This window comes from Moritella dasanensis ArB 0140, assembly GCF_000276805.1.
Lineage (GTDB): Bacteria > Pseudomonadota > Gammaproteobacteria > Enterobacterales > Moritellaceae > Moritella > Moritella dasanensis.
Genome location: NZ_AKXQ01000013.1, coordinates 115,343 through 158,859 on the forward strand (window position 1 = coordinate 115,343; position 43,517 = coordinate 158,859).

Below are 43,517 nucleotides of genomic sequence, written 5' to 3' on the forward strand. Positions count from 1 at the left end.
ACAAACAGTTCGTGGCCTTGACGCAGAGTCTTCACTCGCAGAAATCGACGGTATTTTTAATGCGCTTATTGTGGGTTTGAAAACGCAATACGTTAATTTTAATGACGAATTAGCATTCGCGCAGCTTGCAACCTCGTTAGCGACATTAAGAGAATATTTATACGGCGTTAAATTATTATCGCAATGCCCTGAAAATATTGAAGCGAAGATTTTATGTACCGGTGAAAAGCTAAGTATTGTTTGCATGGAGCAACTGTTATTAGCACGTGGTTTTAAAGTTGAAGTGATCGTGCCACAAGACAAACTTGTTGGCCAAGGTAGTGTATTAGAAGCATCGGTAGACATTGAAGCATCGCGTGCACGCTTCGAACAAGAGCCAATTAAAACTGACCACATCTATTTAATGCCTGGGTTCACTGCTGGCGACGAACAAGGCAACACGGTTGTACTTGGTCGTAATGGCTCTGATTATTCAGCAGCAGTATTAGCAGCGTGTCTGTATGCGGATTGTTGTGAGATCTGGACAGACGTAGACGGTGTTTACGCTTGTGATCCACGTTTAGTAAAAGATGCCAAATTACTGAAGACATTAAGTTACCCAGAAGCAATGGAACTGTCTTATTTTGGTGCTAAAGTTTTACACCCAAAAACGATTGCCCCGATTGCCCTGCACCACATTCCTTGTTTGATTAAGAACACCAAAAATCCAGAAGGCGAAGGCACCTTAATTGGCGGCCAAATGTCAAAAACTCAAGCTGAAGTTAAATCATTATCAGAGCTTGGTGGCATGACGATGATTAACGTATCGGGTCCCGGTATGAAAGGTATGGTTGGCATGGCTGGCCGTATTTTTGAAACTGTGTCTCGCGCCGGTGTTTCAATTGCCCTTATTACTCAGTCATCTTCAGAATACAGCGTTAGTTTCTGTATCCACAGTTATGATGCCAGCAAAGCCAAACTAGCGTTGAATAGCGAATTTAAACTCGAGATCAGTAACCAGTTACTCGAGCCTATCGAGATGCGTGATGGTTTAGCCATTGTGTCACTGGTTGGTGACGGCATGCGTAAAGCCAATGGCATCGCAGCGCGTTTCTTTACTGCATTAGCCCAAGCATCGGTTAACCTTGTTGCGATTGCGCAAGGTTCATCAGAGCGTTCTATCTCTGCGGTTATTGATGAAAGCAAAGCCAATGAAGCCATTAAAGCATCGCACGATATCTTCTTTGGTAAGCAACAATACATCGACCTGTTCTTATTAGGTTGTGGTGGTGTTGGTGCGGCATTGGTTGAACAAATTAAACGTCAAAAAGCCTTCTTAGCAAAACGTCAAATCGAGATCCGTGTATGCGGTATCGCTAATAGCCGTCAGATGTTATTAGATTCAGAAGGTTTGTCATTAACAAACTGGGCAGACGATCTTGCCGCAAGCGATATTGAATTTTCATTAACGCAACTTGAAGACTTAGTTAAAAACAGTCACATCATTAACCCGGTGATCGTGGACTGTACCAGTAATGATAACTTGGCGAGTCAGTATGTTGACTTCCTCGGCAGTGGTTTTCATGTTGTCGCGGCGAATAAGAAAGCCAACACCATGAGCATGGATTATTACCACGAGTTGCGTTCAACGGCATTAAAAACCCGTCGTCGTTTCTTATACGATACCAACGTAGGTGCTGGCCTGCCAGTGATCGAAAATCTACAGAACTTATTAAGTGCTGGTGATGAGCTAGAGCGCTTTAACGGTATTTTATCGGGTTCAATGTCATACATCTTTGGTAAATTAGATGAAGGCATGAGTTTCTCGCAAGCAACAGCGCAAGCACGCGATAATGGCTTTACGGAACCAGATCCACGTGAAGATTTAAGCGGCATGGACATCGCCCGTAAATTATTAATTATTGCCCGTGAAGCGGGCATGAATTTAACGCTAGAGCAAGTTGAAGTTGAAGAAGCAATACCAGCTGGCTTTGATGCAACAGGGACCAATGAAGAGTTCATGGCGAATCTGCCAAAAGCAGATGCGTACTTTGCTGACCTGCAAGCGACAGCAGCACAAGAAGGTAAAGTATTACGTTACATCGGCCAAATTGAAGACGGTAAATGTAAAGTATCGATCGCGGCAGTGCCAGAATCTGATCCACTGAATAAAGTCAAAGATGGCGAGAATGCGTTAGCGTTTTACAGCCGTTACTATCAACCAATCCCGATGGTATTACGTGGTTATGGTGCAGGTTCAGAAGTGACTGCAGCAGGCGTATTTGCGGATGTATTACGTACCCTTAACTGGAAGCAAGAGGTTTAGTCATGAGCATTGTTGTATTCGCACCGGCATCGGTAGCAAATGTAAGTGCAGGTTTTGATGCATTAGGTTTTCCGATTGCGCCGATCGACGGCTCACTCATCGGTGATAAAGTATTTATTACCGATGCTGACTCGGCATTTAACTTAGTCTCTAGTGGTCGTTTTAAGCATAAACTGCCTGATGATTACCGTGAAAACATCATCTATGATTGTTATCTTGGTTATGCCGCAGCGTTAGAAAAACGTGGTTTGAAGATTAAAAACATCGCCATGGAGTTAGAAAAAAACTTACCGATTGGCAGTGGTTTAGGTTCTAGTGCCGCGTCAATTGTGGCAGGCCTAGAAGCGCTGAATGTATTTCATGATAATACCCTTGGTGAACACGAAATGGTGTTACTTATGGGTGAACTGGAAGGCAAAATCAGTGGTAGCGTGCATTATGATAACGTTGCGCCTTGTGCGTTAGGTGGCATGCAATTAATGCTCAACGAAAATGGGGTGATCAGTCAATCTGTGCCTTGTTTCGATGAGTGGTATTGGGTCGTCGCTTATCCGGGCATTAGCATCTCGACTGCTGCTGCGCGTGACATATTACCAACAGAATACAGCCGTGGTGATTGTTTAACGTATGGTCGCCATTTAGCGGGCTTCATTCACGCTTGTTATAGCAAACAACAAGATCTAGCTGCGGCGATGTTGAAAGACGTGATTGCAGAACCGTATCGTTCACAGCTTATTCCTAAATTTGATGAAGTGCGTGACTATGCTAAAGAACTGGGCGCATTAGCTACCGGTATCTCAGGGTCTGGACCAACGGTATTTAACGTCATGACTGACTTAGCCCAAGCTGAAAAGTTAAAAGCCTGGTTAGACGCTAACTTTATCCAAAACGGTGATGGTTTTACCCACATCTGTAAACTGGATAAACAGGGCGCACGTGTTGTTGGTAGTGAGTTATAACCAAAGGTTGTAATAAGCTGCAGTAATAAAGAAACAAGTACTGCATGATTGTCTATCATGCAGGTAGCACCAATGATGTTTTAGGGAATGAACAACAATGAAATTATATAGCATTAAAGATCACGCAGAGACAGTCAGCTTTTCACAAGCAGTGAAACAAGGCATGGGTAAAAACCAAGGTTTGTTCTTTCCAAGCGAAATAAATCCGATTGACGATATTGATGCCTTACTAGAGATGAACCTAGTTGATCGTAGTCGCGTTATTTTACAATCACTGATCGGTGATGAATTTAGCCAACAAGAATTACATGACATTGTTGAAGGTGCGTTTAACTTTCCTGCGCCAGTGACCAAGATCAGCGATAAGATCAGTGCATTGGAATTATTCCACGGGCCGACATTGGCATTTAAAGACTTTGGCGGCCGCTTCATGGCGCAATGTCTATCTCGCCTCACCGCCGATCAAAAAGCACGCGGCGAAAAAATCACGATCCTAACCGCGACATCAGGTGATACTGGTGCTGCAGTGGCACATGCTTTCTACGGTATCGAAAATATCGAAGTCGTCGTCATGTATCCAAAAGGTAAGATCAGTTTCTTACAAGAACAAATGTTCTGTACGCTTGGCGGTAACATCCGCACTATCGCTGTAGATGGTGACTTTGATGCTTGTCAGGCATTGATGAAGCAATCATTTGATGATGCAGAACTGCGTCAGGCGATTGGCCTTAACTCAGCAAACTCGATTAACATTAGCCGTTTGATGGCGCAGATTTGTTATTACTTTGAAGCATTCGCGCAACTGCCAAAAGCACAACGTGCTCAAACAGTGGTGTCTGTGCCAAGTGGTAACTTCGGTAATCTAACAGCAGGTCTATTAGCAAAAACATTAGGCTTACCGGTTAAGCGTTTTATTGCTGCAACGAATATCAATGATACCGTGCCGCGCTATTTACAAAGCGGTGAGTGGGATCCAAAAGCAACACAAGCAACACTCTCTAATGCAATGGATGTGAGCGTACCAAGCAACTGGCCACGTATCGAAGAACTTGCGCGTGTTAAAGGTTGGGACTTATCTGACTTATCTGAGTTGGCCTCTGACTGTTTATCTGATGAAGATACCAAGCAAGCTGTTGTAGCACTCGATGAGCAAGGTTACTTATGTGAACCGCATGGTGCGATAGCCTATGATCGTTTAGCAGCACAGCTAGGCGAAGATGAATTCGGCTTATTCTTATGTACTGCGCATCCTGCGAAGTTCAAAGAGTCTGTTGAAGAAATTCTTGGTCGCGATATTGGTTTACCACAAGAATTAGCCGATTGCGCCGACAAGCCAAACTTATCGGTTGATATGGCCAATGATTTTGCCGCATTACGTGCATTATTGATGGCGTAGACTAGCCTTAGTAACGGGCTCTCACATTTTGTGAGTATACCTTGTTTTTATGTCTCTATAGATGACATGACAACAAGGTATTTTTTTGTCTTTATTTTCTTTACCAATCTGATTATTAAGGCTTAAACGCTCAATTTAGTTAAATTTATGTTATTTCAGCACTGCAATATCAGCAATTATCGCTTGAATATCTTTGATAACAGGGGTAGCGTTGCTCACCTCGTACTAAAATAGTCACTTCGATTTAAAATAAGGCACTTATGGGTAAGGTATTAAAAGATCTGCTTGGACAGTTAACGTTAGAAACCATTGAAGAAGGGATCTATCGTGGTCAAAGTCAAGATTTAGGATTTGGCGCTGTATTTGGCGGCCAAGTGATGGGACAAGCATTATCGGCAGCAAAAGAAACCGTTTCAGCCGATCGCAAGGTGCATTCGTTTCATTCTTATTTCCTGCGTGCTGGTGATGTTAAAAAACCGATTATTTACGAAGTTGAAAAAATTCGCGATGGTGGTTCGATTACCACTCGCCGTATTCGTGCCATTCAAAATGGCCAAGCTATTTTCTACATGACAGCGTCTTATCAGATTGAACGTGAAGGTTACGACCATCAAGATATCATGCCGGATGTACCACCACCGGAAGACCTGCTTTCAGAACAAGACCATGTGTTATCGCTGCGTGATGAGTTACCAGATGATATCTGTGCCAAATTTGTGTGTGAAAGACCGATTGAAATGCGCCCTGTGCATTATCTTGATCCGCTTAACGAAGCGAAATCATCACCAGAGCGCTACATTTGGTTTAAAGCCAATGGTCAAATGCCAGACGATGCCCGTATTCATAAATATCTATTAGCCTACGCGTCTGACTTCTGCTTCTTACCAACGGCATTGCAACCACACGGTAAAGGTTTCATGAGCCCGAACATGCAAGTGGTGACCATAGATCATTCAATGTGGTTCCACCGTGATTTCCGCATGGACGACTGGTTACTTTATGCCGTAGATAGCTCTAGTGCCTCAGGTTCTCGTGGCTTAGTGCGCGGTCGTTTCTTTACCCGCGATGGCAAAATGGTCGCAACAACTATGCAAGAAGGGTTAATTCGTAACCGAGAGATCGCTTAATTACGTACTTAATTACCTAATAGGACAACATTTCGGTTAAAACAGCCGAAATGTTGTTTTATTACGAAAATTTGTGGGCGGGATCATGCTTTCCTGAAATTTATATACATTTCCTATCCCAGCATATTCGCTTATGCCTAAATTTAATCTACAATGAAGTTCGTTTTTTGTTATTAGGTATTCAACCCCGATTATGTCAATTAGAGTTGCGATTAATGGTTACGGACGAATTGGACGCAGTGTTGTCCGAGCGTTGTATGAAAGTAACCGTCAGGACGAAATTAAGATCGTTGTGATCAACGAACTCGCCGATCCTGAAGCGATAGTACACTTAACTCAATATGACTCAACGCATGGTCGTTTTCCTTTCTCAGTGCAACTGGGCGATAACATTCTACAAATCGAAAATGATTGTATTCATTTAGTGCGTCATCCCGAGTTAGCTGATTTACCTTGGCTGGAACATGATATTGATATCGTGCTTGACTGTACGGGTATCTTTGGCACTAAAGCGGATGCCGAAGCACATATTGCTGCCGGCGCTAAAAAAGTTATTTTTTCCCATCCAGCCAGTTCGGATGTTGATGCCACGGTTGTCTTTGGCGTTAACCATGAACAGCTAACGGGTGCTGAGACATTTATCTCCGGTGCATCTTGTACGACTAACTGCATGGTGCCCGTTATTAATACGCTCGATGCAGCGTTTGATATTAAATGTGGCACGATCACCACGATTCACTCAGCAATGAATGATCAACCTGTTATTGACTCTTACCATTCCGACTTACGCCGCACACGTGCTGCAAGTCATTCTATTATTCCGGTTGATACAAAATTAGCGGCAGGTATTGAACGTATCTTGCCAAAATTTGCCAATAAATTTGAAGCGATTGCAGTGCGCGTTCCTACCTTGAACGTAACGGCAATGGATTTGAGTATTACGGTAAGCAAAAGTGTCACTATCGAAGATATTAACAATTGCTTACACGCGGCAGCAGAAACCGAATTAAAAGGGATCTTGGGTTATACCGAGGCCCCATTAGTATCGATAGACTTTAACCACGACCCTCGCTCTAGCATCATTGATGGCACTCAAACACGAGTCAGCGATGGTCACTTGGTTAAATTGTTAGCCTGGTGTGATAACGAATGGGGCTTTGCTAACCGTCTACTTGATACGACTTATTACATCGCTACGCTAGCGAAAAATAGATTGAAATAAATTTTATAAAATTGATAGCTTAAGGATTGAACGATGAATATTATTAAAATGAAAGATCTTGATCTTGCAGGTCAACGTGTATTAATTCGTGCTGATTTAAACGTACCAATTAAAAATGGCAAAGTAACATCTGACGCGCGTATCCGTGCTTCATTACCAACAATCAAACTTGCACTTGCTGCGGGCGCAAAAGTGATGGTTACATCACACCTTGGACGTCCAACTGAAGGTGAATTCGCTCAAGAGTTCTCACTAGAGCCTGTTGTAAACTACCTTAAAGAAGCGTTAGAAAATAACGTTGTACTAGCAAGTGATTACCTAGACGGTTTAGAACTAAACGCAGGTGAATTAGTTGTACTAGAAAACGTACGCTTTAATAAAGGCGAAAAGAAAAACGAAGAAGGTCTATCAAAAGCATACGCAGCATTATGTGATGTATTTGTAATGGACGCATTTGGTACGGCTCACCGTGCTCAAGCATCTACACACGGCGTAGGCATGTACGCACCTGTTGCTTGTGCTGGTCCACTACTAAGTGCTGAACTTGAAGCACTAGGCAAAGCAATGGACAAGCCTGCTCGTCCAATGTTAGCAATCGTTGGTGGTTCTAAAGTATCAACTAAACTTACCGTACTTGATTCATTATCAACGATTGCTGATCAGCTAGTTGTTGGTGGCGGTATCGCGAATACATTCATCGCAGCACAAGGCCACAACGTTGGTAAATCACTGTGTGAACATGACCTAGTTGATACAGCTAAAGCATTAATGGCTAAATGTGAAATCCCAGTAGCAACTGATGTATTAGTAGCAACTGAATTTTCAGAAACAGCTGAAGCAACATTGAAAGCAGCATCAGACGTAAACGATGATGACATGATCTTCGATTTAGGTCCTGAATCTGCAAACAAACTTGCTGAAATGATTAAAGAAGCTAAAACAATTATCTGGAATGGTCCAGTTGGCGTATTTGAATTCGCTAACTTTTCACAAGGTACAGAAATCATTGGCCGCGCAATTGCAGAAAGTGATGCTTTCTCTATCGCTGGTGGCGGTGACACATTAGCAGCTATCGACCAATTCGGTCTAACTGATGGTATCTCTTATATCTCTACAGGTGGCGGCGCGTTCCTTGAGTTTGTAGAAGGTAAAGTATTACCAGCAGTAGCTATGTTAGAAGAACGTGCGAAAAACGGCTAACGCATAACGAATCGTTGTTTTGTTGCTACGGCTCTCGCTATATAAAGTTAGATTAACTGTGGCAGCAAAAGTATTTTAAAAATTAGTACTGAATGACTCAGTACTCAAATATTTAAACAATAAGGCTAATATTATGTCTAAGATCTTTGATGTTGTAAAACCAGGTGTTGTAACAGGCGATGACGTGCAAAAAGTTTTTGCAATTGCTAAAGAAAACAACTTCGCTCTACCTGCTGTAAACATGGTAAGCACTGATTCAATCAACGGTGCATTAGAAGCGGCTAAAAAATCTAATTCTCCAGTGATTATTCAGTTCTCACACGGCGGCGCTGCATTCTTCGCTGGTAAAGGTATTGGTCTTGAAGGTCACGGCGGTTCTATCATGGGCGCTATCGCCGGTGCTAAATACGTACACGTGATGGCTGAATCTTATGGTGTTCCAGTTATCATCCATACAGATCACGCGGCTAAGAAATTACTACCTTGGATCGACGGACTACTAGACGCTGGTGAAGAATTCTTCGCACAAACTGGTAAGCCACTATTCAGCTCACACATGTTAGATCTTTCTGAAGAGTCTTTAGAAGAAAACATCGCGACTTGTGGTGAATACCTAACGCGTATGGCTAAGATGGAAATGACTATCGAAATCGAGCTAGGTTGTACTGGTGGTGAAGAAGATGGCGTAGATAACTCTGACATGGACGCATCTGAACTTTATACTTCTCCAGAAGACGTTGCATACGCTTACGAAAAACTGAACGCTATCAGCCCACGTTTCACTATCGCTGCCTCTTTCGGTAACGTACACGGTGTATACAAGCCAGGTAACGTTGTACTTACTCCAACTATCCTACGTGATTCACAAGCATACGTTTCAGAGAAATTTGGCCTACCAGCTAACTCTCTAAACTTCGTATTCCACGGTGGTTCAGGTTCTTCAGAAGCTGAAATCCAAGAATCAATCGGTTACGGTGTTATCAAAATGAACATCGATACTGATACACAGTGGGCTACTTGGGAAGGTATCAAAGACTACTACGAAGGTAAGAAAGAATTCCTTCAAGGCCAAATCGGTAACCCGACTGGCGTTGATGCGCCAAACAAGAAGCATTATGACCCACGTGTATGGTTACGCGCTGGTCAAACAAGTCTTGTAGCGCGTCTAGAACAAGCTCACAAAGACCTAAACAGCGTAGACGTACTATAATTATCCGTTAATATTCGGATTATTTAGTCAGTTAGTTGTTAATGCCGCAGACCTCAGGTCTGCGGCATTTTTTTTACCATAAATAGCGCATAACAAAAAGGAAGTAGTTGAAGGATAATATATTTTAAGTAAACTCTGCGTTTTCATCTTATTGATTAACATATAAATAAATGTATATAACTAAATGTGTAAGCTGGATAGTCATCAGCTGTATTGTTGGCGCTAAACTGGCAATTGCAGCATCCGCTCCTACATCAGTATCAGCACCAAAGATTGAGTTAGGACGTTATCTTTTTAACGATGTCAGATTATCTAAATTTGGTAACCGCAGCTGTGCACTCTGCCATTCGCCTTTCCATGGTTGGAGTAACACCTTTAGCAAGACGCCTGATATCCATGGCAATATATCCGCACTGAATACTCCATCCTTACTTAATGCTGTCGACTTCACTACTTATATGCAAGGCAGTCGTGATTTAACCGACTTAGCCGAAACCATTAAACGTCCGTTATTATCAACATCCCCAGAAGAAATGGGCATGAAAGAGCAATTGTTGGTATCACGTCTGCAGCGTGAATCTTTGCTATACGCGCCCTTATTTATGAGCGCCTTTGGTAGTACACAAATAACTCTGGAAAAAGTATTGCAGGCGTTGGCTGAATACGTAAAGACAATCCGTTCTACAGACACGTCTTATCATCGCTATCTTGAGCAAGCTGATATAAACCAACTAACACCAGCACAGCAGAAAGGCTTGGTGCTGTTTAAAAGTGAACGGTTGAATTGTACTGCTTGCCACAGTGGCGTGCTGCTGAATCGTCGCACAGATGCACGCGAGACTGATTTTGCTAATACCGGTCTCTATGGCATTGAATCCGAGGGGGGATATATCTATCCGCCAGCCGCATCTGGTTTGCAGAGTACAAGCGGGCGGATTGAAGATAATGGTAAATTTAGGATCCCGTCTTTAATCAATGTCACTGCCACAGGACCTTGGGGCCATGATGGTAGCTTTAGCACATTAGGCGCTGTTATTGACAGTTATGCTCGCGGTGGGCGCTTGACGGTTTCAGGTGCTAACCAAGGAGATGGCAAAAAGCATCTTCAAAAAGATCCCTTAATCACGGGCTTCAATTTAACGCCATTAGAGCGCTCGCAATTATTACGTTTTTTAGAGGCGCTCGCGATCCCTGTGCCACCGCAATTAACCCAACATGCATCGCCATTCTGCGCCTTGGTGCAATTACCTGGCAGGGTGGATGTGGCTAATTGCATTCTGCCGTTTATCTATCGTGGTAATGAAAATACCCATTAACACTATTATAAATACGATAAATACGATAAATACGATAAATACGATAAATAAGATAAATACAATAAACACACAGGAAAAATAGCATGATGAAGTTAAATAAAGTGGTATTTACGTCAGTACTACTGTTATTGAATACCCCCGTTTTTGCGGCTGACCATGACGTTAAAGTGATAACAGACAATGAACAGCGTAATGCCTATTTCGAGCAAGATTATGCAAATGCATGTACGCAATTACTGCAATCTGATTTGCAACTTCCTGCGACAAAGGAAATCGCCGCGCAGCATGAAATCAATGTAAATATTGATAGTGGTTATCGCCTAAAAATGAATGAAAACGGGGTTGGTTATTTGCAACTTGCTATTACCGAGTGGGGTGAGAAACTGGTTTTATTCTCCAGTAACAACGTGAATATAGCGATTAAAGGTGCTGATATTACCGGTGCTAACATCGTCAATTTAGCTTGCGAAGATAAAGATAAAAAAATTACCCATGTTAATACCCATGAATGGGGTAGCTATATCATGACCTTAACGGCTGCGCCAAACAGTTGGGTTGAATTAGCCATTATTAAAGAAGTAAGCAAAGGTTAATCAATATTGTTCGTCGTTATCCGTTGTAATTAATCAATGATAATTCAAATGATTATTTTTTTAGCTATATCTTCTAATTACTTAGCCTTATTTGTTATTACTGGCTATTAAATTAAGGATACGGCTATGAAAAATATAGTTTTGAATGTATATTCATTAATAGTGAATATTTAATTGATTTTAAAGTGTTACGTTAAACACGTAAACAAGGAAGGATAACGAAATGGAACAAACAGATATTAGCTCACTACTGCCGATCATCATTACTTTGGTATTGTCGCTCTCTACGCGTAATGTGGTGATTGGTTTATTCGCAGGTGTGCTAACCGGCGTGTTTATGCTGAATGGATTACAACCCTTAGACGCGTTTGGTATTATGGTTAAAGACCACTTGGTGCCACAATTAACCGATGGTTATAACGCCGGAGTATTGGTGTTATTAGTGTTCATTGGTGGTTTTGTTGCCTTGATGGAACAGTCGGGTGGTGGTCAAGCCTTTGCCGAAAAAGTAACGCATTGGATCAGCACGAAATGTAAAGCCCAACTGTCTGCTTGGTTTGGTGGTATTTTTATCTTCTTCTCGGATCTCGGTACGCCATTAATTGTCGGTCCGGTATTCCGTCCGCTGTTTGAAAAGCTAAAACTGTCTCGTCAGAAATTAGCGTTTATTATTGATTCAACCTCATCACCTGTGGCTATCCTGATCCCATTTATTGGTTGGGGTGTGTATATCATGGGGCTGATTCAAAAAGAGTTCACGGCGTTATCGTTAGAGACTTCAGATTGGCAGGCGTTTATTAATGCGATCCCATTCCAGTTCTATGCGTTCCTGGCTATTTTCATTGTGCCGTTAGTGGCGATTAAAAAACTCGATTTTGGACCAATGGCGGAAGCCGAGGCACAAGCGCAGAAAGGCATATTTACAGGTCAAAGCCAAGAAACACTTACCGCGTTTACCCATAAAAATGCTAAACCTTCATTTGTATGGGCACCGTTATTAGTGATGGCTGTGGTATTAGTTAGCATGTTGGGGCCACTGGGTTTCCCGTTTGAAAAAGTATCGGGTTCGGCATTTAGAGCGGCGTTATCTACGTCATACTTATTTGCGGCCATGACGTTATTGATTTTGATGGCGGTATACGGCGTGCGTAATTTAACGGACGGTATTGCGGTGTACTTAAAAGGCATGGGCAACATGATGCAAGTGGCGATCATCTTAGTCTTGGCTTGGACCTTAAGTGGTATCGGTAAAGATTTAGGCACTGCGGCGTATATTGCAGAACAAGCACAGGGTGGCTTCCCAAATTGGTTAGTACCAGCGGTGGCGTTCTTGCTTGCGGCGATTATTTCGTTTGCGACGGGGTCTTCATGGGGCACATTCGCTATCATGATGCCATTGGTGATACCAACGGCAGTGGCCATTGATGCACCGCTATATGCCAGTATTGGCGCGGTATTATCTGGCGGTTTGTTTGGCGATCATTGTTCTCCTATTTCGGAAACAACGATTCTGTCATCAACAGGCGCAGGCTGTGACCAGTATGAACATTTCCGTACCCAATTACCGTATGCGTTATTAAATGGCGGTATCGCGCTAATCAGCTTTGTTATCGCGGGTATCTTCGAAACACCCTGGGTATTGCTGGGCGCGTTAGTGCTGCAAGTCAACAGTGTGTACTTGTTAGCGCAATGGCATCAGCATAAGCAAGTCGCTAAAGAACAAGGGCAGTTAAGTCAGGTTTAAAACTAACCCCATCCTAGCCTTCCCCTTAAAAAAGGGAAGGGACAGAGCAAACTCTTCCCCCCTCCGTTTACCTGCTACAGCGTGTAAAACTTGCTTTACCTGTTATAGCGTGTAGAATTATATTTACCTGTTATAGCGTGTAAAGGTCGGTAATCAATATGAAAATTACTTCAGCGAAACAATTAGCAAATACATTACAAGATACCAGAAAGACTAAGTCATTATCTCAAACGGATGTCGCCAAGCAAGTTGGGATAAGGCAGGATACTGTGTCTAAATTCGAACTTAACCCAGATAGCACCAAACTTGATACGTTATTTAAAATGTTAGCTGCGCTAAATTTAGAACTGCATGTTGCACCGCGAGGTGAGAATTTACCATTTGCAACCGAAAACCTTAAAAGTAATGCGACTTGGAAAGAGGAATGGTAAATGGATAAGCTTAACGTTGCTATGAATGGTTATCTTGTTGGTGTTTTAGCTAAGACGGCAACGGGAGCCCATATATTTACCTATTCGAGCGATTGGTTAAGTCAAACAGGTGCTCGACCAATTTCATTATCCTTACCGCTACGAACAGCGCCATATAAAGGTGATGCAGTTTTTAATTTCTTTGATAATCTGTTACCCGATAATATTCAAGTCCGAGAACGGGTAGTCGCACGTCATGGGGCAAACTCAAGTCAGCCTTTTGATCTATTAGCTGAAATAGGACGTGATAGTGTCGGAGCATTACAAATTTATCCGCCAAATGAATTACCTGCTGATATTACTAAGATTGAAGGTAAAGCGCTTGATGATGCCCATATCGCAAGAGTTCTAAATGGTTACCAATCATCAGCACCATTAGGCATGATTGCGGATGAAGATGAATTTCGTATATCAATTGCAGGGGCACAAGAAAAAACAGCATTACTTAAAATTGATTCTCAATGGTATTTACCATTTGGAAGTACACCAACAACACATATTATTAAGCTACCTATTGGTACTATTCAAAGTCATTCTTTTACCCTTGATTTAAGTGACAGTGTAGAAAATGAGTTGGTATGTATGCTGCTCGCAAAACAATATGGATTAGATACAGCTGAATGCTCAATTTTAAGTGTAGAGGGGATTAAGGCGCTTGCAGTCGAACGTTTTGATCGTAAACGGTCTGCCGATAAAAAATGGATCATGCGTTTACCGCAAGAAGATTTTTGTCAGGTGATGAATGTAAATTCAGGACGAAAGTATGAGCAAGATGGTGGTCCTGGGATTAAAGATATCATGCAGTATTTACTCTCATCAGATAGACCAAAACATGATCGTAGCGAGTTTATGAAATCGCAGGTGCTATTTTGGTTATTGGCTGCTTCTGATGGACATGCGAAAAACTTTTCGGTATTTATTAAATCGGGTGGCGGTTATCAGCTTACTCCACTGTATGACATCATTTCAACCTACCCATTAATGCAAGGAACAGGTCTTAGAGCTCAAAAGGTTAAATTAGCAATGGGTCTTTATACATCAAAAGAAGGCTCACAAGCGCGTAAATATCATTGGCAGAAAATGTTACCGAGACATTTTATAGCAACAGCAAAAGCCGTTGGTTTTAGTGAGACTGAAATGCAAAAAATATTAACCGATTTTAAAGTTAAAACGCCGGAAGTGATTAATCAAGTAAGAGCACAATTACCAGACGATTTTCCTACGCATATTAGTGAAGTCATATTTGATGGTGTTACTAAAATGGCAGCACGATTGTAGGGAAAGGGACAGAGCAAACCCCATCCTAGCCTTCCCCTTGAAAAGGGAAGGGACAAAACAAACTATCTCCCCCCGTTTACCTGCTATAGCGTGTAAAAGTGGTTTTACCTGTTATAGCAGGTAAAGTGGGGTTGTGAGTGGCTTTAACTAAGCGCTATATTCCGCATAATCTGCGTAACCGACTTCTGTACCACCGTACATGGTTGTCGGATCAGCGTCATTGAATGACCACTCATTTTTAATGCGCGCTGGTAAATCTGGGTTGGCAATGAAGGGGCGACCAAAACCAAAGATATCACCGTAACCTAGGTTAAGAATATGTTTGGCTTTTTCTACCGAGTACTTACCTGCATACATGATGAGGCCAGAAAATGTGTCACGCACGTCTTTATAAAAAGCGTCAGGTAAATCAGGGGCATTATCCCAATCAGCTTCTGCTAATGACAAGTAACCAATACCGATGTTTTCGATGGTTTTAATCGCTTCGATATAAGTCTCATGGGGATTTTCTTCCACTAAACCAAGATAAACACGGACATCGTCAGTCGTGGCAAACAGAGGTGCAAATCGCACGCCGACATGTTCTTTACCCACTTCATCAGCAACCGCTTGGGTGATTTCTTTTAAGAAACGTAAGCGATTTTCTAAACTGCCACCGTATTCATCGGTGCGTTTATTACTGTGCTCTGAAATAAATTGATTCACTAAATAACCGTTAGCACAATGTAATTCAACACCATCAAAACCGGCAGCCATGGCGTTGCGAGCAGCTTGAGCATAAAGGGCGACGAGTTCTTTTACTTCAAGAGTAGATAGTTCACGTGGCATGCTTGGGTCTGCTAATGCCCCTTCACCTGGACCTGTTTCAATGAACACTTTCACATTATCCGCTCTGATTGCAGAAGGGGCGATTGGTGCTGCGCCATCGGGTTGTAAAGTGGTATGTGAAACACGGCCAACGTGCCACAGTTGAGCAAAGATAATACCGCCGGCATCATGCACCGATTTAGTGACGATTTTCCAACCTTCAATTTGTTCATCTGAGTAAATACCCGGTGTCCAAGCATAACCCTGGCCACGCGCTTCAATTTGAGTACCTTCAGTGACCATAAACCCAGCAGAAGCGCGTTGCGTATAGTACTTAGCCATTAACTCATTCGGAATATTGTTAGGTTGCGTACTACGTGAACGTGTTAACGGTGGCATGACGATACGGTTTTTTAAAACGTGAGCGCCAAGTTTAGTTGGTGTGAACAATATATCGTTTTTCATTGTGGTCTCAATTGTTGTGGTAGTTATCATTACGGTATTTACCATAGTAGGGCTAATGAGTTGAACTATATCCTTGCTTAGGTACAATGAAAATCAAGTGAAGCATGTATGAGAAACAACTATGGCTGATATCAGCAAGCTGGAAATAAAACAATTACGGGTACTCGCTGCGTTATTACAACTACATAGCTTAACGAAAGCAGCCACAAAACTAGGTATCACCCAGCAAGCGGTGAGTGAACAACTGAAAAAACTCCGTGATATATTCCAAGATAGATTATTTATTCGTGGTAGTCATGGTGTTATCCCTACGCCCAAAGCACAAGAACTAGCCCCAAAAATACAACAGATATTAATGGCCATTGGTGAATTAACTGAATTAGCAGAATTTGACCCACAACGCTTAAATGGGGTCTATAAAATTAGCGCATCAGACTATGCCATGCGCGTTATTTTACCGCCTTTGTTAGTGCAAATTAGATTGCACGCCCCGCATTTAAAAATAATCATTCGCCGGTTTGAATCTGATAATTTAAATCAGTTAATGGCCACGGGAGAAGTCGATTTAGCGCTTACCTTTCCTGCCTTTATTCCGGCCACTTGTCCGTCGATGTTGTTATACGAAGAACAGCATGTTTGTGTTGCACCGAAGGCGATTGCGCATGAATATAAGGGACTTAGTTTAAAAGAGATTGCTGCCGCGCCACAATTAGTTATTTCTCCTTCACGCGCGAACTTAAAGGGATCGGCTGATGAATGGTTTGCTGCAAAGGGCTTCCAGCGTAATATTATTATGTCACTACCGAGTTTTTCAGCGGCGCCAGATTGTATTGAAGCGATGGGGGTCTTAGCATTTTTACCCTCACGCATGTTACCGAATGATAAATTAGTGGAAGTCGTATTACCTGAGGCATTACCGAGTTTTGAGGTTATTGCAGCGTGGCATCAACGCTCGAGTCAAACTCAGTTACACCAGTGGATCACCGGGTTATTACGTGCGCTCTACTTACCTAAATACCTAAATAAATAAACAAACAAAGACACAAAACAAAAAAAGCCTGTCAGCGTAAACTGACAGGCTTTTTAAATTCCCTGCGCTTTAACTATAAAAAGCGAAAGGGAGGGTTAGGATAGAGTCTATCCTAGTGTAATAGACGCGCGCGGATAGTACCGTCAATTGTTTTTAGTTTAGCTAAACCACGTTCAGCATGGTCACTTTCAACATCAATAACCACATAACCAATATCACCGACAGTTTGTAGATACTGACCTGAAATATTTACACCTTCTTCAGCAAATGCTTGCGTGATCTGGCTTAGAATACCTGGTTGGTTATGGTGAATATGCATCAAACGGCTTGAACCTTGGTGTGTCGGTAGTGAAACTTCAGGGAAGTTAACTGCAGACAAGGTTGAACCATTATCAGAATATTTAGTGAGTTTACCTGCTACTTCATAGCCGATGTTTGCTTGTGCTTCTTGCGTGCTACCACCAACGTGCGGTGTTAGGATCACATTATCAAATTCACGTAACGGTGAAATAAATTCATCGTTATTTGATGATGGTTCAACAGGGAATACATCAATCGCCGCGCCAGAAATTTTCTTGCTTGCCAGTGCAGAAGCAAGGGCGTCAATATCAACGACAGTACCGCGTGAAGCATTAATGAAGATTGCACTTTGTTTCATCTGTGCAAATTCAACTTCGCCCATCATCAATTTCGTTTGTGGGGTTTCTGGTACGTGCAGCGAGATAATGTCAGACGTCGCTAACAAGTCTTGCATGTTCATAACCTGCGTCGCATTACCCAAAGAAAGCTTGGTTTCAATGTCATAATACTTAACGCGCAGACCTAAATTTTCAGCCAGAATACTTAATTGAATACCGATATGGCCATAACCAATAATACCCAACTGCTTACCACGTGCTTCGTAAGAACCCGTTGCTGACTTAAGCCATTCGCCACGGTGTGCTTTTGCATTCTTCTCTGGAATACCACGTAATAATAATAAAATTTCGCCAAGTACGAGTTCTGCCACACTACGGGTGTTCGAGAACGGGGCGTTAAACACAGGGATCGCAGCTTTCTGAGCGGCAGCCAGATCAACCTGATTAGTACCAATACAAAAACAGCCAATACCAACAAGTTTTTCAGCTGCTGCAATGACGTTTGCATTTAGGTGAGTACGTGAACGAATACCAACAAAATGGACATCTTTAATTTTTTCACACAGTTCTTCTTCACTTAATGCGGTTTTAATCGACTCGATATTGCTGTAGCCGGCATCAGTAAATGTATCAACTGCACTTTGGTGTAGTCCTTCAAGCAGTAATATCTTGATTTTATCTTTCGGAAGAGAGAAGTTGGTCATGTAAATTCCTTTATCACATAATTCGTAAATCGCACTAGCTATTTTGTAAACCGAACGAAACTAGTTCCGTAAATCGCACTAATTGCTAAAGTAGCAGGTTTCTTTTCATTAGTGAATGTTTGTGACGAAAATCAAACAAAATAGTTAATTTGTGATTGACGGGGGCTTGATTTTCTTAGTTTTTTAGACTTTTAGGACTATAAAAATGTTTATCTATCAAATATAGTTTAATATAACTGGTTGTTATACTTATATAATATAGCGTGTTGATAAAAGACATAGAGCATTACAAGCGATATGGCTAGGTATTAGGAAGGCATGCGTAAAACAGGGATAAAGGGTGAGTCGGTGCTATTCGATAGCACCAACTTCGCATTATTATTTAGTGGTAATAACGCCATTTTGCGTGCCTGTTAGCACAATATCTGCGCCACGAGCCGCAAACAAACCATTTGTTACTACGCCTACGATGCCGTTAATGGCAATTTCGAGGGCTTTCGGATCTTTAATCTGCATGTGGTAAACATCAATAATAATATTGCCGTTATCGGTAACCACACCTTCACGGTAAACCGGATCACCGCCAAGTTTAAGTAATTCACGGCCCACGTAAGAACGCGCCATCGGGATCACTTCAACCGGTAATGGGAAATTACCTAATACATCGACATTTTTAGTGTCATCAATAATACACACGAATTTTTGCGCAACAGCTGACACAATCTTTTCACGTGTTAGCGCTGCGCCACCACCTTTAATCATGTTTTTACCATTATCAATTTCGTCTGCGCCATCGACATAGATATCAAGTTGCGCGACGCTGTTTAAATCAAATACTTCAATACCCAGTGCTTCTAAACGTTGCGTTGATGCGATTGAGCTTGAAACTGCACCTTGAATATCTTCACGGATTGTACCCAGCGCATCAATAAAATGATTAACGGTTGAACCGGTACCCACACCAACGATACTGCCTTTTTCAACATATTCTAATGCTGCCCAGCCTGCTGCTTTTTTTAATTCATCTTGAGTCATGTTATATCCATTTATATTGATTGGTGTGTCGCGTGATCGTGTTGTATTGCGTTCTGATTATATACTTAAATTCCCCTAATATGCCAATGGCATATGGTTAAGCAGCTAAGCACTTAAGCAATTAAGTAATCAAGCAAAGGTGAATGTTGTTGACGGGGTAATGATTTCTTTAATGGGCATATCCCACGGTGCAATGGGTAAATTATCATGCTGTTGGCAGTCGTGGGCTAAACCCAGTACGTAGGGCGGCTGTTGACCGTCACGCACAAATTGATGTTGGGAAAAGGTGCGATCGTAATAACCGCCGCCCATGCCCAAGCGATTACCGGCTAAATCAAACGCCACTAACGGGCTGCAGACCAAGTCTAATTGCAGATACGGGATCACGTCAGTGACATTAAGTCGGGGTTCACTAATACCGTATTTGTTTTTAACTAAGGGCGTGGTCGCGGTTAGACGAGTGAACAACAATTGCTTGTGACTAAACGGATGTAAAATAGGAATGTAGACTTGTTTGCCTTGTTGCCAACACCAGTCGATGACCGCTTGAGTATTCAGTTCGCCATCATTATGTAAATAAATAGCAATATGCTGGGCGGATTGAATATGCGGGTGCTGACTGAATTGTAAAACCAGATCACGACCGGCTTGTTGCTGCTGCTGGGTTGAAAGCTGCTGGCGACGTTGGCGTATTTGTTGTCTTATTGCGGTGCGATTTACGGCTAGCGATGGTGTTAGGTCAGACATAAACAAGATCCCATACTCGTTACTTTCGATAATGGATACTTTCGGTAATAGATTGCTGTTAATACAAGAAGTGGGCCCCAGGGTGCGGCTACAAGGTTTAGTCCTGAACCAGAAGGTTCAGGTTGGCTATTCAAGCTGTTGCGTCAGGCTTCTCAGTACGAGCTGAGCTTGCACAATAGCAACAGGAATGAAAGCCTATAAAGTGTGATTATCGGCTCAGGGACATAACCCGCATACCAATCACCCCAGGGTTATTTGGTTATACTGTAGACGGTTCTTTATCAACTTTAATATCGACTTTGTTATCAACCAAGGCACGTTCAATAGTTTCTTGTAATAACTGAATACGATCATCTACGGTATTTGTATATTCTGTTGTTTTATGACGTTCTTTACGAAGTTCATGACAAAAATTTAACGCCGCCATCACAGCTAAATGCTCTAAATTCTTGATCTTGGTCTTCGCTTGTATCTCTTCTAACTTTGTATTAAGTACAGCAGCTGTTTGATGAAGTTCATCGACTTCTTCACTTGGGCTACCGACTTTAAAGTGGCGACCTAATATTGCTATGTCAACCGCAGTTGTACTCATGGCTATACTCTAAGTTATCTGGCTACAAGGGCTATATCAAGCGCCTTGGCTGATACGTCTGAACTGACTATATCCCGCAATAGTGAGCATTGCAAGGGGTTATCTAATTGAAATTTTAAGTTGCGGATCGAGATTAATCAAGTTGCCCATAAATCCAACAGCTTAGTATTTATTTTAGCGGCTGGAATGGCTTAATCGGTATCAAACACAGGGATTTACGGGAAAGAAAAGCCCTTGGCGTTAGCTATTTTACTCTAATTTACCAAGCAATTTGACCGCTATCACACCTTTATATAATAGTTATAAATAGTGCATAGCGGTATTAAATAATGTATCGCGGTCGATAAATATTTTAAGCGCCAGTGGTGCTTGTCGCTAGCACAGGTTTAACCAACACATTGTTGCCGTCTTGTTCTGTACTGGCTTGCTGGGCGTTAGCTTGCGCGGCTAAACGTTTATTTTTTGCTTCCACTTTTGCTAACCACAATAACGGAATAATAATAAAGGCAGTACCAATTGCCATGCCAAGGTCTGGAATTTCATCAAACCAGATAAGCCCAACTACCACTGCGCCGATTAACCCACTGTACTCCGCACTGGCAATTTTGCTGGCTTCGCCAGAACGATAAGCCATGACACAAAAACCGGCATAGATAAGGATAAACAAGGTTGACCCTGCTGCCGTTAATAGTGGTGCAAAGTCCCACGGTTTACCTTCCCAAATAGTGAGTCCTAACGATGCAGGCATACCCACTAAATTGGTTAATAATAAGGTTTGAAATACCGTTTGGTGCTTTGGCAGTTTACGGATCAATAAATTATTTGCGGCTAAAGTAAATGCCACCACGAGCGCGGCCATTGCTGCCCAATCGATCTCGGTTGGACGCACCACAATCAATACCCCAACAAAACCTAATACACCGGCGGTAATAGAAGGGATGGTGAGTTTTTCTTGAAACCATAACATCGCCATTGGCAACATGATTAAAGGTGCTGCATAGAAGATCGCATTGGCGGTAGCCAGTGGCATGGAGTTGATAGAATAAACCATGAAGATCGCACCCAGTAGCCAAATGTGACCACGTACCGCATGCCATTTCAAACCATTAACCAGACTCTCTCTGCTGCTTTTTAAACAAAATGGGATCAGGAGCAATACTGCCGTTAATTGTCGGAAAAACACAAATTGATAAACTGCAGCATCTTCCGAGAGCGTCTTAATTAAGGCATCAGAAAAAACGGCAATAACGTTACCAATAATTAGCAAGGTCATTGCTAAACCGACAGTCATCTTTGGCATGGTGTGCTCCTATACATACACTTAACGCATTAAGTAAAATGTAACTTCAAAATCGAATAAAACTAACCTAAAAAGTAACAACACAAGGCTGGGACGTTGAAAAGGAAAAGTGTGATGTGGGTAGCATATTCCAAAAGCTATGATGAAGTATAATGATAAATATATTTTTAGTATGAGCTGAGCTAATAATGAAACTTCCCCCGTTACGCGCTTTGCAATGTTTTGAAGCGGTTGCCCGATTTAACAGTTTTTCCAAAGCTGCCGATCAACTTAATATTACCCAAAGTGCAGTCAGTCATCAGGTACGTCAGTTAGAAGAATATCTCGGTGAATCAATGTTTAATCGTAAAGGCCGTACCTTGTCGCTCACTGACATGGGCGAGCGTTATTACGAAGAGGTCAGCCAGTCGTTGGCGAATATATCCAATGCCAGTCAACAGATCCGCGAGGGCAAGTCGGGCAAGATCCGCTTAGCCATTTATAGCTCGTTAGCGGTGAAATGGTTGATCCCACGTTTGGATAATTTACGTCAGCAATATCCTGAAATTGATCTGTCATTAAACATGGTGGCGGATGAACCCGATTGCAGTGATCAAGTGGCAGATTGCTTTATTACCGTGAACCCGCCGAAACGTAACTTTGTCAGTCAGTTGTTATATGCCGAGCGTTTATATCCGGTGTGTGGCAAAAAGATCTGGCAGCAGATCCAAGACAAACCACTGCCTGAGGCATTGTGGCAATATCCATTATTATCGGTGCAGTCGGTGTTTCCCGACAGCGCCTTGGGTGAAGATTGGCTCCGTTGGTGTGAGTTAGGCGGATTCAGTCTGCCGAAAACGGTGAAAATGAACTATTTTAGTCATATGATCATGGCGGCAGAAGCGGCGCGCTATGAACAGGGCATCACCTTGGTGAATCATTATTTAATGAACGATCAAGACCGCCAAGATAACTTTGTGCGCATCCCCATGCACGAGATCTTAACCGGTGATAATTTTTATTTTGTCTATAAAAAATCCCGTGCCAAGCAAACCGATATTCTTAAGCTAGGGCGTTGGTTAAAGCTGCAATGTTATGACCAAGACCAGAATAGTTATGAGCAAGAGCCGCAAGCGGGTGATAAGCCACAGGGCTCGGCGGTCTTATCCAGCGATTAAGGATTAGACAACGTGGGCTAGGGTTTGTTTGGCTATGGTCTTGATCTGGGCGAAATGGTAATATAATCGTCATTATTCTAAATACATTAATCAATTGGTAAGGTCCTCACATGGATAAAGTTAAACTTCCTCTTTTTGCTGACGTAAATGAGCAGCTACAACAAAGTGATTTATTAGTGAACCCTGCTGATGTGCACGGTGTGATCTGTGGTCTATTATGTGGCGGCGTTAAGCTAGACAGCAAAGCTTGGTTAGAACCGTTTGATCAACTCATCAACGAAGGTCTGGGTATCCCAGATTCACTTGACGCGATATTAGCGGACGTTTATAGCGGTAGCGAAGCGGCGTTAAAAGACATGACATTAGGTTTCGAACTGTTGCTTCCAGATATGGACCAGCCGTTAGAAAACCGTATGGAAGCATTAGCAGAATGGGTTCAAGGTTTCCTTGGCGGTTTTGGTATGGTGCATTCAGTATCAACTGTTGCCAGCGATGATGTGAAAGAACTGATTGCTGACTTTGCGAGTATTTCGCAAATGGACATTGAGACTGACGATGACAGTAATGAAGCAGAAGAATCATTCTACGAGATCGTTGAATACGTGCGTATGGGTGCGACTTATTGCTTTAATGAATTAGGCGACGGCGGCGGTGAAGCGCAAGCAATGCCAATCCTGCACTAATTCTGCGACGACAATCTTTACGTTAGTTTAATAAAAGATGATTTATCGCAAGCGCAACATAACGCTAGCTCGCTATGATTATGTTGCGCATATTACTGCTTACCTAAATGGATACTTATCGACGTAATAACCGCGATAGGGTTAGGTAAATATAAATTGGACAAGGAGTGTTGTATGTCTTTAATAAATAAATTAACAGCGAAGTTGAGTAGTAAATCAAACGCCTCTGCAGCACCAGTCGTGTTGCCTGAAACGGCTTTTAGTCGCGAGCAGCATGCAGCGCGTAATACTCAGTTTAGTCAAACTTACCATGCTTATACTAATCCACAGCAAGCCTTTGAATTTTGTCGCACACAAGCTGATGAAGGCGTGGTCATGGCCTTGTATTTATTGGCCCTGCAGTATGAACAAGGTGATGGTCAGCAAACGTATTTAAGCCAAGCGCTAAGTTGTTACCAACGTGCCGCTGACTGTGGTCACCCAGAATCATTATTTAATCTGGCGCTGTTGCACTTACAAGGGCAATCGCAAGGCCAGTTGGGTAAACCCAATGCGGTATTAGCGTTTAGCTATTTTGAACAAGCGGCCAAGCAAGGGCTAGTACAGGCGCAGTATAACCTGGCCAGTATGCTGGATCAGGGCTCGGGTTGTTTTCAAGATCAAACCGCTGCGTTTGATTGGTATAACAAAGCCGCCGAGCAAGGTTATACCCAAGCATGGCAGAACATTGCGGTGATGTATTACCGTGGTGAAGGCGTTGACGCCGATAAATTAAAGGCGTATGCGTGGACATTATTAGCGGCTAAAGCCGGTGTCGACGAAGCGATCGCCGCAGAACCAGAGATGACACAAGCGTTAAATACCACCGAGATCTTGGTGGGTAAAGCGCAGTTTGATCACTTACAACAAGGCTTTTTAGCTTACTTACCAATAGAAACCCGATTTGAAGGTTAATGATCTTAGCTTGGCTTACACATAGAGTTTAAAGACACCACCACGCCGTAAACCCATCCATGGGGGCTTGGGGCTGGCATCCCTGCCAGCAACAGGTGGCTTTCTTTAATCGCTATGTGAAGTATTGTTCAGCGTCGTTTAATTAATGCTGTTCAGTCGGTTTTATTGTTCGGGTTTGTTGGCTTTGTTATAGTGTCATCATTTTTAATTTCAATAACTTGTTAGGATCGAAATGTCAGTGGTTGAATATGATATTGCAATTGTGGGTGCCGGCATGGTCGGCGCGACACTTGCGCACGCGATAAGCCAAATACAACGCCAAGATGGTCGTCAATTATCCATCGCGTTAATTGATGCCAATCCACCAACGACCAGTAATCACCCTGGTTTTGATGCGCGTGTGATTGCATTGTCGTATGGTTCTCAACAGATCTTAAACCAGTTTAAACTGTGGGATAAGATCGCGCCGACAGCCACGGCGATCAAACATATTCATGTCTCCGATCGGGGTCATTGGGGTTTTACCCGTCTTGATCACAGCGAATACAACTTGCCAGCATTAGGGCAAGTGATCGAACTGCAAACTGCAGGGCATATATTCCAACAAGATCTGGCCGAAATCAGCAATATCAATTGGTATTGCCCAAATCAGCTCGTTAGTTTAGATCGTCAAATCGATCATACCGACCTCACCCTCGATGACGGCCAGCAAATACGCTGCAAGTTATTAGTCGGTGCAGATGGTAACAATTCAATGGTGCGCCAGTTAACCAACGTGCCAATTGAAGTTACTGATTTTGAGCAAACCGCGATCATTGCTAACGTCACCACCAGTAAATTGCATGAAGGCAAAGCGTTCGAGCGTTTTACTGACACGGGTCCGTTGGCATTGTTGCCAATGAAAGATCAACGTAGTTCATTAGTATGGTCGGTGCGCACTGATGAAGTTGACGCGATCATGGCATTAAGTGATAAAGCATTCTTAGCACGTTTACAGCAGCGTTTCGGTTATCGCTTAGGCTCGTTTACTAAAACGGGTCAGCGTTTTTCATACCCGCTGCTATTAACAGAAGCGTTAGAGCCAACCCAACATCGTAGTGTTGTGATTGGTAATGCGGCGCATGCACTACACCCAATTGCGGGTCAGGGTTATAACCTGGGCTTACGTGATGTGGCGGTATTGCATCATCAAATTGAACAAGCTTTTTTAAACGACCAAGATGTCGGCGCGCAAGCCGTCACCAAAGGTTACTGGCACAAGCGTCAAGGCGATCATCAAAAAACCATTTGGATGACGACCTCATTAGCGACCTTGTTTGCCAATAATTATGCGCCGCTGGTGGCGGGTCGTAATTTAGCCCTGCATACCATGGGTTACAAACCAGAATATAAACGCGCACTCGCACGTCAAGCACTGGGTGCGTTCAAGTTATTTTAAGCATTAGGATGTTATATGCAATCTTATGATATTGCGGTTGTTGGCGGTGGCATGGTTGGACTTGCTTTTGCTGCAGCATTAAAAGAAACCACCCTGAAGATCGTCGTTATCGAAGGGAATGAACTGGATCGCGAATTAGGTGAATCACCAGAATTACGCGTGAGTGCGTTAAGTCGCGCCAGCCAAAACATATTACAAAATGTAGATGCGTGGTCAGGTATCGAAAGCCGCCGCCATCAAGCGTACAACGCCATGCAAGTATGGGATCGTAATGGCTTCGGTCACATCGACTTCGACGGCGATGCGTTAATGACAGATACCTTAGGGCATTTGGTCGAAAACAAAGTGATCCAATTAGCGCTGTTAGAGCAAATTGACAAAGCCAGCAACATTACCTTATTAACCGGGTCGCGTATTAGTAAGTTAACCCGTGGCGGCGATGCGGCTTGGTTAACGCTAGAAGATAAAGAACCTGTGTACGCGAAACTGATTGTTGGTGCTGATGGTGCTAATTCATGGACACGTGCACAAGTGGCCATTCCGCTGACGACATGGGATTATAATCACCATGCGATTGTCGCGAATATCCGCACTGTTGAACCGCATCAATCCTGTGCGCGTCAGATCTTTAATCCAGAAGGGCCATTAGCGTTCTTACCGTTATGGCAGCCAGATCTGTGTTCTATCGTGTGGTCATTACCACCAGAACGAGCAACTGCATTGTTAGCAATGGATGAAAGCGAATTCAACAAGCAATTGACCGTGGCATTCGATGGCCGTTTAGGTTTATGTAAAGTTGAAGGTCAACGTCAGGCATTCCCGCTTAAAATGCGTTATGCCCGTAGCTTTGCCAGCGATCGCGTGGCGTTAATTGGCGATGCGGCCCATACCATTCACCCGTTAGCAGGGCAGGGCGTAAACCTTGGTTTGTTAGATGCGGCGAGTTTGGCGCAGTGTGTATTAGAAAATCACCTCGCCAATAAAGATATTGGCAGCCATGCGCACTTGCGCAAGTTTGAGCGCTGGCGTAAAGCCGAAGCGGCTGTGATGATTTCAAGCATGGAAGGACTAAAACGTTTATTCAGTGGTGGTCATCCGGCGAAACGCATTTTCCGTGATATTGGTCTAACCTTGTCGAATACATTACCTGGGCTAAAGTTAAGCTTTATTAAACGGGCGATGGGATTAGATGGTGAGTTACCTGATCTTGCTAAACCGGGCTACAAGCGTTAACCTTATCTCGATTAGCGTTAACCTGATCACAGGGAATTGTTAATATAGTGTAATTGATCCACCCCTATAATTGCACTTACGATGAGAATAACTAATGTAAACACCCTGTTTGCATTAGTTATAATAATGGGTAAGGTGGTTATTTTTAACATCTTACTAGCTTAAAAATTGTCAATACAGTTCATAATCAGTAAAACCAACTGCCTAATCTAGTTTTTTTGTGATCTACGACGTCATTATCCCCCTCAAATAACGACTTTCACTTTTTAAGTGTTAGCCTTATCCATATTATTATTTTGTTAACCATTAGATTTTCTATTCCTTAAATAATTTTTAACGAATGCTATCTAGGGGTATAATAAGATCATTGTCATGTAATAGGCTTTACATGACCGTTTTATATAAAGCCTTATATAGGACTTTATCTAAAGCAAAAAAGCAATTTTACTTGATCCCAAAGTCTTGATTAATAACTGTCAATTAAAGGAATTATAGAATGGCTCAACAAACAGTACTGTTCCCGAAGCACGTAGAAGCAGGGGCAAAAATGGTAGACTTCCATGGTTGGGATATGCCAATCAATTATGGTTCTCAGATTGCTGAACATAATGCTGTCCGCGAAGATGCGGGTATGTTCGATGTGTCACACATGACTATCGTTGATATCAAAGGCTCTGATGCTAAGTCATTCTTACGTTATTTACTTGCCAATGATGTGGCAAAATTAACTGTTTCTGGTAAAGCACTTTATACCGGAATGTTACAACAAGATGGTGGGGTTATTGATGACCTTATCGTTTACTTCTTCAATGATGAATACTACCGTTTAGTGGTTAACTCAGCGACGCGTGTTAAAGATTTAGCATGGATCAACAAACAAGCTGCAGATTTCTCTGTTGCTGTTACTGAATTACCTGAACTAGCAATGATTGCTGTTCAAGGCCCTAAAGCGAAAGAAAAAGCCGCTACTGTATTCACAGCCGAGCAAAACGCTGCTGTTGAAGGCATGAAGCCTTTCTTTGGTGTGCAAGCGGGTAGTTTGTTTATTGCTACAACGGGTTATACCGGTGAAGCAGGTTATGAAATAGTTGTTCCACAAGACCAAGCTTGCGATTTATGGCAGCAACTTGTGGACGCAGGTGTTCAACCAGCAGGTCTAGGCGCACGTGATACACTACGCCTTGAAGCTGGCATGAACCTTTACGGTTTAGATATGGATGAAACTGTATCACCGCTAGCCGCTAACATGGGCTGGACGATTGCTTGGGAACCGCAAGAACGTGACTTTATTGGTCGCGCAGCGCTTACTGCTCAAAAATCAGAAGGCACTGACAAGCTTGTTGGTTTGGTTCTGGAAGCGAAAGGTATTTTACGTACTGGTCAAAAAGTCGTATTTACTAACGCTGCAGGCGAAGCATGTGAAGGCGTTATCACCAGTGGTAGCTTCTCACCAACATTAGGTTTTAGTATTGCATTTGCACGTGTTCCAGCATCAATCGGCGAAACAGCTGAAGTTGAAATGCGTAAGAAGTTGATACCAGTTGCAGTGACTAAACCGGCGTTTGTTCGTAATGGTAAAAAACTAGTTTAGTGCTACGTTTGATTTAACTGAAAATTGTATGACGTAAGCTGGGTTACTTTTCTTTATTACTAAAGACGCGTAATTCAGTGTCTACAGCGTTACCAAATAAAAACATAATCATTTAAGTATAAGACAAAAGGAATTTCAACAATGAGCAATATCCCAACTGAATTAAAATATGCATCTTCACACGAATGGGTTCGTAAAGAAGAAGACGGTACGTTTACTGTCGGTATTTCTGACCATGCGCAAGGCCTTCTTGGTGACATGGTATTCATCGATTTACCAGATGTTGGTGATGAAATTGAAGCTGGCGAAGATTGCGCAGTAGGCGAATCTGTTAAAGCTGCATCAGATATCTACGCACCAATCAGTGGTGAAGTTGTTGCAATCAATGAAGAACTTGAAGACTCTCCAGAGCTAGTAAACTCGGATGCATTCGGCGAAGGCTGGTTGTTCCGTGTTAAAGCGTCTGACGAAAGCCAGCTAGACGCGTTACTTGACGCTGCAGCTTACGGCGAGTCAATCGAAGACTAATTGTTGTTGAAACCCTGAGCTAGCCTCGGGGTTTTTTTTAAGTGTTTAAACTCTACTTTCAGTTTGTGAAAAATGAATTTAATCTTTTAAACACCTATTTATTGTTGTAAGCGCTATTTTTATTTTGTAATAGCTACTTTCATTTTGTAATAGTAAAAAATACAGGGAATTGCATGAAAACCCATACCCCACTTGCCCATTTAGAGCAGATTGATAATTTCGCCCGTCGCCATATCGGTCCTTGCGACGAAGAAACTAAAGCAATGTTAACGAAAGTTGGCGCTGAATCTTTAGAAGACCTTATTCAACAAACTGTACCAAGCTCGATCTTATTGGCAGAAGACGTTGTTGCTGGCCATCAGTTATCTGAAGTTGCAGCACTGCAAGAATTAAAAGCCATCGCAGCGAAAAACACAGTAAACAAGAGCTACATTGGTATGGGCTATTACGGTACTAACGTGCCGAATGTTATCCTACGTAACGTATTCGAAAATCCAGGCTGGTACACGGCATACACGCCTTACCAACCAGAAATTGCACAAGGTCGTTTAGAAGCATTACTTAACTTCCAAACAATGACGTGCGATTTAACCGGCATGGACTTAGCAAGCGCATCACTCCTTGACGAAGCAACAGCAGCAGCTGAAGCAATGGCAATGTGTAAGCGTGTTTCTAAAAACAAAAAATCTGACAACTTCTTTATCGCCGACAGCGTACACCCACAAGTTGCTGACGTGATGATCGAACGTGCGGAGCACTTCGGTTTCACTATTATTCAAGGTCCAGCAGCAACAGCCGCTGACCATGACTTGTTTGGTGCGGTACTTCAGTACCCAGGTACGAACGGTGACGTAACAGATATCAGCGACATTATTGCTGCTATCCAAGCGAAAAAAGGTGTTGTTGCAGTTGGTTCTGATTTATTAGCACTTACTCGCATTAAATCTCCTGCAGAACTTGGTGCAGACATCGCGTTTGGTAGTTCACAACGCTTTGGTGTACCAATGGGTTATGGCGGTCCACACGCGGCATTCTTCGCTACATGTGACAAACATAAACGTTCTATGCCAGGTCGTATCATTGGTGTTTCTAAAGACACACATGGTAAACCAGCACTACGTATGGCAATGCAAACGCGCGAGCAACACATTCGCCGTGAAAAAGCTAACTCAAACATTTGTACAGCGCAGGTATTACTAGCGAACATGGCTGGTTTCTACGCAACATATCACGGTCCTCAAGGCCTGAAAGATATTGCTAAGCGTGTACACCGTTTTACTGATTTATTAGCAACTGGTCTTGTTAAAGGTGGTTTAAGCCTGACGCACAATACTTGGTTCGATACAATCACAGTACAGTTAGATAACGAATTGTTAGATAACAAAGAGAAAGTTGTTACTCGCGCATTAGCAGCGGGCATTAACTTCCGTCTTGATTCTGAGCACCAAGTTGGTATCAGCATCGATGAAACAATCACGCAAGCAGATCTGGCGACATTATTCGACGTACTACTTGGTGATAACCACGGTATCTCGATTGATGAACTAGAAGCTGAACTGGCTGCAACAGGTAGCACGTCTATCCCTGCATCAGTTGAACGTGAATCTGCATTCCTAACACACCCAGTATTTAACTCTCATCATTCAGAAACAGAAATGATGCGTTATATTAAATCTCTGGAAAATAAAGATTTAGCCCTTAACCATTCAATGATTTCATTAGGCTCTTGCACAATGAAACTGAATGCAGTTGCAGAAATGATCCCAGTAACATGGCCTGAATTCAGCAACATGCACCCGTTCTGCCCAGCAGACCAAGCGGTTGGTTATAAAGTGATGATTGACCTGTTAGAAGACTGGTTAGTGACTATCACAGGTTACGATTCAGTTTGTATGCAACCTAACTCGGGTGCTCAAGGTGAATATGCTGGTCTATTAGCAATCCACAAATACCATGAGTCTCGTGGCGATTCACATCGTAACATCTGTCTTATCCCTAGCTCTGCGCACGGTACTAACCCTGCATCAGCGCAAATGGCGGGTCTGAAAGTTGTAGTAACTAAGTGTGATGCGAACGGTAACGTTGACGTTGAAGACTTACGTGAAAAAGCGATTGAACTGAAAGACAACCTTTCTTGCATCATGATCACGTACCCATCGACACACGGTGTATACGAAGAAACGATTAAAGAAATCTGTGAAATCATTCATGACAACGGCGGCCAAGTTTACATGGACGGCGCGAACATGAACGCACAGGTAGGTCTTACTTCACCTGGTTCTATGGGTTCTGATGTTTCTCACCTGAATTTACATAAAACATTCGCTATCCCACACGGTGGCGGTGGTCCAGGTATGGGTCCTATCGGCGTTAAAGCGCATTTAGCACCTTTTGTTGCTGGTCACTCGGTTGCTGACACAGGTAAAGAAAGCCGTAACAACGGTGCGGTATCTGCTGCACAGTTCGGTAGCGCAAGCATCTTGCCTATTACGTGGATGTACATCAACATGTTGGGTACAGATGGCCTGAAAGCGTCTACACAGACAGCTATCTTGAATGCTAACTACCTAGCTCAAAACTTAGACCCACTATTCCCTGTGCTTTACAAAGGCCGTAATGACCGTGTTGCTCACGAGTGCATCATTGATTTACGCCCACTTAAAGAAGCGACTGGTATCAGCGAGTCTGATGTTGCTAAACGTCTAATGGATTATGGTTTCCACGCGCCAACAATGAGCTTCCCAGTTGCGGGTACGCTAATGATTGAGCCAACTGAATCAGAATCTAAAGCTGAATTAGATCGCTTCATTCTAGCAATGACTGGCATCCGTGCTGAGATTGCTAAAGTTGAATCGGGTGAGTGGACTGCAGAACAAAGCCCACTACATAACGCACCACACACACTAGCTGATATTGTTGACGCTAACTGGGATCGTGCTTATGACCGTGAAACTGCGGTTTACCCTGCACCTTACGTGAAGAAAGACAAGTTCTGGCCTACAGTAAACCGCATCGATGATGTGTATGGCGACCGTAACTTATTCTGCTCATGCCCTCCAATTGAAGCGTATAACGACTAATTTTGGTGTGTAACTGAGTTTTATAAATTCAGGTTCAGATAATAAAAAAGACAAGCTTCGGCTTGTCTTTTTTTGTCTGCGATTTGGTTTTTAAGCTTAAGCTTAGATGAGGCAAAGTCGCCAAATTTCTATTTTTTTGTATTTAAATTCTAATACACCAACGCAGTCTATGTATCATTTATTCGATACACAGCTGTCGTGTTTAAGTGAGGGACGACAAGTTCTGGCCTACAGTAAACCGCATCGATGATGTGTATGGCGACCGCAACTTATTCTGCTCATGCTCACCAATAACGACTAATTTGGTTAATTTAGCGTGTAACAGCGCCAAATACATGACGTGATAAGAGCGAGTCCTGCGAAAGTAGGGCTCGCTTTTTTGTTGGTCAGTAGAAATAACTCCAGAGGGGGCGCTATTTCCAATTTGAGACTCTGATTATATACAGTTGTAAATTATTCACCCTATCGTTATTAATCTATAAGCGACTTATTCTATCTATTATACGCCGCCATTTTTAATCAGAGACTATAATTTAACACTGTCTTATTGGTTAAATTTTGAGCTTAACCCGTGACTACCTCTAAAGGGATTGCTGCTAGTTGTTTTAAATAAATGTTTCAATATAATCAGTTATATAACTGGTTTTTATCTTATTTTTAATTTAATGAGTTGTTATTGACTCGGATGATCAGATTTGGGTGATTGAGACGTTATGTTATACAAATTTTAGGCTTGTGCAGTTTTTACAAGGGAATAGTTTATGAATTGGATCGTAGCAAATAAAGAGTGGTTATTTAGTGGAGGGGGTTTAGCTGTGATTACTTTTATACTAGCTAAAGTATTTTCAGCATCAAAAGGTGATGACAAGCAACCATTACAAACAACTAATAATATCGATATAAAGATAGATAGGGGCAATGAACCTGCAGTTAATAACATAGCTTCAAAAGCGGAGTTCGTTAAAGCCAATGTTAAACCTGTAGTTAAAAAAACATTAGATGATTTTAAAAATGAAACTAGAATCCTTTTCATTGATGACGATATGCGGTTTAAGGTTTCAAAAATATTAATTAGAAGTGGTTGGGTACATACAAAGTTAATTAAAGACTGTGACACCTTAGACGAACTGGACGTTATAAATGCTTCTATATTATTTATTGATGTTCAAGGGGTCGGTTTATCGATGGGGTTTAATGACGAGGGGTTAGGGCTAGCGCTTGCTATAAAAGAAAAATATCCTCTAAAAAAAGTTGTTATATATTCCGCAGAAACGCAAGGAAACCGATTCCATAGGGCACTAAGGGAGGCTGATTCATTTTTAGCTAAAAATGCTGATCCTTATGAATTTCAACGGCTTGTTGAAGAGTTTACTATTGGTGGAGAATGTTAAATCATGGTTATTAGGTACCGAATAGTAAGCGCCAAAGGTATAATTATTTCTTGTGATTTATTACCCTCTGAAATTATGCTAATAAAAAATATAAACTCGAAATCTCAAAAAATTAATAATGGTTCAATTAGAGCTGGTGTTTCAAAAAATGAATTATATACAGTTTATGCATTTTCATCTGATAAAGATCTGATAAAGAGCTCATTAAAATTTAAAACTCAATTAGATCTAATTCTTAGAACCACAGAATCAATTGATCAAATAATTGATAAAGCGAAGACATCAATCAATAAAAGCACAAGTAGATTAATTCATAATCTAACAACCCTTAACGCTCATAATATACAAGAAATATACTCGTTAATTCCTCAAGATGGAGTTAGCCGAAATATGAGAACACAAATTTCTTTTGCTAAAGAAATTGTAAAGGCTGAACCTAAAGAAGCGGCTATCACACTACTTAAAATTGCCAAAAATAATGCGTCAATGAAAGTAGAATTTTCGGTATTTAAAAAATTATTTGATAGTAATCCTGAGCTTCAAAGAAGAAAGCATAATATTCATAAAGTATTAATGAATATTTTTTACCTCTTTTTTCCGGACTTTACGGATAAAAATGTCAAAGTGATTGTGGGTGATGACAATACACACATGGCATATTTCGATTATGAATCAGTTCACGTTGCCTTGTATCATATGATTGAAAACGCCACTAAATACATAAAACCTGATTCTATCTTAAAAATAGATATTGATAGTAATGATAAATACTCACAAATTTCTATGGATATGATTAGTACGGAAATAAAAAAATCAGAAGTAGAAAAAATATTTTTCGAAGGTGTATCTGGTGAACTTCCAACTAAAATAGGGAAAGCTGGAGACGGTATCGGTTTGTATAGAGCTCAAAATATACTTCATTTAAATTCAGGTTCGATTAAGGTAACGCCATACCCTGAAAGCTTAGAGTCCACGCTCGGTTTTAAATTTCAAAGGAATGTCTTTGTTATAAAATTACCAACATGCAAACAAAGCCTAACAAACCCATAAAGTCAGGTCCGCAATGAATGTGTTAGTATTTCCACTGTTTATTGGGTGTTATTTGATTAAATAGATGCTTCAGGCTTATTTTAGCTGAAACATCTTCCCCCTAATTTAGTGCAAATTATCACATGGTTTTTAGCTAATTATAGCTAAGTTTCAGAGTCGATTTAATGCTGTTGCTTATTCTTTTACTATTTGTTCTTCGAACCTTTTAAGCAATGGTTTCAACTGTTTTTTTATCGATTTGGAATCCATTATTTTTGCAGCTCTATACCCATAAGAGAGAAAGTTACGTTGACCTCGATGTGTATACAAGCGATGTAACTTTCGTTTATATAGCTCAGTTTGTAATGGTTCACCTTTTGATTTTCTAATTCGATTTTCTTTATCCATTGTATTTTTAGCTAGTTTAATTCCGCCTTTCATTTTTTCAGAGTATCTTGAAAGAGAGGCTGAACGTAGAAAAATAGATGAACCATCAAATAAAAATCCAAGATATTGTAACGGTTTTTGTTTATTGTCTTCAAAACTAGATAGCTTATCTGAATGATATCTAAAATCTCTTATTTCGGTTTTACTTTCGTTGATCGTGACATATAACTTACTTATCTCGGTTGTTACGTTCACTAACACTTTATCTCGTTCACTAGTCGGAACAACAAAGAGCATGTCATCGCAATATCGAAAATAAGTACCATTAATTGAATTCGCGTAATCTTTCATTTTTTCATCAAAAGAAAGCATGTATATATTCGATAATAAAGCACTTATTGGCGACCCTTGAGGGATACCATAGTTATCTTTGTTTGATGAAATTAGACCTGCTTTTCTGATATCAGTTCGAAACTCATGTGGCTCACATATTTTTAATCGTTTATTTTTTATTTGGCTTTGATGCTTACCGTTACCATTTAATTTGGGATTGTGTGGAGAGATATTAAAGAGCTCGAATACTTTGTCCCGATCTACTTTAGAAAATTTAGTTAATGAACGAAAAACATTATAGTGATCACTTGGTAACTCTTTTAAACCTAATATATTTGACCATTCTCGTTTTAAAATACCATGATCTAGCGTATCAAAAAAACTTGAAAAATCTAGAGCAATAGCGGAACACTCTCCTTTATCTTTAATGTAGTTGAAAACATCATTAGCAAAGTGAATGTTATTTTTTTTATTAATTTTTCTAAACGCTAAAACTGAATCGTGTAGACCTTTCTCTTGTAATTTATCTTCATAATGTGCTGAAAGAATGTCTGCATAATACGCATAAATATGGCTATCTATGTGAGATGAATAAGCTACATCTCTCACTTTTTCTTTACGGTATAACTTGTTTGTAATTTTATCTCTCGATAATTTAGTCACATTAAAAGAATAAGAAATAAAAGGATAAAACGCATGTTGGCTTACTGTTTTTGGATTTAAAACAATGTTGTTGGCTTTGTCCAGTAATATTGGACGATCAAAATGTAAGTAACTGCGTTTCTTAAACCAAAGAGGTACTTCTGAGATAGGGGAGTTATTCATTTTATGTCTCTAGCAAAACCGAGGATAAATAGAAAAGCGACCTTTCTGCATTATTCTCCCCGGCTTCAACTAACTGGCCTAACCAATCATCTGACCTTTTTCAAGGTACGCGTCGCATATATTAGAAATACTATATAATGTAATATCAACTGGAGAAACTATGAAAGTCCTGCACTCGATGGCTATACATTTGGCTTTGTTCATGAACCAAGCGGAATGTATTGTCATTCTATAAGAAACCTTTACGACTACACGTAAAGCAACTCTAGCTTATCTTTTTATATGTTTAAATTCAATTGTTTAATGTTATTTTCTGCTGTGTGTGTGGATGAAGTATAGATAAATGTTGGTATTATATAAACCAATATATATTTATATAATACATATTGAAAAGTGGTGATCTGTGAAGCGTTTTCATTACATCAAGTAATCATCAAACCAATTCCCCCATACAAACCCTTACACTCACAAATATATTAATCCCTATAATCGTTCACACATCCTCTCGATTTAGGGAAACTACTTTATGCACTTTTTTACACTGAAAAACTCTGCAATATTATCCGTCACTGCCGCCCTATATTTAACGGCTTGCACTCATACCGCACAAGCGAGCAACGTCGTTAAAACCGTCACTAACGGTGCATTAACTTTCGAGCTCGAATTCGAAGATGAGCTATACCTCGAGGGCGGCAAAGAGTTGATGTGGAATGAAGCATTGCAGCAACCTTATATCGAAGCAGCCAACCAATGGTTAACGGCATTAGTCGGCGTAGAGGGTAAACCACTGCACACTATCCGTATGCGGATCTCGGTTGCAGAGATGAATGACGGTAATGGTTACGCTGGCCCTGATTCTGAAGAACAAATAGGTGACTACGAGATACCAACCAGCGGTACCTTAGTTATCGGTAATCATACCTACGAACAAGGCTTTGAGCAGGTCGAGTTTAAAGCCAATATCCTTCATGAAATGGGGCACATCCTTGGTATCGGTTCGTATACTGAAAGGTTTACGGAATACAGCGAGGAACTCCAAGGCAATGTATTGAAAGTGCCACACAGTATGGCTGCGCAAAAATATAATCAGATATACGGTAACAGCTATCAGTATGTGCCAATCAGTGATGACGGCGGTCACTTGTATGATTATGTATTGCAGGAAGACAAAAAACGGGTATTGGATAACGGCAAAGTGTTAGCGCCATTAACCCAAGAGTTTATGGCTAATGGTGTGGTCTTTGGCGCTGTGACACTAGGGGTACTCGATGATATTGGTTATCAGGTTTCTTATAGTGGGGCAGAGGGTTATAAGCCATGAACATTAAGCCAACACTTCCTCAGTTAGGCTGGAAACCTTTTTCCATCCACAACAGACGCTAGAATAACTGACTGAGTTCATGATCGGTCGCGTTGTTGAACAACACCGTCACGGCCGTTATCCAACTCGATAAGTAAGACGTATAGTGGGTTAACTATGTGGAAAAAAATTGATTTACCCCTACTTTATGCTATTAATTACACTTTAAGTATTGCAATGTTTCACTGCTTTACTAAAGAGGTTTAGATGAAAATGTTGAAAAAATCACTATTAGCATTCGTGATCAGTACTAGCATTGTCGGTTGTAATGGTTCAAGTTCAAGTTCTGGATCATCGGGAGGTGGCGCAGTGGCTACTTTACCTACATCACTAAAAAATTGCATCATTGAACTGGCTAACACCTTAATTTGTAATGGTGCAGTTGAAGACTTGAGTGAATTAACCCTGCTACCCAATCTCACATCTCTACAACTCGATGATGTAACGATAACCGAAGCCGTTTGGAAAACACTGCCCGTAACCTTACCCCTGATAACCAAATTACAATTGGTGAACAACGATTTACCCTCCAATATTGATTTATTAAATTTTCCCAATCTAACGACATTAATCATCGGAGACAATCCTGACACATTTACCACAGCGGGTAGTGTGTTATTAAATGCAATAAACGATCAAACCCAATTGCAAACGCTTGGTTTTTTCGGCAATGGTCACCTTGCTCCTAACGAAATTGAGCTTGCCAACTTTAATGCACTCACAGATCTCGACCTTTCTTATGGTGAGCATATCTTTGCTGGTGTCCGCTCTGGTGAAGGTTTGTTAGGACAGATTGAAGCAATGTCACAACTTACAGCCTTAAATTTAGAGGGGACAGATTTAGGAGAGTTCGACCTCAGTCAGTTGGTTAATCTTACCAAGCTTAACTTTAGCAACACTGAAGTATTTTACCGCATTCCCTCAGGTGAAGGCGTAGTGAGTCAATTGGAAAATATGCCCCTGTTAACTGAACTGCGTATTGCGAGTACGGGCATATTGAGTATCGACCTAAATAAAATGACAAATACGTTAACGGTACTTGATCTCTCTAACAGTTCTTTATTTTATGACTATGAAACAGGTGATTATGATTCGTCATTAGCAGATGCATTTTTAGCACAACTTGAAGCGATGACCAAACTTACTGAACTTAGACTTGATCAAACATTAACCCCTTCTACTGGAATGAATGGCATAAACTTAAGCAAGATTGCCAATAGCTTAACAATACTTGACCTGTCTGGTCATGCCTCATTATTTGATGGGTTAACCAGTGGCGATGGTGTGTTAGGACAAATAGAAAACATGGATAAGTTGACGGAATTGAAGCTCGAACGCGTGGCTCTCACCGACATTGACTTGAGTAAATTTGCAACCAATTTAACAGTCCTGGCTTTATCTGGTAACCCCGAACTATTTACAGAGACAAGTATATTAACGAGCGTATTAATGCAGATTGAACGCGCTAATGCTCTCACGCAACTGGCATTAAATAACAATGAACTACAGAGGTTTAATGGTGGGACGTTAAGTAAGTTATTATCCCTTGATATCAGAGATAATAGTCGGATAACAGTGGACAACTTAGTGTTACAGAACAATGCGGGCTTAGACGTTCGTGTTAAGGGTACTGGCATTAGTGAGTCTGATGAAGCCACTTTAAAAGGCAAATACCCTGACGTAAAATTTGATTTCATTTTTTAGCCATTAGATGCCTGCAATCAAATGAGAGTTGCTGGTTCTGAAGCTTAATTGTTGAGGGGGAAGTATGAGGCATTATCTGCTTTACTTGTCCTTCAAGCTGCGAATAAAAAACAATCATGTCGGAAATGTTCAATCTTTCGCTGTGTGATCCCGCTATTATTAACTCATCGATTTGGTGCGCGCACTAGATAACAGAATCAATATTAATAGACGAGATCATCATCATGAATACAGCAATGAACATGACGCCAACACTTTCTCAGTTAGGCTGGAAACCATTTTACCAACAACAGCTGACGTTAGAAGAACTGACTGAATTCATGATAGGTCGCGTTATTGAACAGCACCGCAGCAGTATTGTAGTGATGGCTGAACAAGGCCAAGCAACGTTAACCTTAGCGCCAAACAGCGAGCGCGTTTGTGTTGGTGACTGGGTATTGTTTGACGAATCGTTAAGAGTGTATAGAAGCTTAGAGCGTCAATCATTGTTTGAGCGTAAAGCACCGGGTTCAAAGGTAGCGACGCAATTGATTGCCGCGAATATCGACAGCGTGATGATCGTGTGTTCGTTGAATAATGATTTCAACCTTGGCCGTATTGAGCGTTACCTTGCCATTGCTAAAGAAGCGCAGGTTGAACCTGTGATTATATTAACCAAAGCAGATTTATGTGAAGACGTTGCAGGTAAGCAAGCTGAAGTACAAGCGCTGGATCCACTGCTTGCTGTCTATTCAGTTAATGCGTTGGATAGCCAAGATATTCAACAGCTGCATACTTTCTGCAAATCGGGTAAAACCGTGGCCTTTTTAGGGTCATCTGGCGTGGGCAAATCGACATTAGTAAATGGCCTTTTAGGCGCTGAAGCACAACAGACGGGTGGCATTCGTGAAGACGATAGCAAAGGTCGCCATACTACAACGTATCGCGCACTAAAAATGTTGCCACAAGGCGGCATGTTAATGGATACCCCTGGCATGCGTGAATTACAACTAAGCAGTTGTGAGACTGGCGTGAGTGAAACCTTTAGCGAAATAACCGCTATCGCAGGACTGTGTCGCTTTGGTAATTGTTCGCACGACAGTGAACCGGGCTGTGCGGTTAGAGCTGCAATTGAAGATGGCTCTTTGCCATTAAGACGCCTAACAAGTTATCAAAAACTAAACCGCGAACAAGCGATGAATAGCGCGACATTAGTAGAGAAACGCTCGAAAGACAAAGCGTTCGGCAAACTCATTAACAATGCACAAAACGAGGCCAAGCGTTTTAAAAGAGGTATGTAAGCCTGAGCGTAGAACATATGCATGATAAAGAGTACGATCGTACACTTTAATCTAAATACTAATGTCAGCAATAAGAAAAGTGTATATAGATACACTTTTTCTTGCTTATAAGCATATGAAGACCTAAAGTAACCATAAGTACACTTTTTAGGGCGTTCGCATGGTTACTCAACTTGATCCAAGCACTTTAGGTAAATTGATTAAAGAAAATAGAAAGGCAGCGTCGATGACTCAGGAGATCGCTGCATCATTTTGTGGTGTTACCAAGAAGACCTTAATCAGAGTTGAAAAGGGCGAAGATGTATACTTTTCAACAATAGTTAAAATCCTTAATGGTCTTGGTATAAGCCTTGCTGTCGATGACCCTAGTAGTAAAAAGATATTAGGTGGCAGCAATGAATGGTTCTAACTTTAATGTGTTAGAAATGTATTTCAGGGGGATGATCATAGGTAAAATATCTTTTGACATTGATACTGAATATTTTTCTATCGAATACACCAAAGAGTGGCAGGAGAACGGTTTTCCTATCTCGCCTATGCTTCCGCTCAGTGGCCGAGTACCGAGTTCACAGATCTCGATTTATCTGACTAACTTGCTGCCCGAAAACAAAGGTCTTGATTACCTCATTGAAGCCCTCGGTATTTCCAAAAACAATACATTTGCCCTAATCAAAGGGATTGGCTTCGATACATCTGGTGCAATATTGTATTTGCCTATGGACTCTAAACCACAAGTCACATCTTTTATTTCTATCTGTGAAGAAGACCTTATAAAACGAATCGAAGACCCAGAAATGTGGCCGATGGAAGTTTGGGATGGCAAACCACGTCTTTCAGTGGCAGGGGTTCAGTCTAAACTGAACCTATTCCACATCGATACTGAATATGGGTTTGGTGAAGGAGATCTTTGTTCAACCCACATTGTTAAATTTGAAAAAAATACGCAACAGCATTTAGTACTCAATGAGTTTATTACCATGAAACTTGCTGAGCTTATCGGTATGCAAGTTGCGAAAGTCGAGGTTATGCCAATAGGCAAATATAAAGCCCTATCTGTTACGCGTTTCGATCGCATGTATAACGCAGAACGGAAAATCGTAATGCGTCGCCATATGATTGATGCATGCCAGGCGCTTGGATTTTCGGTTGCTAGAAAGTATGAGCGAAACTTAGGTAGCAGCCGTGATGTAAAAGAGATCCGTGAAGGTGTGAGCTTGGACAAGCTGTTTAGTATTGCACAGCACTGCGCTAATCCCGCACAAGCTAAATATGACATGCTCCGTTGGACAATTTTTAATTTACTTGTCTGCAATGCTGATTCTCATGGCAAAAATTATTCTTTCTATGTTACTGCAAATGGATTGGAACCTACACCATGGTACGATCTCGTTAATGTGCAAATGTATCCAGAGTTTGATCAAGAACTTGCGATGGCAATTGGTGATGAATTCGAACCTGATGAAGTGCATGCTTATCAGTTGATGCTCTTTGCTGAAGAATGTGGAATAAAGCAGAACGTACTTGAGATAACGCTTAAGCAGCTAACGAAAGCGATTATCAATAATGTAGATAAAGCAGTAGATCTAGCTTGGGAACTCACGGATGCAGAGTTTGAGTATGCTGAAAAGTATAAACATAGTATTCAAGCACGTTGTGAGTATTACTTAGCTCAGACAGAAGAGATGAAATATATCCTGCTTTAATTGAATAGCCGCTCGCGCTTTACCCCAAAATCAACAAAGCCTCCAAACGAGGATAATGCCATTTAGTTAAGGATGTATTGACTGAACAAGGTAACGTGTTTTAGATATTCGAACGCTCCGATTTTTGGGGCGTTTTATTTTTTCTGGCAATATATAACGCTTTACTCTTTCACGCATTGCCCTTAATTTTTTCGGCATACTTCCTGGCGTACCCATCGCGCACCAAAGTAACTCATCGTGAATAATGCGATTTCGGAGTGAAGTCAAGGCACAAAGGCGGACAATAGGGTATTCAGTGTGCTTGTCTTTACTGTAATTAATATATCCAAATGATGCGACATGTTCAGGTGTGTCATGACATCGAAGTTGAGTACCATCAATTGAAAAAAGCTTTAGATTATTCCACTTATCGTCAGAGTCTTCTTGCTTTCCCCAGTGTCTGGCCGTCATTGAAAATAACTCGGCAAGAGGTTCATCGCTGAGCCTTTGCCTGGCTTGAGGTATTGCACTTGGAGCGACATTATCACCGAGTGAATCGGAGAGATGAAGGTCTAATTTGGAAACAATGTCCGTTATAGAGCGATCACGAAATAACCCCATACCAATGACTAACGATACGACTAACTCAGCAGGCAGTTTACGTTTTCGAATGCTCGCTTTATTCGTTTTTTCTAATACTTCTTCGATCTATTCTAGCGGCAGG

At 41.5% G+C, this 43,517-nt stretch carries 35 protein-coding genes, 1 other RNA gene and 1 pseudogene (1 of these 37 cut by a window edge); 28 read left to right on the plus strand and 9 right to left on the minus strand.

The window, feature by feature from the left end:
* The 12 genes from thrA to A923_RS0112680 all read left to right on the plus strand — a co-directional run.
* Nucleotides 1–2,305 carry the 3' portion of a bifunctional aspartate kinase/homoserine dehydrogenase I gene (gene thrA, locus A923_RS0112625; protein ID WP_017222040.1) on the plus strand. 155 nt of this gene lie to the left of the window's left edge, so 2,305 of the gene's 2,460 nt are visible here — the last part of the coding sequence; the start codon falls outside the window, past its left edge; the stop codon is at nucleotides 2,303–2,305.
* Between the two features lie 2 nt (nucleotides 2,306–2,307).
* Nucleotides 2,308–3,264 (plus strand): homoserine kinase, encoded by a 957-nt coding sequence (gene thrB / locus A923_RS0112630; RefSeq protein ID WP_017222041.1) that lies wholly within the window; start codon nucleotides 2,308–2,310, stop codon nucleotides 3,262–3,264.
* Between the two features lie 97 nt (nucleotides 3,265–3,361).
* On the plus strand, nucleotides 3,362–4,660 hold the full coding sequence (thrC, locus tag A923_RS0112635) for a threonine synthase (protein WP_017222042.1): 1,299 nt from the start codon (nucleotides 3,362–3,364) through the stop codon (nucleotides 4,658–4,660).
* Between the two features lie 260 nt (nucleotides 4,661–4,920).
* Entirely contained in the window at nucleotides 4,921–5,787 is an 867-nt protein-coding gene (tesB, locus tag A923_RS0112640; RefSeq protein ID WP_017222043.1) for an acyl-CoA thioesterase II, read from the plus strand.
* A 193-nt stretch (nucleotides 5,788–5,980) separates the two neighbouring features.
* Nucleotides 5,981–7,009 (plus strand): erythrose-4-phosphate dehydrogenase, encoded by a 1,029-nt coding sequence (epd, locus tag A923_RS0112645; protein ID WP_017222044.1) that lies wholly within the window; start codon nucleotides 5,981–5,983, stop codon nucleotides 7,007–7,009.
* A gap of 33 nt (nucleotides 7,010–7,042) precedes the next feature.
* Nucleotides 7,043–8,209: a phosphoglycerate kinase gene (locus tag A923_RS0112650; RefSeq protein ID WP_017222045.1), complete on the plus strand. Its 1,167-nt coding sequence runs from the start codon at nucleotides 7,043–7,045 to the stop codon at nucleotides 8,207–8,209.
* 133 nt (nucleotides 8,210–8,342) lie between these two features.
* Nucleotides 8,343–9,419 carry a class II fructose-bisphosphate aldolase gene (gene fbaA, locus A923_RS0112655; protein ID WP_017222046.1) on the plus strand — a complete coding sequence of 359 codons (1,077 nt, stop codon included), beginning with the start codon at nucleotides 8,343–8,345 and terminating at the stop codon, nucleotides 9,417–9,419.
* A 170-nt stretch (nucleotides 9,420–9,589) separates the two neighbouring features.
* Nucleotides 9,590–10,735, plus strand: coding sequence for a cytochrome-c peroxidase (locus A923_RS0112660; RefSeq protein ID WP_017222047.1), 1,146 nt, complete (start codon nucleotides 9,590–9,592; stop codon nucleotides 10,733–10,735).
* 83 nt (nucleotides 10,736–10,818) lie between these two features.
* Nucleotides 10,819–11,328 carry a hypothetical protein gene (locus A923_RS0112665; RefSeq protein ID WP_017222048.1) on the plus strand — a complete coding sequence of 170 codons (510 nt, stop codon included), beginning with the start codon at nucleotides 10,819–10,821 and terminating at the stop codon, nucleotides 11,326–11,328.
* A 223-nt stretch (nucleotides 11,329–11,551) separates the two neighbouring features.
* Complete coding sequence (locus tag A923_RS0112670; protein WP_017222049.1) at nucleotides 11,552–13,072, plus strand: Na+/H+ antiporter NhaC family protein; 1,521 nt, start codon at nucleotides 11,552–11,554, stop codon at nucleotides 13,070–13,072.
* A 158-nt stretch (nucleotides 13,073–13,230) separates the two neighbouring features.
* Nucleotides 13,231–13,503, plus strand: a complete 273-nt coding sequence (locus A923_RS0112675) for a helix-turn-helix domain-containing protein (RefSeq protein ID WP_017222050.1) — start codon at nucleotides 13,231–13,233, stop codon at nucleotides 13,501–13,503.
* Nucleotides 13,504–14,820: a type II toxin-antitoxin system HipA family toxin gene (locus A923_RS0112680; protein WP_017222051.1), complete on the plus strand. Its 1,317-nt coding sequence runs from the start codon at nucleotides 13,504–13,506 to the stop codon at nucleotides 14,818–14,820.
* A 147-nt stretch (nucleotides 14,821–14,967) separates the two neighbouring features.
* On the opposite strand, the gene A923_RS0112685 is transcribed toward A923_RS0112680, so the two are convergent.
* Complete coding sequence (locus A923_RS0112685) at nucleotides 14,968–16,092, minus strand: alkene reductase (RefSeq protein WP_026006227.1); 1,125 nt, start codon at nucleotides 16,090–16,092, stop codon at nucleotides 14,968–14,970.
* 121 nt (nucleotides 16,093–16,213) lie between these two features.
* Here A923_RS0112685 and A923_RS0112690 point away from each other — a divergent pair, with 121 nt between their 5' ends.
* Nucleotides 16,214–17,122 carry a LysR family transcriptional regulator gene (locus tag A923_RS0112690; protein ID WP_017222053.1) on the plus strand — a complete coding sequence of 303 codons (909 nt, stop codon included), beginning with the start codon at nucleotides 16,214–16,216 and terminating at the stop codon, nucleotides 17,120–17,122.
* Nucleotides 17,123–17,234: 112 nt separating this feature from the next.
* Here the strand turns inward: A923_RS0112690 and serA are convergent, their stop codons facing one another.
* The 6 genes from serA to A923_RS0112715 form a co-directional block, all read right to left on the minus strand.
* A complete protein-coding gene (gene serA / locus A923_RS0112695; protein ID WP_017222054.1) occupies nucleotides 17,235–18,464 on the minus strand; it encodes a phosphoglycerate dehydrogenase in 1,230 nt (409 codons plus the stop codon).
* A 378-nt stretch (nucleotides 18,465–18,842) separates the two neighbouring features.
* A complete protein-coding gene (rpiA, locus tag A923_RS0112700) occupies nucleotides 18,843–19,499 on the minus strand; it encodes a ribose-5-phosphate isomerase RpiA (RefSeq protein ID WP_017222055.1) in 657 nt (218 codons plus the stop codon).
* Nucleotides 19,500–19,628: 129 nt separating this feature from the next.
* Nucleotides 19,629–20,246 (minus strand): 5-formyltetrahydrofolate cyclo-ligase, encoded by a 618-nt coding sequence (locus A923_RS0112705; protein WP_017222056.1) that lies wholly within the window; start codon nucleotides 20,244–20,246, stop codon nucleotides 19,629–19,631.
* A gap of 70 nt (nucleotides 20,247–20,316) precedes the next feature.
* Nucleotides 20,317–20,501, minus strand: a non-coding RNA gene (gene ssrS / locus A923_RS22795) — 6S RNA.
* A 4-nt stretch (nucleotides 20,502–20,505) separates the two neighbouring features.
* On the minus strand, nucleotides 20,506–20,838 hold the full coding sequence (zapA, locus tag A923_RS0112710; RefSeq protein WP_017222057.1) for a cell division protein ZapA: 333 nt from the start codon (nucleotides 20,836–20,838) through the stop codon (nucleotides 20,506–20,508).
* A 352-nt stretch (nucleotides 20,839–21,190) separates the two neighbouring features.
* Nucleotides 21,191–22,138, minus strand: a complete 948-nt coding sequence (locus tag A923_RS0112715; protein ID WP_017222058.1) for a DMT family transporter — start codon at nucleotides 22,136–22,138, stop codon at nucleotides 21,191–21,193.
* Between the two features lie 188 nt (nucleotides 22,139–22,326).
* Between A923_RS0112715 and A923_RS0112720 the strand changes: the two genes are divergently transcribed.
* The 10 genes from A923_RS0112720 to A923_RS22250 all read left to right on the plus strand — a co-directional run bounded on the left by A923_RS0112720 (nucleotide 22,327) and on the right by A923_RS22250 (nucleotide 35,243).
* Nucleotides 22,327–23,295 (plus strand): LysR family transcriptional regulator, encoded by a 969-nt coding sequence (locus tag A923_RS0112720; RefSeq protein ID WP_017222059.1) that lies wholly within the window; start codon nucleotides 22,327–22,329, stop codon nucleotides 23,293–23,295.
* A 110-nt stretch (nucleotides 23,296–23,405) separates the two neighbouring features.
* Nucleotides 23,406–23,978: a UPF0149 family protein gene (locus A923_RS0112725; RefSeq protein WP_017222060.1), complete on the plus strand. Its 573-nt coding sequence runs from the start codon at nucleotides 23,406–23,408 to the stop codon at nucleotides 23,976–23,978.
* A 174-nt stretch (nucleotides 23,979–24,152) separates the two neighbouring features.
* Complete coding sequence (locus A923_RS0112730) at nucleotides 24,153–24,932, plus strand: tetratricopeptide repeat protein (protein ID WP_017222061.1); 780 nt, start codon at nucleotides 24,153–24,155, stop codon at nucleotides 24,930–24,932.
* Between the two features lie 232 nt (nucleotides 24,933–25,164).
* Nucleotides 25,165–26,370 carry a 2-octaprenyl-6-methoxyphenyl hydroxylase gene (gene ubiH / locus A923_RS0112735; protein WP_017222062.1) on the plus strand — a complete coding sequence of 402 codons (1,206 nt, stop codon included), beginning with the start codon at nucleotides 25,165–25,167 and terminating at the stop codon, nucleotides 26,368–26,370.
* A 15-nt stretch (nucleotides 26,371–26,385) separates the two neighbouring features.
* Nucleotides 26,386–27,603, plus strand: a complete 1,218-nt coding sequence (locus A923_RS0112740; protein ID WP_017222063.1) for an FAD-dependent 2-octaprenylphenol hydroxylase — start codon at nucleotides 26,386–26,388, stop codon at nucleotides 27,601–27,603.
* 496 nt (nucleotides 27,604–28,099) lie between these two features.
* Complete coding sequence (gcvT, locus tag A923_RS0112745) at nucleotides 28,100–29,194, plus strand: glycine cleavage system aminomethyltransferase GcvT (RefSeq protein ID WP_017222064.1); 1,095 nt, start codon at nucleotides 28,100–28,102, stop codon at nucleotides 29,192–29,194.
* 141 nt (nucleotides 29,195–29,335) lie between these two features.
* Nucleotides 29,336–29,722, plus strand: coding sequence for a glycine cleavage system protein GcvH (gene gcvH, locus A923_RS0112750; RefSeq protein WP_017222065.1), 387 nt, complete (start codon nucleotides 29,336–29,338; stop codon nucleotides 29,720–29,722).
* 173 nt (nucleotides 29,723–29,895) lie between these two features.
* Nucleotides 29,896–32,802 carry an aminomethyl-transferring glycine dehydrogenase gene (gcvP, locus tag A923_RS0112755; protein WP_017222066.1) on the plus strand — a complete coding sequence of 969 codons (2,907 nt, stop codon included), beginning with the start codon at nucleotides 29,896–29,898 and terminating at the stop codon, nucleotides 32,800–32,802.
* A 761-nt stretch (nucleotides 32,803–33,563) separates the two neighbouring features.
* Nucleotides 33,564–34,193: a DNA-binding transcriptional response regulator gene (locus A923_RS0112760; RefSeq protein ID WP_017222067.1), complete on the plus strand. Its 630-nt coding sequence runs from the start codon at nucleotides 33,564–33,566 to the stop codon at nucleotides 34,191–34,193.
* A gap of 3 nt (nucleotides 34,194–34,196) precedes the next feature.
* Nucleotides 34,197–35,243 (plus strand): sensor histidine kinase, encoded by a 1,047-nt coding sequence (locus tag A923_RS22250; RefSeq protein ID WP_017222068.1) that lies wholly within the window; start codon nucleotides 34,197–34,199, stop codon nucleotides 35,241–35,243.
* A gap of 174 nt (nucleotides 35,244–35,417) precedes the next feature.
* On the opposite strand, the gene drt2 is transcribed toward A923_RS22250, so the two are convergent.
* Nucleotides 35,418–36,767 (minus strand): antiviral reverse transcriptase Drt2, encoded by a 1,350-nt coding sequence (gene drt2 / locus A923_RS0112770; protein WP_017222069.1) that lies wholly within the window; start codon nucleotides 36,765–36,767, stop codon nucleotides 35,418–35,420.
* Between the two features lie 526 nt (nucleotides 36,768–37,293).
* Here drt2 and A923_RS0112775 point away from each other — a divergent pair.
* From A923_RS0112775 to A923_RS0112795, 5 genes are all read left to right on the plus strand, one after another.
* Nucleotides 37,294–38,088, plus strand: a complete 795-nt coding sequence (locus A923_RS0112775) for a leishmanolysin-related zinc metalloendopeptidase (protein ID WP_017222070.1) — start codon at nucleotides 37,294–37,296, stop codon at nucleotides 38,086–38,088.
* Between the two features lie 246 nt (nucleotides 38,089–38,334).
* Nucleotides 38,335–39,831: a leucine-rich repeat domain-containing protein gene (locus tag A923_RS0112780; protein WP_017222071.1), complete on the plus strand. Its 1,497-nt coding sequence runs from the start codon at nucleotides 38,335–38,337 to the stop codon at nucleotides 39,829–39,831.
* Between the two features lie 224 nt (nucleotides 39,832–40,055).
* Nucleotides 40,056–41,111: a ribosome small subunit-dependent GTPase A gene (rsgA, locus tag A923_RS0112785; protein ID WP_017222072.1), complete on the plus strand. Its 1,056-nt coding sequence runs from the start codon at nucleotides 40,056–40,058 to the stop codon at nucleotides 41,109–41,111.
* Nucleotides 41,112–41,271: 160 nt separating this feature from the next.
* The gene (locus A923_RS0112790) at nucleotides 41,272–41,520 is read left to right on the plus strand and encodes a helix-turn-helix domain-containing protein (protein WP_017222073.1); all 249 of its coding nucleotides are present in this window, start codon (nucleotides 41,272–41,274) and stop codon (nucleotides 41,518–41,520) included.
* Nucleotides 41,507–42,814 (plus strand): HipA domain-containing protein, encoded by a 1,308-nt coding sequence (locus A923_RS0112795; protein ID WP_017222074.1) that lies wholly within the window; start codon nucleotides 41,507–41,509, stop codon nucleotides 42,812–42,814. The genes A923_RS0112790 and A923_RS0112795 overlap by 14 nt, the downstream gene beginning before the upstream one ends.
* Before the next feature lie 237 nt (nucleotides 42,815–43,051).
* Here A923_RS0112795 and A923_RS0112800 read toward each other — a convergent pair.
* Nucleotides 43,052–43,501 (minus strand): annotated as a pseudogene (locus A923_RS0112800) (transposase domain-containing protein); the annotation flags it as partial.
* Nucleotides 43,502–43,517: the final 16 nt, after the last annotated feature.

Bases quoted from the DNA above. Each gene is read 5' to 3' on its own strand.
- A923_RS0112715 (WP_017222058.1), bottom strand. From the start codon at position 22,138: ATGCCAAAGATGACTGTCGGTTTAGCAATGACCTTGCTAATTATTGGT.
- A923_RS0112725 (WP_017222060.1), top strand. From the start codon at position 23,406: ATGGATAAAGTTAAACTTCCTCTTTTTGCTGACGTAAATGAGCAGCTA.
- A923_RS0112795 (WP_017222074.1), top strand. From the start codon at position 41,507: ATGAATGGTTCTAACTTTAATGTGTTAGAAATGTATTTCAGGGGGATG.
- drt2 (WP_017222069.1), bottom strand. From the start codon at position 36,767: ATGAATAACTCCCCTATCTCAGAAGTACCTCTTTGGTTTAAGAAACGC.
- A923_RS0112730 (WP_017222061.1), top strand. From the start codon at position 24,153: ATGTCTTTAATAAATAAATTAACAGCGAAGTTGAGTAGTAAATCAAAC.
- fbaA (WP_017222046.1), top strand. From the start codon at position 8,343: ATGTCTAAGATCTTTGATGTTGTAAAACCAGGTGTTGTAACAGGCGAT.
- A923_RS0112720 (WP_017222059.1), top strand. From the start codon at position 22,327: ATGAAACTTCCCCCGTTACGCGCTTTGCAATGTTTTGAAGCGGTTGCC.
- A923_RS0112740 (WP_017222063.1), top strand. From the start codon at position 26,386: ATGCAATCTTATGATATTGCGGTTGTTGGCGGTGGCATGGTTGGACTT.
- A923_RS0112760 (WP_017222067.1), top strand. From the start codon at position 33,564: ATGAATTGGATCGTAGCAAATAAAGAGTGGTTATTTAGTGGAGGGGGT.
- gcvH (WP_017222065.1), top strand. From the start codon at position 29,336: ATGAGCAATATCCCAACTGAATTAAAATATGCATCTTCACACGAATGG.
- ubiH (WP_017222062.1), top strand. From the start codon at position 25,165: ATGTCAGTGGTTGAATATGATATTGCAATTGTGGGTGCCGGCATGGTC.
- A923_RS0112780 (WP_017222071.1), top strand. From the start codon at position 38,335: ATGAAAATGTTGAAAAAATCACTATTAGCATTCGTGATCAGTACTAGC.
- zapA (WP_017222057.1), bottom strand. From the start codon at position 20,838: ATGAGTACAACTGCGGTTGACATAGCAATATTAGGTCGCCACTTTAAA.
- thrB (WP_017222041.1), top strand. From the start codon at position 2,308: ATGAGCATTGTTGTATTCGCACCGGCATCGGTAGCAAATGTAAGTGCA.
- thrC (WP_017222042.1), top strand. From the start codon at position 3,362: ATGAAATTATATAGCATTAAAGATCACGCAGAGACAGTCAGCTTTTCA.
- epd (WP_017222044.1), top strand. From the start codon at position 5,981: ATGTCAATTAGAGTTGCGATTAATGGTTACGGACGAATTGGACGCAGT.
- gcvP (WP_017222066.1), top strand. From the start codon at position 29,896: ATGAAAACCCATACCCCACTTGCCCATTTAGAGCAGATTGATAATTTC.
- gcvT (WP_017222064.1), top strand. From the start codon at position 28,100: ATGGCTCAACAAACAGTACTGTTCCCGAAGCACGTAGAAGCAGGGGCA.
- A923_RS0112685 (WP_026006227.1), bottom strand. From the start codon at position 16,092: ATGAAAAACGATATATTGTTCACACCAACTAAACTTGGCGCTCACGTT.
- A923_RS0112775 (WP_017222070.1), top strand. From the start codon at position 37,294: ATGCACTTTTTTACACTGAAAAACTCTGCAATATTATCCGTCACTGCC.
- A923_RS0112675 (WP_017222050.1), top strand. From the start codon at position 13,231: ATGAAAATTACTTCAGCGAAACAATTAGCAAATACATTACAAGATACC.
- A923_RS0112705 (WP_017222056.1), bottom strand. From the start codon at position 20,246: ATGTCTGACCTAACACCATCGCTAGCCGTAAATCGCACCGCAATAAGA.
- A923_RS0112680 (WP_017222051.1), top strand. From the start codon at position 13,504: ATGGATAAGCTTAACGTTGCTATGAATGGTTATCTTGTTGGTGTTTTA.
- A923_RS0112660 (WP_017222047.1), top strand. From the start codon at position 9,590: ATGTATATAACTAAATGTGTAAGCTGGATAGTCATCAGCTGTATTGTT.
- A923_RS0112790 (WP_017222073.1), top strand. From the start codon at position 41,272: ATGGTTACTCAACTTGATCCAAGCACTTTAGGTAAATTGATTAAAGAA.
- tesB (WP_017222043.1), top strand. From the start codon at position 4,921: ATGGGTAAGGTATTAAAAGATCTGCTTGGACAGTTAACGTTAGAAACC.
- A923_RS0112650 (WP_017222045.1), top strand. From the start codon at position 7,043: ATGAATATTATTAAAATGAAAGATCTTGATCTTGCAGGTCAACGTGTA.
- rsgA (WP_017222072.1), top strand. From the start codon at position 40,056: ATGAATACAGCAATGAACATGACGCCAACACTTTCTCAGTTAGGCTGG.
- A923_RS0112665 (WP_017222048.1), top strand. From the start codon at position 10,819: ATGATGAAGTTAAATAAAGTGGTATTTACGTCAGTACTACTGTTATTG.
- A923_RS0112670 (WP_017222049.1), top strand. From the start codon at position 11,552: ATGGAACAAACAGATATTAGCTCACTACTGCCGATCATCATTACTTTG.
- rpiA (WP_017222055.1), bottom strand. From the start codon at position 19,499: ATGACTCAAGATGAATTAAAAAAAGCAGCAGGCTGGGCAGCATTAGAA.
- A923_RS22250 (WP_017222068.1), top strand. From the start codon at position 34,197: ATGGTTATTAGGTACCGAATAGTAAGCGCCAAAGGTATAATTATTTCT.
- A923_RS0112690 (WP_017222053.1), top strand. From the start codon at position 16,214: ATGGCTGATATCAGCAAGCTGGAAATAAAACAATTACGGGTACTCGCT.
- serA (WP_017222054.1), bottom strand. From the start codon at position 18,464: ATGACCAACTTCTCTCTTCCGAAAGATAAAATCAAGATATTACTGCTT.